Source organism: Pseudoalteromonas sp. P1-26, assembly GCF_001401795.1.
Taxonomy (GTDB): domain Bacteria; phylum Pseudomonadota; class Gammaproteobacteria; order Enterobacterales; family Alteromonadaceae; genus Pseudoalteromonas.
Genome location: NZ_LKDX01000024.1, coordinates 1 through 57,671, shown reverse-complemented (window position 1 = coordinate 57,671; position 57,671 = coordinate 1). Strand labels below are relative to the sequence as shown.

Annotated in this window: 58 protein-coding genes (1 of these 58 running past the window's edge); 23 read left to right on the top strand and 35 right to left on the bottom strand. The window is 41.9% G+C overall.

Features of this window, described 5'->3' with window-relative positions:
• The 4 genes from AN394_RS12945 to AN394_RS12930 all read right to left on the bottom strand — a co-directional run.
• On the bottom strand, positions 1 to 352 hold the beginning of the coding sequence (locus AN394_RS12945; RefSeq protein ID WP_055021703.1) for a glycosyltransferase family 25 protein. Its footprint begins 443 nt before the window's first position; only the first 352 of its 795 coding nucleotides appear in the window; the start codon lies at positions 350 to 352; the stop codon falls past the left edge of the window.
• Between the two features lie 64 nt (positions 353 to 416).
• Positions 417 to 602 (bottom strand): DUF1289 domain-containing protein, encoded by a 186-nt coding sequence (locus AN394_RS12940; RefSeq protein ID WP_054563898.1) that lies wholly within the window; start codon positions 600 to 602, stop codon positions 417 to 419.
• 36 nt (positions 603 to 638) lie between these two features.
• Positions 639 to 1,151 (bottom strand): hypothetical protein, encoded by a 513-nt coding sequence (locus AN394_RS12935; protein WP_055021702.1) that lies wholly within the window; start codon positions 1,149 to 1,151, stop codon positions 639 to 641.
• Between the two features lie 152 nt (positions 1,152 to 1,303).
• Positions 1,304 to 2,041: a hypothetical protein gene (locus tag AN394_RS12930; RefSeq protein WP_055021701.1), complete on the bottom strand. Its 738-nt coding sequence runs from the start codon at positions 2,039 to 2,041 to the stop codon at positions 1,304 to 1,306.
• Between the two features lie 188 nt (positions 2,042 to 2,229).
• Between AN394_RS12930 and AN394_RS12925 the strand changes: the two genes are divergently transcribed.
• The 4 genes from AN394_RS12925 to AN394_RS12915 all read left to right on the top strand — a co-directional run bounded on the left by AN394_RS12925 (position 2,230) and on the right by AN394_RS12915 (position 5,390).
• Complete coding sequence (locus AN394_RS12925; RefSeq protein WP_055021700.1) at positions 2,230 to 2,652, top strand: cupin domain-containing protein; 423 nt, start codon at positions 2,230 to 2,232, stop codon at positions 2,650 to 2,652.
• An 11-nt stretch (positions 2,653 to 2,663) separates the two neighbouring features.
• Positions 2,664 to 3,845 (top strand): NAD(P)-dependent alcohol dehydrogenase, encoded by a 1,182-nt coding sequence (locus AN394_RS12920; RefSeq protein ID WP_055021699.1) that lies wholly within the window; start codon positions 2,664 to 2,666, stop codon positions 3,843 to 3,845.
• A gap of 165 nt (positions 3,846 to 4,010) precedes the next feature.
• Positions 4,011 to 4,199: a hypothetical protein gene (locus tag AN394_RS22315; protein WP_235576263.1), complete on the top strand. Its 189-nt coding sequence runs from the start codon at positions 4,011 to 4,013 to the stop codon at positions 4,197 to 4,199.
• A gap of 159 nt (positions 4,200 to 4,358) precedes the next feature.
• A complete protein-coding gene (locus AN394_RS12915; protein ID WP_235576262.1) occupies positions 4,359 to 5,390 on the top strand; it encodes a serine hydrolase in 1,032 nt (343 codons plus the stop codon).
• Positions 5,391 to 5,459: 69 nt separating this feature from the next.
• Here the strand turns inward: AN394_RS12915 and AN394_RS12910 are convergent, their stop codons facing one another.
• A complete protein-coding gene (locus AN394_RS12910) occupies positions 5,460 to 5,807 on the bottom strand; it encodes a cyclophilin-like fold protein (protein ID WP_055021712.1) in 348 nt (115 codons plus the stop codon).
• Positions 5,808 to 5,821: 14 nt separating this feature from the next.
• Entirely contained in the window at positions 5,822 to 6,313 is a 492-nt protein-coding gene (locus AN394_RS12905; RefSeq protein ID WP_105181850.1) for a cupin domain-containing protein, read from the bottom strand.
• Positions 6,314 to 6,489: 176 nt separating this feature from the next.
• Between AN394_RS12905 and AN394_RS12900 the strand changes: the two genes are divergently transcribed.
• A complete protein-coding gene (locus AN394_RS12900; RefSeq protein ID WP_055021698.1) occupies positions 6,490 to 7,404 on the top strand; it encodes an AraC family transcriptional regulator in 915 nt (304 codons plus the stop codon).
• 107 nt (positions 7,405 to 7,511) lie between these two features.
• On the opposite strand, the gene AN394_RS12895 is transcribed toward AN394_RS12900, so the two are convergent.
• Complete coding sequence (locus tag AN394_RS12895; RefSeq protein WP_055021697.1) at positions 7,512 to 8,474, bottom strand: alpha/beta hydrolase; 963 nt, start codon at positions 8,472 to 8,474, stop codon at positions 7,512 to 7,514.
• 196 nt (positions 8,475 to 8,670) lie between these two features.
• Complete coding sequence (locus tag AN394_RS12890) at positions 8,671 to 9,858, bottom strand: MFS transporter (protein WP_055021696.1); 1,188 nt, start codon at positions 9,856 to 9,858, stop codon at positions 8,671 to 8,673.
• Between the two features lie 111 nt (positions 9,859 to 9,969).
• Between AN394_RS12890 and AN394_RS12885 the strand changes: the two genes are divergently transcribed.
• Positions 9,970 to 10,860: a LysR family transcriptional regulator gene (locus tag AN394_RS12885; protein WP_055021695.1), complete on the top strand. Its 891-nt coding sequence runs from the start codon at positions 9,970 to 9,972 to the stop codon at positions 10,858 to 10,860.
• Between the two features lie 33 nt (positions 10,861 to 10,893).
• On the opposite strand, the gene hisIE is transcribed toward AN394_RS12885, so the two are convergent.
• The 8 genes from hisIE to hisG are packed head-to-tail and all read right to left on the bottom strand — an operon-like array spanning position 10,894 to position 17,962.
• Positions 10,894 to 11,508: a bifunctional phosphoribosyl-AMP cyclohydrolase/phosphoribosyl-ATP diphosphatase HisIE gene (hisIE, locus tag AN394_RS12880; protein ID WP_054552013.1), complete on the bottom strand. Its 615-nt coding sequence runs from the start codon at positions 11,506 to 11,508 to the stop codon at positions 10,894 to 10,896.
• Entirely contained in the window at positions 11,499 to 12,278 is a 780-nt protein-coding gene (hisF, locus tag AN394_RS12875) for an imidazole glycerol phosphate synthase subunit HisF (protein WP_055021694.1), read from the bottom strand. Before hisF ends, hisIE begins: the two co-directional genes overlap by 10 nt.
• Positions 12,260 to 12,994, bottom strand: coding sequence for a 1-(5-phosphoribosyl)-5-[(5-phosphoribosylamino)methylideneamino] imidazole-4-carboxamide isomerase (locus AN394_RS12870; RefSeq protein WP_055021693.1), 735 nt, complete (start codon positions 12,992 to 12,994; stop codon positions 12,260 to 12,262). Before AN394_RS12870 ends, hisF begins: the two co-directional genes overlap by 19 nt.
• A 28-nt stretch (positions 12,995 to 13,022) precedes the next feature.
• Positions 13,023 to 13,613, bottom strand: a complete 591-nt coding sequence (gene hisH, locus AN394_RS12865) for an imidazole glycerol phosphate synthase subunit HisH (RefSeq protein ID WP_055021692.1) — start codon at positions 13,611 to 13,613, stop codon at positions 13,023 to 13,025.
• Positions 13,610 to 14,671 (bottom strand): bifunctional histidinol-phosphatase/imidazoleglycerol-phosphate dehydratase HisB, encoded by a 1,062-nt coding sequence (gene hisB, locus AN394_RS12860; RefSeq protein WP_054563884.1) that lies wholly within the window; start codon positions 14,669 to 14,671, stop codon positions 13,610 to 13,612. The genes hisH and hisB overlap by 4 nt, the downstream gene beginning before the upstream one ends.
• Positions 14,668 to 15,765: a histidinol-phosphate transaminase gene (gene hisC / locus AN394_RS12855; protein ID WP_055021691.1), complete on the bottom strand. Its 1,098-nt coding sequence runs from the start codon at positions 15,763 to 15,765 to the stop codon at positions 14,668 to 14,670. Before hisC ends, hisB begins: the two co-directional genes overlap by 4 nt.
• Complete coding sequence (hisD, locus tag AN394_RS12850; RefSeq protein WP_055021690.1) at positions 15,755 to 17,056, bottom strand: histidinol dehydrogenase; 1,302 nt, start codon at positions 17,054 to 17,056, stop codon at positions 15,755 to 15,757. Before hisD ends, hisC begins: the two co-directional genes overlap by 11 nt.
• Positions 17,057 to 17,062: 6 nt before the next feature.
• The gene (gene hisG, locus AN394_RS12845) at positions 17,063 to 17,962 is read right to left on the bottom strand and encodes an ATP phosphoribosyltransferase (protein ID WP_054563881.1); all 900 of its coding nucleotides are present in this window, start codon (positions 17,960 to 17,962) and stop codon (positions 17,063 to 17,065) included.
• Between the two features lie 357 nt (positions 17,963 to 18,319).
• On the opposite strand from hisG, the gene AN394_RS12840 reads away from it, so the two are divergent.
• Both AN394_RS12840 and AN394_RS12835 read left to right on the top strand, forming a co-directional pair.
• Entirely contained in the window at positions 18,320 to 18,553 is a 234-nt protein-coding gene (locus tag AN394_RS12840; protein WP_055021689.1) for a hypothetical protein, read from the top strand.
• A gap of 90 nt (positions 18,554 to 18,643) precedes the next feature.
• On the top strand, positions 18,644 to 19,609 hold the full coding sequence (locus AN394_RS12835) for a sensor domain-containing diguanylate cyclase (RefSeq protein WP_055021688.1): 966 nt from the start codon (positions 18,644 to 18,646) through the stop codon (positions 19,607 to 19,609).
• A gap of 27 nt (positions 19,610 to 19,636) precedes the next feature.
• Here AN394_RS12835 and AN394_RS12830 read toward each other — a convergent pair whose 3' ends face one another.
• Complete coding sequence (locus AN394_RS12830; RefSeq protein ID WP_055021687.1) at positions 19,637 to 20,920, bottom strand: sodium:proton antiporter; 1,284 nt, start codon at positions 20,918 to 20,920, stop codon at positions 19,637 to 19,639.
• 225 nt (positions 20,921 to 21,145) lie between these two features.
• The gene (locus AN394_RS12825; protein WP_082422991.1) at positions 21,146 to 22,225 is read right to left on the bottom strand and encodes a mechanosensitive ion channel family protein; all 1,080 of its coding nucleotides are present in this window, start codon (positions 22,223 to 22,225) and stop codon (positions 21,146 to 21,148) included.
• 388 nt (positions 22,226 to 22,613) lie between these two features.
• On the opposite strand from AN394_RS12825, the gene AN394_RS12820 reads away from it, so the two are divergent.
• The 5 genes from AN394_RS12820 to AN394_RS12800 all read left to right on the top strand — a co-directional run bounded on the left by AN394_RS12820 (position 22,614) and on the right by AN394_RS12800 (position 29,865).
• Positions 22,614 to 24,809: a M4 family metallopeptidase gene (locus tag AN394_RS12820; RefSeq protein WP_055021686.1), complete on the top strand. Its 2,196-nt coding sequence runs from the start codon at positions 22,614 to 22,616 to the stop codon at positions 24,807 to 24,809.
• Between the two features lie 69 nt (positions 24,810 to 24,878).
• Positions 24,879 to 26,741 carry a M28 family metallopeptidase gene (locus AN394_RS12815; protein ID WP_082422990.1) on the top strand — a complete coding sequence of 621 codons (1,863 nt, stop codon included), beginning with the start codon at positions 24,879 to 24,881 and terminating at the stop codon, positions 26,739 to 26,741.
• Between the two features lie 104 nt (positions 26,742 to 26,845).
• On the top strand, positions 26,846 to 28,762 hold the full coding sequence (locus tag AN394_RS12810; protein WP_054563876.1) for an ATP-dependent DNA helicase: 1,917 nt from the start codon (positions 26,846 to 26,848) through the stop codon (positions 28,760 to 28,762).
• Between the two features lie 10 nt (positions 28,763 to 28,772).
• Positions 28,773 to 29,465, top strand: coding sequence for a tRNA (adenosine(37)-N6)-threonylcarbamoyltransferase complex dimerization subunit type 1 TsaB (gene tsaB, locus AN394_RS12805; protein ID WP_054563875.1), 693 nt, complete (start codon positions 28,773 to 28,775; stop codon positions 29,463 to 29,465).
• A gap of 76 nt (positions 29,466 to 29,541) precedes the next feature.
• Positions 29,542 to 29,865 carry a hypothetical protein gene (locus AN394_RS12800; RefSeq protein ID WP_054563874.1) on the top strand — a complete coding sequence of 108 codons (324 nt, stop codon included), beginning with the start codon at positions 29,542 to 29,544 and terminating at the stop codon, positions 29,863 to 29,865.
• Positions 29,866 to 29,956: 91 nt separating this feature from the next.
• On the opposite strand, the gene AN394_RS12795 is transcribed toward AN394_RS12800, so the two are convergent.
• Complete coding sequence (locus AN394_RS12795) at positions 29,957 to 31,246, bottom strand: alkaline phosphatase (protein WP_054563873.1); 1,290 nt, start codon at positions 31,244 to 31,246, stop codon at positions 29,957 to 29,959.
• Positions 31,247 to 31,356: 110 nt separating this feature from the next.
• Here AN394_RS12795 and AN394_RS12790 point away from each other — a divergent pair, with 110 nt between their 5' ends.
• The 3 genes from AN394_RS12790 to rnd all read left to right on the top strand — a co-directional run bounded on the left by AN394_RS12790 (position 31,357) and on the right by rnd (position 35,166).
• Complete coding sequence (locus tag AN394_RS12790; RefSeq protein ID WP_055021685.1) at positions 31,357 to 32,208, top strand: alpha/beta fold hydrolase; 852 nt, start codon at positions 31,357 to 31,359, stop codon at positions 32,206 to 32,208.
• 117 nt (positions 32,209 to 32,325) lie between these two features.
• On the top strand, positions 32,326 to 33,987 hold the full coding sequence (gene fadD, locus AN394_RS12785) for a long-chain-fatty-acid--CoA ligase FadD (protein ID WP_055021684.1): 1,662 nt from the start codon (positions 32,326 to 32,328) through the stop codon (positions 33,985 to 33,987).
• A gap of 48 nt (positions 33,988 to 34,035) precedes the next feature.
• Positions 34,036 to 35,166, top strand: a complete 1,131-nt coding sequence (rnd, locus tag AN394_RS12780; protein ID WP_055021683.1) for a ribonuclease D — start codon at positions 34,036 to 34,038, stop codon at positions 35,164 to 35,166.
• Between the two features lie 38 nt (positions 35,167 to 35,204).
• Here rnd and AN394_RS12775 read toward each other — a convergent pair whose 3' ends face one another.
• The gene (locus AN394_RS12775; protein WP_055021682.1) at positions 35,205 to 35,651 is read right to left on the bottom strand and encodes a hypothetical protein; all 447 of its coding nucleotides are present in this window, start codon (positions 35,649 to 35,651) and stop codon (positions 35,205 to 35,207) included.
• A gap of 860 nt (positions 35,652 to 36,511) precedes the next feature.
• Between AN394_RS12775 and AN394_RS12765 the strand changes: the two genes are divergently transcribed.
• The gene (locus tag AN394_RS12765) at positions 36,512 to 36,763 is read left to right on the top strand and encodes a hypothetical protein (RefSeq protein ID WP_055021680.1); all 252 of its coding nucleotides are present in this window, start codon (positions 36,512 to 36,514) and stop codon (positions 36,761 to 36,763) included.
• Positions 36,764 to 36,843: 80 nt separating this feature from the next.
• Here the strand turns inward: AN394_RS12765 and AN394_RS12760 are convergent, their stop codons facing one another.
• The 7 genes from AN394_RS12760 to AN394_RS12730 form a co-directional block, all read right to left on the bottom strand.
• A complete protein-coding gene (locus AN394_RS12760; RefSeq protein WP_055021679.1) occupies positions 36,844 to 37,674 on the bottom strand; it encodes a sugar phosphate isomerase/epimerase in 831 nt (276 codons plus the stop codon).
• A gap of 67 nt (positions 37,675 to 37,741) precedes the next feature.
• The gene (locus AN394_RS12755; protein WP_055021678.1) at positions 37,742 to 38,497 is read right to left on the bottom strand and encodes a gluconate 2-dehydrogenase subunit 3 family protein; all 756 of its coding nucleotides are present in this window, start codon (positions 38,495 to 38,497) and stop codon (positions 37,742 to 37,744) included.
• Positions 38,498 to 38,499: 2 nt separating this feature from the next.
• A complete protein-coding gene (locus AN394_RS12750; protein ID WP_055021677.1) occupies positions 38,500 to 40,179 on the bottom strand; it encodes a GMC family oxidoreductase in 1,680 nt (559 codons plus the stop codon).
• Between the two features lies 1 nt (position 40,180).
• A complete protein-coding gene (locus tag AN394_RS12745) occupies positions 40,181 to 40,873 on the bottom strand; it encodes a DUF1080 domain-containing protein (protein ID WP_054552038.1) in 693 nt (230 codons plus the stop codon).
• Positions 40,874 to 40,899: 26 nt separating this feature from the next.
• Complete coding sequence (locus AN394_RS12740; protein ID WP_055021676.1) at positions 40,900 to 42,120, bottom strand: sugar MFS transporter; 1,221 nt, start codon at positions 42,118 to 42,120, stop codon at positions 40,900 to 40,902.
• A gap of 33 nt (positions 42,121 to 42,153) precedes the next feature.
• Positions 42,154 to 43,206 (bottom strand): sugar phosphate isomerase/epimerase, encoded by a 1,053-nt coding sequence (locus AN394_RS12735; RefSeq protein ID WP_055021675.1) that lies wholly within the window; start codon positions 43,204 to 43,206, stop codon positions 42,154 to 42,156.
• A gap of 6 nt (positions 43,207 to 43,212) precedes the next feature.
• Entirely contained in the window at positions 43,213 to 44,373 is a 1,161-nt protein-coding gene (locus AN394_RS12730; RefSeq protein WP_055021674.1) for a Gfo/Idh/MocA family protein, read from the bottom strand.
• Positions 44,374 to 44,535: 162 nt separating this feature from the next.
• Between AN394_RS12730 and AN394_RS12725 the strand changes: the two genes are divergently transcribed.
• The gene (locus AN394_RS12725; RefSeq protein ID WP_054552042.1) at positions 44,536 to 45,261 is read left to right on the top strand and encodes an AraC family transcriptional regulator; all 726 of its coding nucleotides are present in this window, start codon (positions 44,536 to 44,538) and stop codon (positions 45,259 to 45,261) included.
• Here the strand turns inward: AN394_RS12725 and AN394_RS12720 are convergent.
• Both AN394_RS12720 and AN394_RS12715 read right to left on the bottom strand, forming a co-directional pair.
• The gene (locus tag AN394_RS12720; RefSeq protein ID WP_055021673.1) at positions 45,258 to 46,127 is read right to left on the bottom strand and encodes a BadF/BadG/BcrA/BcrD ATPase family protein; all 870 of its coding nucleotides are present in this window, start codon (positions 46,125 to 46,127) and stop codon (positions 45,258 to 45,260) included. The genes AN394_RS12725 and AN394_RS12720 overlap by 4 nt on opposite strands.
• Positions 46,128 to 46,129: 2 nt before the next feature.
• On the bottom strand, positions 46,130 to 46,858 hold the full coding sequence (locus AN394_RS12715) for a copper homeostasis protein CutC (protein WP_055021672.1): 729 nt from the start codon (positions 46,856 to 46,858) through the stop codon (positions 46,130 to 46,132).
• A 390-nt stretch (positions 46,859 to 47,248) separates the two neighbouring features.
• Between AN394_RS12715 and AN394_RS12710 the strand changes: the two genes are divergently transcribed.
• A complete protein-coding gene (locus AN394_RS12710; protein ID WP_055021671.1) occupies positions 47,249 to 50,038 on the top strand; it encodes a TonB-dependent receptor in 2,790 nt (929 codons plus the stop codon).
• A gap of 73 nt (positions 50,039 to 50,111) precedes the next feature.
• Positions 50,112 to 50,528, top strand: a complete 417-nt coding sequence (locus AN394_RS12705; protein ID WP_055021670.1) for a GNAT family N-acetyltransferase — start codon at positions 50,112 to 50,114, stop codon at positions 50,526 to 50,528.
• 39 nt (positions 50,529 to 50,567) lie between these two features.
• Here AN394_RS12705 and minE read toward each other — a convergent pair whose 3' ends face one another.
• From minE to minC, 3 genes are read right to left on the bottom strand one after another with little or no spacing between them, the layout of a single operon-like run.
• Positions 50,568 to 50,831 (bottom strand): cell division topological specificity factor MinE, encoded by a 264-nt coding sequence (gene minE, locus AN394_RS12700; RefSeq protein ID WP_054552047.1) that lies wholly within the window; start codon positions 50,829 to 50,831, stop codon positions 50,568 to 50,570.
• A 1-nt stretch (position 50,832) separates the two neighbouring features.
• Positions 50,833 to 51,642, bottom strand: coding sequence for a septum site-determining protein MinD (gene minD / locus AN394_RS12695; RefSeq protein ID WP_054552048.1), 810 nt, complete (start codon positions 51,640 to 51,642; stop codon positions 50,833 to 50,835).
• Between the two features lie 5 nt (positions 51,643 to 51,647).
• Positions 51,648 to 52,352 (bottom strand): septum site-determining protein MinC, encoded by a 705-nt coding sequence (gene minC / locus AN394_RS12690; RefSeq protein ID WP_054552049.1) that lies wholly within the window; start codon positions 52,350 to 52,352, stop codon positions 51,648 to 51,650.
• A 156-nt stretch (positions 52,353 to 52,508) separates the two neighbouring features.
• Here minC and AN394_RS12685 point away from each other — a divergent pair, with 156 nt between their 5' ends.
• Both AN394_RS12685 and AN394_RS12680 read left to right on the top strand, forming a co-directional pair.
• Positions 52,509 to 52,790: a YcgL domain-containing protein gene (locus AN394_RS12685; protein WP_054552050.1), complete on the top strand. Its 282-nt coding sequence runs from the start codon at positions 52,509 to 52,511 to the stop codon at positions 52,788 to 52,790.
• Entirely contained in the window at positions 52,783 to 53,808 is a 1,026-nt protein-coding gene (locus AN394_RS12680) for a lytic transglycosylase domain-containing protein (protein WP_055021669.1), read from the top strand. The genes AN394_RS12685 and AN394_RS12680 overlap by 8 nt, the downstream gene beginning before the upstream one ends.
• Positions 53,809 to 54,046: 238 nt before the next feature.
• Here the strand turns inward: AN394_RS12680 and AN394_RS12675 are convergent, their stop codons facing one another.
• From AN394_RS12675 to AN394_RS12665, 3 genes are all read right to left on the bottom strand, one after another.
• Entirely contained in the window at positions 54,047 to 54,460 is a 414-nt protein-coding gene (locus AN394_RS12675; protein WP_055021668.1) for a hypothetical protein, read from the bottom strand.
• 573 nt (positions 54,461 to 55,033) lie between these two features.
• Positions 55,034 to 55,423 carry a hypothetical protein gene (locus AN394_RS12670; protein WP_054563855.1) on the bottom strand — a complete coding sequence of 130 codons (390 nt, stop codon included), beginning with the start codon at positions 55,421 to 55,423 and terminating at the stop codon, positions 55,034 to 55,036.
• Positions 55,424 to 55,728: 305 nt separating this feature from the next.
• The gene (locus tag AN394_RS12665; protein ID WP_055021667.1) at positions 55,729 to 56,286 is read right to left on the bottom strand and encodes a GbsR/MarR family transcriptional regulator; all 558 of its coding nucleotides are present in this window, start codon (positions 56,284 to 56,286) and stop codon (positions 55,729 to 55,731) included.
• A 250-nt stretch (positions 56,287 to 56,536) separates the two neighbouring features.
• Between AN394_RS12665 and adhP the strand changes: the two genes are divergently transcribed.
• A complete protein-coding gene (adhP, locus tag AN394_RS12660; RefSeq protein ID WP_055021666.1) occupies positions 56,537 to 57,547 on the top strand; it encodes an alcohol dehydrogenase AdhP in 1,011 nt (336 codons plus the stop codon).
• The last annotated feature ends 124 nt before the right edge of the window (positions 57,548 to 57,671 follow it).

Sequence of the window (57,671 nt, the reverse complement as noted above, 5' to 3'; positions counted from 1 at the left end):
GCTGCCAAGGCTGTTTTAATGTACTAATGTTTTCAATTGCACTGTGAATAGAGCGGTCGAGAACAAAGTCATCTTCTAAAATAATGGCGTAATCTAATTGCCTATCGACAATGGTTTGCCATGCTTTTCTGTGACTCAGGTAACAGCCAATTTCACCTTTACTCAAGGGCTTATGGTATTTTTTTAGGTTTAAATCAGCACTATAGTGCTTGGTTATCTCTGTATCAGACAGCTCTCTACCATCAATTGCATCAAGGCGTTCAAATGCCAAATTTTGTGCATTTAGCTCATGGCTAACACGGTTTAATCGTTCAGTAGAGCTTGCTAAGTTAATTACAAAAATAGCGGTCATTATCGTTACCTGATGGTCAGTTTGAATCAGGCTAACAAGCTTTAATGACGCTTGGGTGTCAGAACTATTTCGCTTTTATGTCAGGGCGAGGAGTATTTAAAATCGCTTGCTTTTCTTGTTCGGATAAAATGATCCAATCAAAAATTTCATCATTACTGCGACCACAGCCAGTGCAATAGCCTTTTAGGCGATGACATTGACCGATGCAATCTGTTTTAAATTGGCTGGTTGGTTTTTTTGATTTTGTCATAGTGATGTGAAGGCTAATGTAGCCTTCATGAGTGTATTACTTACCTTCAATTGGCTTACCAATTTCAAGAGTGGTAGACCAAGGCTGTTTGCGTGATAGGGTTTTACCCGAATGAATTGAGATAACAGGGTTGTTTTCGTCAAGCACAAACGTAGTGCGTAACGATTCAGCTGACTCTTTTTGTGTTTGATGCCAATTATTACCCGCTAAACAAGCTTGGGTAAAATTAACCGCACGGGTGTGATCAGCGACAGCTTGTTGCTGTTGCTCGTAGTTGCCTACACAGCGGTAGGTAACATTGTCTTTATCAAGCGCCGTGATTTGACAGTTATCGGCAATAAGATTGTATTTCGCTGTCCATGTTTCCATGTATTTAGTATTTACACGGCTACGTTTTAAGCCTTCAAAGCGGTTGTCGTAAGCACCTAATAGGGCGTTAATTTTCTCGCAAGGGGTTAAGTTATCAATGGCCGTTTGTTGTTCAGTTGTTAGTCCTGTACAACCTGTTAAAACAAGGCCAGTTAGTAAGGCGGCGAGTGGCTTTTTCATATCAGGCTATCCTTTTAAATAGCAGTTCCTTAAACGTTTCCTAAAGGATACCTAAGCCCTTGTAAAAATGCTAATAAAGATTGGTAATTACAATTTAAAATGCCTTCGCAAAGGAAGGCATTTTAGTTGCTAAAAACTATAAAAGCGTGAGCTTACATCTTGGTTTTGCCTGCAATGTTGGTTACTTTTACTGAGCCAGAGCCATCACTTAGTAACTCAAAGTTTGCTGCAGTATCAACGCGAATGCTGCCTGAGCCATCTGAAACGACAACATCACCCGAAATATCATTTAACTCGATACCACCAGAGCCATCGTGTACTTCAATATTGCCCTGTGCGTTGGCAACATCAATATTACCTGAGCCGTCATGAATTTTAATATCACGGCTGATATTACGTGCATCTATGCTACCCGAACCATCATTGATTTCTAATGTGCCTGTAATGTCATTTGCGGTAATTGAACCTGAACCATCGTTGATCACAGTATTCGCAACTTTGCTAATGATAATTTCACCAGAGCCATCGTGCACATTTACATTAAATGAGCGAGGGATAGCAACGGTTAAATCAATGCGAGTTTGCTTATTGGTATGGTAATCGCACTGGCCTGCACTAAGTGCTGCGTTATTGCCTTTGGCTTCAAGGTTTAAGCAGTATTCATCATGAGGCTTTTCTTGATAAATCTCGGCTTTAACGGTTACTTCATCACTGTCACTACCGGTAATGTGTAAAAAGCCAGAACCCGCTTCTACTTTTAAAGCGCTTAATGAGGCTGCATCTAGCGTTAAGTTTTTAGTTTCTTGTAGTGGCATATCACCCCAAGCAAATGTTTGCGCTGATAATAAGCCTGCGGCAATTAGTGAGAGTGTTTTTACTGTACTTAACATGGTTCTTCCCTTTTTATATGTGTGGTGTTATTAGCTTAGTCGCAAGTGCTGATAAAAAAGGTTTAAAGGCTTTAAAAACTTTTTTACACAAATAGGCAAGAAAGCGCGAGCTTCAGGCATTTATGGTTTTTCGCGATGCTTTAGACTGAAATAGTAGACCAAAACCTAAGCAACCCAAGGAGAAACATATGAGTGATTCAGCGCAAACAAACGATATGCAAGTAATTAAGTCAGGTTCTCAAGATCCAATCGCAGGGCCAGCAGAATGTTTCACAGGTAAAGTGCAAATCAGTACTTTATTTAATGCACCAGCACCTGCTCGCGTTGGTGTTGCTGTGGTGGAGTTTTCAAAAGGAGCTCGTACAAATTGGCATTCTCATCCACTCGGCCAAGTTTTATTAGTTACAGAAGGTCAAGGTTGGACACAGTGCGAGGGTGGTGAGAAAACAGTCATCAATCCAGGTGATTTAATTTGGTGTAACTGCGGAAAACGTCACTGGCATGGTGCGACTGCTGATAGTGCAATGAAGCATGTAGCAGTTCAAGAAGCACTCGATGGTAAACCTGTTGACTGGTTCGAAGCTGTTTCAGATGAAGATTATTTAGCATAAGGTACATTGAAATGTGTGACAAACATGAAACGCAAGACTTATCACGTCGTAACTTTATTAAAACGAGTTCAGCTTTAGGTGCAGGCCTGTTATTAGGTGGCTTTGCGGCGCCTTCATTTGCAGCATCATCTGAGCAGCTTGCAAATGGCAATATAAAATCTCGTGGCTATGCGGCTTTTGATAATTCAGGCTTACTAAAACCATGGGAGTTCGAAAGACGCCCAGTTGGCGATAACGATATTTTAATCGAAATTAAATTCGCCAGTATTTGCCACTCAGATATTCATCAGATGAAAGGGCATTGGGGCGCACAGCAATACCCTCAAGTACCAGGTCATGAAATTGCAGGTATCGTAACAGCAGTCGGTAAGAATGTGACTAAGTTTAAAGTGGGCGACCGTGCTGGTGTAGGCTGTATGGTTGATAGCTGTCTTGACTGTAATAGCTGTAAAGATCAAGGCGAGCAATATTGCCCAGAAACAAAATTCACTTATGGCTACCCTGATGAGCGCTCACCGACAGGTATCACACAAGGTGGTTACTCGAATAACATTGTTGTTCGCGATCATTTTGCAGTGCATATTCCTGAAAACATTAGTTTAGAGAATGCTGCTCCTTTATTATGTGCCGGCATTACAACGTATTCTCCGTTGCTTAAATTTAACTTGAAAAAAGGCGATAAAGTAGGTGTTGTTGGTATTGGTGGGCTTGGGCACTTAGCTGTTAAATTGGCTGTGTCACAAGGTGCTGATGTCTATGCGTTCACAAGCTCAAAAGACAAAGTAGCCGATATTAAAGCCTTTGGCGCTAAAGTGGTTGTTGTTGACGGTGAAGACGCTTACAACGAGCATAAGTCGCAGCTTGATTATTTAATTAATACCTTGCCAGTGAAATATGATATTGCTAAATATGCTTCATTAGTAAAACCATTCGGCACGTATACCCAAGTGGGTATGCCAGAAGAGTTTTCATTAAACATGAATGCATTAGCATTGGCTGCAAGCCGCGTAAACTTTAATGCTTCGTTAATTGGTAATATGCAAGAAACGCAAGAAGTTGTTGATTACTGCGCTAAGAATAATATTCTGCCAGCAACCCAGTTAATCAAAGCCTCTGAAATCAATAATGCATGGCAAAGTGTGGTGGAGAAAAAAGCGCGCTATCGTTATGTAATTGATGCCTCGACATTTTAAATAATTTTTAGATTGAGTAAGCCAAACGCCATACCCAGTATGGCGTTTTTTGTTGTTCCTTTTTTATTCGGTGATTTATCGCTTAAAGAGCGAATACTGCCGTAAAAACATATCATTATTTTTTTCTTTTGCTAACTTAAACTCTTTGGCCTCCATGGAGTAATAATGAAAAAAATAACCTTCCTGAGTACGTTGTTGTGCACTAGCTTTTTTGTTTGTAGCGAAGAAACAGATACAACCTTGAACGCTTATGCCGCTGGGTACGTCGCCAATTTTACCTGTAGTGCCACGTTTAACGCTGGCAAAAGCAAAGATCAAATCGATATTGATGAACTTACCGGTATTTATCCTTGAATTGCAGATACTGTAAAAACACTAAAAGCGAACATTGATACTGAGCATAAACGAGTCATTGTTGATTACGATAAAGATAAGCAACGTATATCGGTTTGGCGGCCTCGTTTAGGCTGTGTTGATTTACCCGTAGGGGCAAGCCTTAAAGCTGCAACACTCGTGCAAGCACCGTTTAAAGAAAACTTAGCCCACCAAAAGGATGATGGTAAGCCTTGGCAAACGCTAAATGGTGTTAATAATGCGACGGGCAATAAGGCGCTTGATGAGGTTATTGCACAGGCTTTTACTCGTCATTATGGTGAAGGCGCACGAACTTCAGCAATTTTAATAGCAAGCCCTGAGGCGATTCTAGCAGAGCAATATAAAGCAGGTTTTACACCTGAAACTGCCCAGCGTACTTGGTCTGTTGCAAAAAGTATTGGCGCGAGCATCATTGGTGTGGCGGTAGCACAAAAACGACTTGATGTTACTAAGCCTGCGGGGCTTGAAAGCTGGTCTCACCCGCTTGACCCTCGTGGCGAAATTATCCTTGAAAACTTGCTTCATATGGCATCGGGCTTAGACAGTAATAAAGCGGGCAATCGTACGGATCGTGTCTATATGGGCGGCGGTTTAGTGTCTGATACTGCAACGCATACTGCGTTAGAAGTTAAGCCTGGTAGCCGTTGGAAATACGCTAATAATGACACTATGTTAGCGTTACGTACCTTACGAGAAACGTTTAACGATGAGGCGAGCTACTTGCGTTACCCATATGACAACTTACTCGATAAAATCGGCATGCAGCACACGTTTTTAGAGTCAGATTGGCAAAGTGACTTTATTTTGTCATCGCAAGTGTGGACTACTTCTCGGGATCTTGCTCGCTTGGGGCTATTACACCTGAATAATGGCCGCTGGCAAGGTGAGCAAATATTACCAAAAGACTGGTTAAGTTATATTAGTAAACCTGCCTCAGCTCAACCCCCTGTAACGGCACCGGGATACGGTGCACAGTGGTGGCTTTATAACGAACGTTTTCCTGAGTTACCAAACGATACCATTGCAGCGCGAGGCAACCGTGGTCAATTTTTAGTGATCATTCCAAGCGAGCAGTTAGTTATTGTAAGGCGAGGGTACGACCTTGCAGGGCTTAAAGGCTTTAGTGAGCATGATTTTGCTCGTGATGTTTTAAAAGCACTGGGCAGATAAAGTCAGGCAATAAAAAAGCTGCTTTGTGGCGTACAGAAGCAGCTTTGCTAACTGGAGAGTTAGTATCTACTACAAGGGCTCTATAGTGACATCCGCTTGGCCTAAACTTTTAAAAAACTGACTATCGCCCGTTATTTTGCCAAGTTTTATCAGACCATTCGCATAACTTTGCTGCTTATAAAAGAGCGCAAGGTTACCCCAAGGTGCGTAATAAGTGATGTCTCCTGCGTCGGCATCGGTGCCAGCAGGTAAGCCTTGTAGATTTAATTTCTCTGGTAAAGTGGCAATTTTCTCAGCATTGGCAAAGTCTTCTACCTTTAGAGTCAGTGGTAGAAGTTGATAAAAATGCTTAGCGGCATTGTTACTTTCTAGAGTCGCTTGCATAGTTTTGCCGTTACTGGTGAACTTTATTTGCATTTCACTTACCATCTTTACTGCTTTTTTAAATATTGCTTATCTGTTACTGGCTCTAACCAATCAACAACCTTACCGTCTTTTGATTCTTGAATAGCTAAGTGCATCATGGCTGTTTTATCTGTAGCACCGTGCCAATGTTTAACATTAGCAGGAATATGTACAACGTCACCTGGTTTTATAACCTGAGGTTGTCCATGCCACTGATTAACCCAGCCCATACCTGATGTAACAATTAAGGTTTGGCCAACAGGGTGGGTGTGCCAGTTTGTTCGAGCGCCGGGCTCAAAGGTTACCATGGCACCAGCGGCTTTCGCTTCGCCATGAGCTTGGAAACTAGGCTCGACGCGTACTTTGCCCGTGAAATACTTGTCGAGCCCAGTCATTGGGTACTGAGTGCCATTTTTTTGCACTGTGATTTGCGGTAATTCTAAACGTTGTGAAGAGGCGTTTTCTGCATGACTAAATGCACTCATCGTTAAGATAAGGGTACCGATAATATACTTCATACTTTTCTCCATGTGTTTGTAACCGAACGAATCTTAATTTTGGCTAAAAACTGTGCCTTTAAAAAGTACAATGCACGCAAGTTATTGCCTATTAGTCCGAACCGGTAAATTTACCACTGGTCAATATTGTATAACCGAGCGTATAGTTAAGTATCTTGAATTTAATTGGGTTGGTTATGCATTCAGATTATGATGCTATTGCTAAAATGAGTGCTGGTTTAGCAGATAAGATTGCGCCGCTTATTGGCCAGCAAGAAACCGCTGATAGCGTGATTGAGGATTTGTTTTTTTATCGACAAACACAGGCCGCCACCTCTTGTTCAATGTGTGTGGTTGAACCAAGTATTGCACTGGTGCTACAAGGGGCAAAAAGCATGACCTTGGGCGAAGATGTGTTCAAGTATGACCCACACAAGTATTTGATTACCTCAATTGATTTGCCTGCAAAAATGCAAGTTCTTGAAGCAAAAGACGACGCACCTTATTTAGGCTTAGTGTTAAAGCTTGATTTGGCTATGTTAGGTGAACTGATTTCGCAAATACCGCTCGACAAATTAAACAAGCAATCACTCAATAAGGGAATGACTTTAGGTGAGATGACAGAGCCACTACTTAACGCTTTTACACGATTAATTGAGCTGGTTGATGATCCGGAGTCTATGCCAGTGCTTGCGCCATTAATTAAACGCGAAATTTTTTGGCGTGTACTTAATAGTGAGCATGGGGCGGAGCTTCGCCATATAGTATCGACAGGTAGCCAAGGGCTGAGAATTGCACGTAGTGTTAAATGGTTAAAAGAAAACTATGATCAACCCTTGAGTGTAGAGGACTTAGCGGGTCTTGCGAAAATGAGTAAATCGACTTTTCACCATCATTTTCGAGATCTAACTTCAATGAGTCCGTTGCAATATCAAAAGCGTTTAAGGTTAATGGAAGCAAGAAGGTTGATGGTTGGCGAGAGTATGGATGCGTCAGGTGCTGCTTTTAAGGTTGGCTACGAAAGCCCTTCACAATTTTCTCGTGAGTATTCTCGTTTTTTTGGTTTATCACCAAAACGAGATGTTGAGGCGTTTTTAGCAACGGCTAAATAGCCGGCTACATATAATACCAATGGGCAATAATAGTTAATTAAGCGAATTGGTATAAAAAACGAATGAGCATATCCCTATGTCCCATTCGTTACCATGACACGTTTTAGTTAAAGACTTGCTTTGAAAAATTCAGCAATTTTAGTGAATGGAATTAAACCCACATCATCATATAAATCAACATGACCTGCATTTGGTACAACCAATAATTGTTTAGGTTCAGCAGCTAAATCATAGGCTTGTTGGCTAAACTCAAATGAGTGAGCGTGTTCACCGGCAACAAACAGTAATGGACGTGGTGAAATAGTCTCAATATCGTTAAATGGATAAAAGTTCATAAAACGCACATTGCTGCTTAATGTTGGGTGTGTAGTTAAATCTGCTGATGATCGCTCTGGTGTATATTCACCACGCTCAGTGCGGTAAAAGTCATAAAACTCTTTTGCAATTGGGTGTGAGCTTTCATCAATGTGATGGGGGCAGCCGCCAGTATATTGTACTTCGCCACCAAGGTACTCAACATTACGTTGCTCTGCAGCCTCATCGAGCATATCTTTACGCATATCAAGGTTGATAGAGTTACCTAAACCATTGCGCGTTGCGCCACCCATGTCATACATACTCACTGTTGTCACAGCCTTGATACGTGGGTCAATTTTAGCGGCACTAATGATGAAACCACCACTACCACATACACCTAAACCACCAATGCTTTCTTTGTTGACGTATGAACGGCTAGCAAGGTAATCGACACCGGCACTGAATGACTCTGCGTATAAATCAGGTAGTACAGTATTACGTGGTTCGCCGTCACTTTCGCCCCAGAAGCTAAGATCAACTGCCAAAGTTACAAATCCTAGCTCTGCAAGTTTAGTTGCATATAAAGTAGCACTTTGCTCTTTTACCGCACCCATAGGGTGACCTATTACAAGTGCCGGAAGGTTCGCACCTTTCTCTGCATTTTTAGGTGTAAAAAGATTACCGACTACATTCATTTGTAATTGGTTTTTGAAAATTACTTTTTCAAAGTTAACAGCATCGCTTTGGTAAAAATTATCAGTTGAGGTTGTCATAACACTCTCCTATTTTTTGATTAACAGGGACTGCAATTTGTTTTCACAATGCAGCTTTGATGAGGTTATTGTCGGTTATTTGTGCAGTTTGGCGTTATATTAGAACAGTCGATTTATTGCCTAAAAGTGTCGAATGTATCTTTAGGTGCTTAAAATGAACATTAGGTAGCTCAAGTATGAGCCACCTAATGATTTTTTAGGGTGTTTTTATAGTGAAATAGCTGGCAATGGCTGCAAAAAATAAGATAGCTGCGCTAACAAAGAAGGTAATAGGGTAGTCATAAACATCGAATAATATGCCGCCGAATGTTGAGCCTAGCGCTATCGAAAATTGGATAATTGCGACCATCAATCCTCCTGCAACTTCAGCATCTTTTGGTAAAGCACGAGCTACCCAGCTCCACCAAGCAACAGGCGCTGCAGTTGCAATTAACCCCCATAATCCAAGTAATACGATGTTGATGTTAAAAAGAGATATTTGATTAGCTAAACAAAATGCTATTAAAGCCATAACCGCAGGAGCAGCTATTAATGCAAACGCTAAACTGAGTTTTATGACCTTACTGATCAATAAGGTGCCAATAAAGCCTGCAAAACCAATAACAAATAACACCATAGAGACTTGTTGGCTGGTGGCTTGAAACGCTGACTCTAAAAAGGGCCTTACATAGGTAAATAAAGTAAATTGCCCCATAAATAGCAGCGCGACAGCTAGCATACCAAAACGGACGAGTGGCTTTTTAAATAACTTAAATGCAGAAAAAGGTCCTTTTGATTGCTGCTGAGCTGGCATGCTAGGCAAAGCCTGCCATTGCCAAAATACAGCAATAGCAATAAATGGCACTAAACACATAAACGCGCCTCGCCAGCCAAGAACACTGCCTAAATAACTGCCAAGTGGTGCTGCAATTATCATGGCAAGACCATTACCACCATTAAATACTGCCAGTGCTTTAGGCACTTTTTCCTCGGGAACTAAGCGCATTGCAGAAGCAGTTGAAAGTGACCAATAGCCACCAATGACTAAGCCGATTAACGCACGACCAAGCATATAAACAGCGTAACTATCAGCTATAGAGATTGTTAAAGTTGACAGTAGCATTATCAAGGTCAGAGCGACTAGTAAGGTCTTTCGATCACTTTTAGCAAATAAAGGACTCATGAATAGACTTGTGATCACCGCAAAAAAGCCCGATATTGCTAACCCCTGACCAACCATGCCTTTACTAATTGATAAATCTTCAGCCATAGGTGTTAATAAGCTTACAGGCATAAACTCGCAGGCTATTAAGGCGAAAATACATAATGTCATCGCAAAAACCCCACTCCAATTAGCTTGCTGCTCGATAGGCTGATCATCTTGATAGGTTGAGTAATTTGTCATGCTAGTCCATACAGTTAAATGTGATGGAGTATTTTTTCAAACATAGGTTGAATAGACTAGCTAATGAATACTAATATGCTTTATTAGTAAAACTTATTAATAGGCAGGTGGATGATCAAACAAAACCTCAATGAATTGAACTATTTTGTCATTGTGGCAAGAACTGGCAGTTTTACACGTGCTGCTGCTCAGTTAGGCGTAACTCAGTCTGCCTTGAGTCAGGCTATTCGTTCACTAGAAGCAAACTTAGATATTCGTTTGTTAACCAGAACAACTCGAAGCGTATCGCCGACTCTCGCCGGGGAGCGTTTACTCAATGCAATAGGGCATCGTTTTGATGATATCGAAAATGAGTTAGAAGCGTTAACTGAACTCAGAGACAAACCTGCGGGCACGGTAAAAATTACTTGTGGTGATTTTATAATTCAGAGCACATTACTCCCAAAGCTGGCCAATGTATTAAAGCAATACCCCGATATTAATATTGAGTTCAATGTTAACTATGGCTACACAGACATTGTTGCTCAGCGTATCGACGCTGGCGTTCGTCTTGGCGAAACCATAGATAAAGATATGATAGCTGTGCCTATTGGTAAAGAGCTCAATATGGCAGCCGTTGCAAGCCCTGAGTATTTTGCTAAGCATCAAAAGCCTAACACGCCAAAGGATCTTACTGCACATAATTGTATCAACATTCGCTTTCCTACCCATGGCGGTTTATATGCGTGGGAGTTTGAAAAAGAGGGTGAAGAACTTAATGTGAATGTACGCGGTCAATTAATCTTTAATACCTCTCATCATATTGTTGAGGCGGCGTTACAGGGGTTAGGTATTGCGTTTCTACCTGAAGAGGAGTTTGGTGAGCATATAAAAAATGGTAATTTAATTAAAGTGTTAGCTGATTGGTGCCCCGCATTTCCCGGTTATTATTTGTATTACCCGAGCCGAAGGCAACCGTCTCCGGCATTTAAAATTGTGTTAGAAGCGTTAAAACAGCAATAGAGTGCGGTATTTAGATACCACACTCTATGATTATTACTTATGGCGGCCTTGTAAACAGCTCACCACATCAGCCAGCGATAAGCCTTGGCGCTGCAATAACACAGTTAAGTGATACAGTAAGTCTGCTGATTCATTGGTTAATTCATCGTTATCATGTTTCATGGCTGCAAGGGCAACTTCAACGCCTTCTTCACCCACTTTTTGGCAACTACGGCTTAAGTCTTTTGCAAACAAAGACGCAGTGTAGCTTTTGCTTGGATCATCGTCTTTACGTGAAACAATCACTTGTTCAAGTTCAGCTAAAAACGACAAGCTAGGTTTAGCATCATCGCCGAAGCAGCTTTGTGTACCAAGGTGGCATGTTGGCCCAAGTGGGTTTGCAAGTACTAATAGTGAGTCGTAATCGCAGTCGGTGTGTACTGAGACTACTTCAAGGTAGTTTTCTGATGTTTCGCCTTTGGTCCATAAACGCTCTTTAGAACGCGAGTAAAAGGTGACTTTTTGCTTGTCGAAAGTGGCAGCTAATGCGTCTTGATTCATAAAGCCTTGCATTAAAATCACCCCAGAACGTGCATCTTGCACGATAGCTGGGATCAATTCGCTTTTAGCAAAGTCGACTTGAGAAAGAGTGTCTTTGGTTAATTGCATAGTCTTGCCGCTACATTATTATCGATTAAAAATTGTTTTAGTTCGCCAATATCAATGACGTTCTTGTGAAATACGCTGGCAGCGAGCGCGCCATCAACTTGGCTTTGTTGAAACACATCAACAAAGTCTTGCATCGTACCTGCGCCGCCCGATGCAATTAGTGGAATATCGCACAGTGCACGCATTTTTGATAGCTGAACATTGTCGTAGCCTTTACGCACGCCGTCTTGGTTCATGCAATTGAGCACGATTTCACCAGCACCTAGGTCTTGCACGCGCTTAACCCATTCTTCGGTTTTATAGCGAGTACGGCTTGATGCATTTGGGTCGCCAGTCAGCTGGTACACTAAATACTCGCCAGTGTTTTCATCATAAAAGCTATCAATACCCACAACTACGCATTGTTTACCAAACTCATCGTGTAACTCTTTGATAAGCTCAGGGCGAGCAATTGCAGGGCTGTTAATACTGATTTTATCTGCGCCACGTTCTAAAACACGTGCTGCATCAGCAACAGATTTAATGCCGCCCGCCACACAAAATGGAATATCAATGTGGCGTGCAATGTTCTCTACCCAATTGACATCAAGTAGGCGTTTTTCGACGCTGGCACTGATTTCATAAAACACCAGTTCATCCGCACCGGCATCGCTGTAAGCTTTGGCAAGCGTTAGGATATCACCAACCACTTCATGGCCTTTAAATTTAACACCTTTAACGACCTGGCCGTCTTTTACATCTAAACAAGGGATTATGCGTTTTGATAACATGCTAACGCCTCCTCAACATTAAAGGCACCATCGAGCAATGATTTACCTAAGATAACACCGCCAACACCCAGTTTTTTCAGCTTTGCAATATCATCCAGTGAGCTTACACCGCCTGATGCTTGAACTTTAATCTCGCTGTTGTGGTTGGTTAAATCTTCATAAAGTGCGAACGAAGGGCCGGTCATGGTGCCGTCTTTACTGATGTCAGTACACAGAAAATCAACCACACCCAGTGCCACGTAAAAATCAACAAGTTCGAACAAGCCAAACTCAGATTCACTTAACCAACCATGTGTTGCTGGTGCCCAGCCGTTGTCGGTTTTATTAACATCTAGTGCGATAACAAAGTGTTCACTGCCAAACTTTTCAATCCAGGCCTGTACTTGCTCACGTTTTTCAACGGCCATTGAGCCAATCACGACTTGGTTAGCTCCGGCTTCAAGCCAGTCAGCAACATCTTGCTCAGAGCGAATACCACCGCCCACTTGATAAGGCACATTAAGCTCTTTGGTTGCAGCTTGAATATGCTGCCACTGTTTTTTATTTGGATCGCGTGCGCCTTCTAAATCAACTAAGTGCAGTTTGCCTGCGCCGCTATTTGCGTACTCTTGTAAGCGTGCGCCAAGTTCGTAAGGGTAAAATTGTGCTGTATCATACTTACCTTGGTATAAGCGCACAATTTGGTTTTGTAATACATCGAGTGCTGGAATAATCACGTTTATTTCTCTTATTTTTTTGCTGCGCTTACAGCTGCCAATCTAAAAAGTTTTGTAAAAGTCGGGTGCCTACTTTGGCGCTTCGCTCTGGGTGAAACTGCATGCCTGCGTAGTTATCTTTAGCAACTATCGCTGAAAAAGCTTGTCCGTATTCACCGCTAACTAGGGTGGCATCGTTCACTGTGTGAGCAAAACTATGCACAAAGTACACTTGATCTTGCGCCGTTAACCCTTTGGTGAGGGCATGCTCTTTTAATACGTTTAGGTCGTTCCAGCCCATGTGCGGTGAAGTTAATTCACCTACATCTAAGTGCTTAACAATACCTGGAATTTTGCCTAGGCAATCAACATTGCCTTCTTCTGTGCTGTCGCAAAGTAATTGCATGCCTAAACAAATGCCCATCAACGGGCGCTGATATTCATCAATTGCTTGCTGCCAACCACCGTCTTTTAAGCGTTTCATGGCAACAGAGGCATGGCCTACGCCTGGTAAAATAGCACGTTCAAAGCCTTTTAGTTGCTCAGGTGAGGTGATCACCTCAGGATTTTTACCTAAGCGTTCAAAGGCAAAACGAACAGAGTTAATGTTGGCACAACCAGTATTAATTATGGCAATCATAAACACCCCTTTGAGCTTGCTGTTTGTTGTGAAGCATCTTTTGCAATCGCAGCGCGAAGTGCTCTTGCAAACGCTTTAAATAGACCTTCAACTTGGTGATGGCAGTTACCATCGCTAACCGACAAAATAAGGCTCATGGCGGCATTATCACTTAAGCTTTTAAAGAAGTGCTCAACCATTTGTACGTCTAAGTCGCCGACTTTTTCACGGCTAAAATCAGCATTTAATACAAACGAGGCACGGCCCGATAAGTCAATTTGCGCTTCAGCTTTGCATTCATCCATAGGGAGTGCAAAACCATAGCGACCAATTTGCGTTTTTGTACCTAGCGCTTGTTTAAGGGCAAGGCCAAGTGCAATGCCGATATCTTCAACTAGGTGGTGCTCATCAATGTGTAAGTCGCCAGTGGCTTGAATATTAAGTCCGATATTGGCGTGTGTGCGAATTTGGTCAAGCATGTGATCGAAAAAGCCAAGGCCAGTGCTAATTTCGCCATTTTTTGTTTGGTCTAAATTAACTTGCACATCGATTTGTGTTTCTTTGGTGTTGCGAGTGACACGGCCTTCACGGTTTGCGGTTGTCAGCTTAGTGACAATGGCATCCCAGCTGCCGTCATACAAAATGCCTTCACAACATAAGTTATTGGCAAGTCCAATATCAGTTTGGCGGTCACCAATCACAAATGAGCGTGCTAAATCGACTTTACCCGAGCGCATAAGCTCAGTAAGTAAGCCTGTTTTTGGTTTACGGCAGTCACAATTTTGTTCATCAAAGTGAGGGCAGATCAGAACTTCATCAAATTTAATCCCTTGGCTGTTTAAGATATCCATCATCTTGTCTTGAGCAATATCAAAATCGGCCGTCGGGAAGCTATCAGTGCCTAAACCATCTTGATTAGATACCATAACAAGGCGGTAACCTGCCGCTTGAAGTTGTAATAGAGCAGGGATCACATTTGGCAAAAACACTAATTTTTCTAGGCTATCAACCTGTTTGTCGGTGATAGGCTCTTCGATAATCGTGCCATCGCGGTCAATAAATAAATATGGGTTGCTCATGATAATTCCTGTTCTACTGTTTTACTGGTCAGTGATAAGCCATCTAACCAAACTTTTACTTGTTCTAGTTCTTGCTCGTTACCGATAGAAATTCGTAACCAATCATCTTCGCCATATAAGGTGAAGGCACGCATTACGAGTCCTTGCTCAAGTGCGATATTAAATGATTGTTTGTTTTTTAATTTTAAAGTGACAAAGTTACCTTCACCGCTCAGTACTTTGATAACGGCAGGTGATTGCTCGAGCCAGCTTTTTAGTTTGCTTTTTAAGCTATTTAGAATTGTCACCTGACGGCGCATTGAAGCGATGTTGTCACTACTTAATGCGTCTGCTGCAATGCTCGCCACCACCGTTGATACAGGGTATGGCGCAATCACTTTACGAATAGGCGCCAGTAGCTCGCTGTTGGCTAATGTGAAGCCTGTTCTTAAACCCGCTAGTGCAAATGCTTTTGATAAAGTTCTTAGTACCACAAGGTTACTAAACTCGTTGATCAGGCTTGCCGCTGTTTGTTCTGGGCAAAATTCTATATAAGCTTCATCAACCACTACAATCGCTTTACCCGCAAGTTGTTGGGTGATTTTTCTGATTTTGTCTAAGCTTGTCATGCTGCCGGTAGGGTTATTTGGATTACAAATAAACACCAGCTTTGAATCAGCAACTGCAGTGACAATCTCATCAACCGTGCCTTTTAATAACAGCTCTTGAGTTAAACCGTTAATCGCAATGTTGTGGGTATCTGCAGTGACTTTGTACATGCCGTAAGTTGGCAAAAAGAGTGCGATGCTATCTGTAGCTGGGCTACAAAAAGTACGTACTAATAGCTCAATACCTTCGTCAGCGCCGCGAGTCATCAGTACTTGCTCTGGCTCTAAATTAGCATAGCAAGCGTAACGATTGATCACTTGCTGAGGCTGCGGATCTGGGTAGCGATTTAAATCAGCTAAATTGATATTTGGCGTGCGTGAATAAGGGCTTTCATTGGCATTTAACCACGTTGTGCCGGTTAGCTTTTCACTTTTAGCCGAACTGTAGGCTGTAAGCGCTGCAATGTTATCTGGCAACAGCGTTGTTATTTTTGAATTATCGCTCATTGTTCATAGCCTCAAGACGAATCGAAACAGCATTGGCGTGAGCATCAAGCCCCTCTGCTGCAGCCAAAGGTAAAATTGCTTTAGATAATTCACGTAAGCCATTTTTACTGATGGTTTGCACTGTGTAAGTTCTAAAGAAGTCCAGTAAGTTTAAGCTCGAATAGGTCGCGCTGTAACCATACGTTGGTAGTACGTGGTTAGTACCCGATGCATAGTCACCGGCTGACTCCGGGGTGTAATCACCTACAAATACTGAACCGGCATTTTTCACTAAGCTTAAATAAGGCTGCGCATCAGCAAGTTGTAAAATAAGGTGCTCAGGACCATATTCAGCAGACACCGCAAAGGCTTGCTCAACCGAGTCCACTAAAATCAAGCTTGAGTTAGCAAGGGCTTGCTCGGCAGTGTCTTTACGACTCAATTTTGCTAGCTGCTCTGTTAATGCTTGCTGTGTTTTTTCAATGATGCGTTCGCTGTTACATAGTAAAATAACTTGCGAATCAGCGCCGTGCTCTGCTTGCGACAATAAATCTGCCGCAATAAATTCAGGGTTTGCACGCTCATCAGCAATCACTAGCACTTCAGAAGGGCCCGCGGGCATATCAATCGCCATTCCCGGAATAGTTTGCGCAACAAGTTGTTTTGCCATGGTGACAAAGCTATTTCCTGGGCCAAAAATCTTGTTCACTTTAGGCACTGATTCTGTGCCGTATGCCATCGCTGCAATGGCACCTGCGCCGCCACTTTCTACAATGGTTTTAATACCACATAGTTTTGCTGCATATAAAATGGCAGGGTTGATGGTTTCGTCGGCTTTTACAGGTGTAGTTAGCACAACGGTTTGTGCACCACTTAACTGTGCAAGCACCCCTTGCATAATTACTGAAGATGGCAGTGGCGCACTGCCACCTGGCACGTAAATGCCTACCGCTTCAATGGCTTGATATTTAAGTTCACACAATACGCCAGGTTGAGTTGTTAACTTAATGTCTTTTGGTAATTGTGCTTGGTGAAAACGTTTTACATTGGCATAGGCCGTTTCTATGGCGGCTTTTAATTCGTTTGATAATAACTGCTCAGCTTGGTTTATTTCTTCAACTGGCACTAATAAGCGAGGTGTTTCGCGCTTATCAAACTCTTTTGCCATTTTTAATAACGCTGCGTCACCCTCAGTTTTAACTGCATTTAAGATATCGATGCAAATAGCTTCAACCTCTTTACTTGCAGTAACAGCAGGGCGGGTAAGTACCGCCTGCTGTGCTTGTTGATTTTCCTCATTCCAGCGAAACATGGATAATTACTCCATCATTTTTTCAATTGGCATAACAAGAATTGAGTTGGCACCCAGTGCTTTTAACTGTTCCATTGTTTCCCAGAAAAGGGTTTCGCTGCTAACCATGTGTAGTGCAACATAATCGTCGCTACCAGCAAGCGATAGTAAAGTTGGTTGGCCAGTACCCGGTAGTAAGTCGCACACTTCATCAAGCTTTGCTTTTGGTGCGTGTAGCATGATGTATTTACTTTCTTTTGCTTGGCGTACACCACGTAGACGCGGCATTAACGTGTTGATTAAATCAAGTTTGCTTTGATCAGTAAGGTCTTTGTTTTGAATTAAACATGCATTTGATTCTAAGATGGTGTCGCCTTGCATTAAGCCGTTTGCTTCTAACGTTGCACCAGTAGACACTAGGTCACAAATTGCATCAGCCAAACCAGCACGCGGTGCGACTTCAACAGAGCCCGTTAACATGACTGTGCTTGCGTTAATGCCTTCGCGTTTTAGGTATTGGCTTAAGATTTCTGGGTAAGTAGTGGCAATGCGTTTACCTTCAAACCAGCTTTTATCTTGTGGACCAAGTTCTTGTGGCCATGCAAGTGCAAGGCGGCAGTAACCAAAATCAAGCTTAGAAAGTTTATTTACCTCGAATGCCACGCCTTGGCGTTCGCGTTCGGCTTGAACTTCAACAAGTACGTTTTCACCAACGATACCTAGGTCACACACACCGTCCATTACTAGGCCCGGAATATCGTCATCGCGTACACGAAGTACATCAATTGGCATGTTGGTAGAGTGTGCGATTAAACGTTGTTCACGAAGATTTAATTTAACACCAAGTTGTTTTAGTAACTCTTGGCAGTCTTTTGATAAGCGGCCGCCTTTTTGGATGGCGATTCGTAAACGATTGGTATTGCTCATTATTCATTTTCCTTTAATTCAAAAACTAAAAACCCCGAGGGAACCTCAGGGCGAAAATAAATAATTTGGTTGATTGCTCGCCAGAGGTTCCTTTTAGGAATAACCTCTCAGCGAAAAACCTGACAGGCTATTCCGGTGAATGATGGTGATGATGGATAGTTGTCAGATTGAAGCGCATAATTTTTCCTGTATTGCACTCGTTTGTGTAAACCAGTGCGTATATCTGTTTAAATAAGTTACGTATATAGATAAACATGCTTTGCTAATCTTTGGCAAGCATTTTTTTTGCGAAATTAAAGTATATCTTATAACTGCCGATATATAACGGTTAGATAGTAGGTACAGCAGGAGGTGCAAATGGATATCATGATCCCCTTTTTAGGTCGAATTACGCGCTTACAGTTGGAAAGTAAAGGTGCGTTTCATATTGCGGGCGTAAAAGATGCGAACGTGCAGCGAATTGAGCTTGAAAAGCGCCAAAAACGTGAAATAGAACGCCGCAAAAAAGCCGCTAAAAAAGAAGATAAAGGCAACAAAAGTGTCATAGAAGAAGATGAAGAGGGTAATAAACACCTAGATACATGGGCTTAATACTCAATATAAAATTTGTTTTTATGCAACTGTGCGGTTTTTTCTGCTAACGTTAAGAAACACTTGTGTTGTAACTTACAAGGCAATTCAATGGAACGACCCTCAGTGCCATTAAATGAGCAAGCTAGGCTTGAAGAGCTTCGCTCATTAGATGTTTTAGACTCTCAAAGTGAACCCGCCTTTGACCGAATCACTCGCCTTGCCCAGCAATTTTTCTCTGTACCAATTTGTGTTATCAGTTTAATTGACGAGCACAGACAATGGTTTAAGTCATGTGTGGGGCTCGATGTAACAGAGACCGCAAGAGACGTTTCTTTATGCGCCCATGCAATTTTATACAAAGACCCGCTTGTGGTTGAAAATGCCTTAAACGATAAGCGTTTTGCTGATAACCCACTGGTAATGGGTGACCCAAATATTCGCTTTTATGCGGGCTGCCCAATTACACTTAAATCAGGAAATAGAATTGGCACTTTGTGCCTTATCGATCATCAACCGCGCAGTTTTAACAAACAAGAAATTAAAGCCTTACAAGACTTTGCAGCAATCGTCGAGCGAGAGTTTGCAATCATGCAGTTAGCAACTACCGATGAGCTTACTTTATTGCCTAATCGTCGCGGTTTCATTAGCACCGCAGAGCATTATCTTGATTTATGTATTCGCCAGCATTTAAAAGCAAAATTAGTGTTTATTGATTTAGATAATTTTAAAGCAATTAACGATAAATTTGGTCATGCTGCTGGCGATAGAGTACTGAGAGATTTTGCAGGATTACTAGAGAACTGTTGTCGCAAGGCTGATTTATATGCACGTTTGAGCGGTGATGAGTTTGTGATTTTATTTACAGATTTAAATACCAGCGAATGCGACACCATAATGCAACGCTTGTTGTTGTCATTCAGTGACTTACCTAATAGCTTTAATAACCAAGTTGAGCTTGGCTTTTCTTATGGCATTGCTGATTTTTCTGGTCAGCAACCTTGCTCACTAACTAAATTGCTGTCTGCTGCTGACGCGCGAATGTATGCCGATAAAGCACAAAAAAAGGCCCGATAAACGAGCCTTTAGAGCAAAAAGCTGTGCTTAATTTTTTGCTTCTGCTGATTGAATACTACTTTGGATCAACGGCGAAATTGTTAAACCTTGTACGATAATCGAGAAAATCACTACCACGTAGGTGACAATAACAATTAGGTTATGAAGGTCTGAGCCTGCAATCATTACTTGATCGCGTGGGATGGCAGCTGCCATTGCCAGCGCTAGACCACCCCGTAAGCCACCCCAAGTGAGTATTTTCACCGAGTGCTTATCGTATTGGCGATACTTTTTAAAGAATACAAATGGCGCACCTACACTTATGAATCGCGCTAGCAACACCACGGGTACCATCAGTAAACCTAAGCCAATTTCTTCAAGAGTAATCGGCATAGTGACGATGAGCATACCGATAATCAAAAACAGCAAGGCGTTTAAAAAGCTATCGGTGGCATGCCAAAAGTCTTTCACGTAGCGAGTATCTTCAGGCCCCGTACGCTCTGTTGCTTTTGAACGAGTAATATTGCCAAGTAAAATACCACTGGTGACCATAGCAAGTGCACCTGAAATCTCCCAAATATTCGCTGCTGCAAAGCCGGCTGTTGGAATGGTCAAGGTTAGTAGCAAACGAATGTTAACATCGCGGCTATTAATAATTAAAAAATGCCCGACTAACGCAATCACTAGACCAAACACTATACCGCCAATTGCATCAACTAAGAACAATTCAGCAACGTCAGTAAAGGTGGCTTCGGTGCCATAAAAGGCCACTGAAAATATCGTTGTGAAAATCACCAAACCAATACCATCATTAAACAAAGACTCACCTTCAACTTGCACAGAAATACCTTCTGGGGCTCGCATTTGTTTAATAATGGCTAACACTGCAATCGGGTCAGTTGGGCTGATTAAAGCACCAAACAACAAGCAGTAAATAAACGGTACTGGCCAGCCTACAAAAGCAAACAAATAATAGCTTAAGTAACCAACAATGATCGTTGAGGTTATGGTTGAAAATAACACTAATGCGGTAATTTCCCACCGTTGTTTACGAAGGGCTGCTAAGTTGATTTCCAGCGCACCTGCGAATAGTAAAAACCCGAGCATGCCTTTTAGTAGCAACTGATTAAAGTTGATACTAGAGACAATTTGGGTCATCTCGAGGGCGGTAGTATCGCCAAGCATTTTAACGGCAAGTATAAGAAGCAAAGAAATAACAACAGAGCCTGTTGTTATAGCAATCGTGGTTTGCATTTTGAGGATATATTGGTTAGCAAAAGCAATAAAAATAGCTAATGCTGAAAGAAAACAAATGAGGTACCAAGCATTCATTGTTTGACCTTAAATATTTGTATAACAAGACGCAGAAAGCAGTCACTTTCTGGCCGCATATAGTACGCCTCTAATATAGGTATGTCACAGTGTTTATGCGATTTTTATGACATTTTAGAGTAAAAATTCAAGGTGCTGATTGCATATGTATAATCGCTGTTAATAATGTCTCAAAAGAGACAAAATAAACCTGATAAAAGCGCAATAGTGATAACCTCAGTTAGGTCAATCAGCCTGTTTAAACTGGGCTGATTCTTGGCTGGTATTAAAAGCTCTGATTGGGTAAGGAATAACAATTCCTTCTTCTGCGTAACGTTGGTGTAATGCTTTAATAAAAGCTGATTTTACCCAAAAGCGGTTAAAGTACTCTTTTGCTCTTAACATCACCGTAAAATTGATGCTTGATTGATCAAATGTATGAAAGACCACAAAGGTTTCGTAATCATCAACGCCCCATTCATGACTTTTTAATATCTGCCTTGCTACATCCAACGTAACCTGCTCAACTTTTTCAAGGTCGGAGCCATAATGAACACCCACTTCGACGGGGACGCTGAGCTCTTTTTCTGGGTAAAAATAGTTAATGATGCGTGATTTAGACAGCTGACTATTGGGGATGACTATCATGTTATTTGGCAACATTTTTACCCAGGTTGAGCGCCAACCAATTTTCTCAACAAAGCCTTGGTCGCCACTTTCAAGCTCTATAAAGTCGCCGACCCGAATAGGTTTATCAATCACCAACTGAACGCCAGAGAAGAAGTTTTCGAGTGTCGGTTGTAAAGCCAAAGCGACGGCAAGAGAGGTAATGCCCAAAGAGGCAATAATCGGAGTGATTGATATACCCAACGTGCCTAATAACACCAATAAGCCAACACACACAATTGCGCAGCGGATCAAGCCTTTAATGATGCTATGACTGTTCGAAACCACTACAGAGCGGGCGCTGTAATAATCAACGGTGCCAAATAAGAAATGGTCTAAAAATAACACTAAGGCAAAAATACAAATGGCTTTAGCGGTGGCCGCAATAGGTAAGGGGTGCTCAGCCATAAAGCCGGTGGTGTTTAATAACTGACCAAAAATGATCACAAGCACCATCATTGTGCACAAGGTCAATGGTGTAGACAGTGAGTCAACCAGTAATGAGTCGAAAACAAAGTCGGTTCGTTGGGTCCATTTCTTTAAGCAATAGATGATTACAAACTTTAATAAAAACAAAGCTGTGGCGGCTAATACAGTACCACCAATGACGACCAGCCATGGCTCATTTAGCCATTCGTTTTGTATCAGATCAGTAATCATGCTTAGTCCTTAAATCCTAGATACTTGGCATTGCTGCAAGTTATGTACCCAGACTTTTTTATGGATATCTAATCCTTTTAGCTGTGAATCACAAATAATGAGATGAGCAAAAGAAAAACAAATAAAAGGTACAAATGTTTAATAAATGTTATTATTTTGTATCAATAATTTTACAATTTAAATGTATTTATTAACATTTTATAAACCTTTAAATTCCTATCCTGCTGTTAATTATGGCTTTTTAATTTAGAGCTAATACTTTATTTGTAAATTTTTTGTTTCATTTTCAATTTCGCTCCATTCAATCTAGGCTGGTCACTAATCGGGAACAGTGCAGTCCGGTTACTAGGAAAATATTAAATACATAACAATCTAACGGAGCGTAAACGTGAATTTATCTAAAATCACATTAGCAACTCTTGCTGCTTTTGCTTTGACTCAAGCAGCAAGTGCAGTAGCTGCGAACAAGAAATACCTAAACGAACAAACAGGGATTAACCAAGCTTTGCAAACCAATGCATCATCTGTATTGAGTGCAAATCCAAATCAGTTAGTTGGTTTAGGTGCAGGGAATGATTTAGTTGTATTAAAAGAAATCAAAACCAGTAACGGCAACACCACGCGTCGTTATCAGCAGATGTATCAAGGTCTACCTGTTATCGGCGATACGGTTAGCCTTACATTTGATGGAAATGGCCAATTAAAGCGCGCACATGGTGCAGCGGTGTATGACATTGCCGCCGACATCGACTCAGTGTCTCCGGCACTAAACAAGAAAAAAGCAATGGCAAAAGGCCTTGCTAACTCACCTGCTGCAATTAAATCAGTTGGGTTAAAAAAGCATAATGAACAATCACGTTTAGCTATTTGGCTAGATGAGGACAGTGTTGCACACCTAGTGTATGAAGTATCTTATGTGACGTATGGCGACAACCCATCTCGTCCGTATCAAATTATTGATGCTAACAGCGGTGAAGTTTTATTTAGCTTCGATAACTTACAACATGCTAGTGCAACAGGCCCTGGTGGTAACTTAAAAACCGGTAAATACATCTACGGTACTGACTTTGATAGTCTAGATGTTACTCAGTCTGGCAGCACCTGTACGATGAATAACGCCAATGTAAGAACCATTAACTTAAATGGCGGTACAAGTGGTTCAACAGCGTATTCGTTTACATGCCCAGAAAATACCTTTAAAGAAATTAACGGTGCGTACTCGCCTTTAAATGATGCGCATTATTTCGGTAACGTCATTTTTAATATGTATAACGATTGGGTCGGCACTGCGCCATTAACTTTCCAATTGAAAATGCGCGTTCATTACGGCAATAACTATGAAAATGCGTTTTGGGATGGCAGTGCCATGACCTTTGGTGATGGTCAAAATACCTTCTATCCACTGGTAAGTCTTGATGTATCGGCGCATGAAGTAAGCCATGGTTTTACCGAACAAAACTCAGGCCTTGTTTATTCTGGTAAATCAGGTGGTTTGAACGAAGCGTTCTCTGATATGGCAGGTGAAGCGGCTGAGTTTTACATGAAAGGTTCAAACGACTGGTTAGTGGGTCAGGAAATCTTTAAAGGTAACGGTGCACTACGTTACATGAATAACCCAACCCAAGATGGAAGCTCAATTGACCATCAAAACAATTACTACTCTGGTATGGATGTTCACTACAGCTCAGGTGTATTCAACAAGGCATTTTATAACCTTGCAACCACACCAGGTTGGGATACGCAAAAGGCGTTTGTTGTGATGGCACGCGCTAACCAACTTTACTGGACAGCCAGCACAAACTGGGATTTAGCAGGTAACGGCGTGATGGATGCGGCCTGTGATTTAAGCTATGACCCAGCAGATGTTCAAGCTGCACTTGCGGCGGTTGGTGTGACTTCAAGCTTAAGTGCGGGTAGTAGCTGTGGCACAACTGAGCCACCTCCGGGCGGTGATGAAGAGCTAACCAATGGCGTTGCACGCACAGGGATCAGTGGCGCTGCTAAAGATCAAATGTTCTTTACTCTTGAGGTGCCAGCAGACGCAACGAATTTACAATTCAATACAACTGGTGGAAGTGGTGATGCAGATCTTTACGTTATGTACGGCGCAAAACCAACACTGAGCAACTTTGATTGTAAAAGCACTTCATCTACTAGCACAGAAAGCTGCGCTATAAGTAATGTACAAGCGGGTACTTACTACGTAATGGTAGAAGCGTGGAATCAAATTTCAGGTGTATCACTTACAGGTAGCTTTGATTCGGGTAGCGGTGGTGGTGTAACACCAATTAACCGCACTGAGTCTAACTTGAGTGTTGGTACAAATAGCTGGACTCGTTTCACGCAAGATCTAGATGCGGGTTATTCGTCACTTGATGTGACTATTTCTGGTGGCTCTGGTGATGCTGACTTGTATGTAAACTTTGGTTCGCAATCGACCACCTCTAGCTATGACTGCCGTCCTTATAAAAACGGCAATAGCGAAACCTGTACATTTACAAACCCACAAGCGGGTACTTGGTATATCGACCTTCGCGGCTATCGCGCTGCAAGTGGTGTAACACTCACCATTTCGGCTAACTAGCCACCCTTTTAGGGAGCTTCGGCTCCCTTTTTTATTTTCATTAAAATGCAAATCATAAAAGGATTGATTATGACAACCCGCCTAACACAGTGCCTAGTGGGCTTTGCCACACTGTCACTGAGCCAACTAAATTATGCGGCGCAAGACGAAACAATTTGGGTCACTATTGATGCCCTTGCTGCAGAGCACTTTCAACAAGATACAGTAAGTAAACGTAAACAAAGCAGTAATTTTGCGATGCAAAAATCGGCTTTGAATCAAGTTAATTTTATGCGCGTTAACAAGCAGGATATCGCTGGGTTAAGTGAGTTTATGCACGATAACTATCATCGCTGCGGTGGTTTTGTAGCCCATGACTCATTAGCAGATGCAGAGCTTTACACTCAGCAATTAAATGCTGTAGCTCAGACAGCTATGAATGCGAGCCTAGTAAACTACAGTATTGATAATGCCACGACAGTTAACGCACTAATATCATCGATTGATAGTAGCGAACTGAGCGATACGGTTAATAGCATGATGAACTTTCATAACCGATATTATTCAGTGCAAAGTGGTGTTGATGCAGCCGATTGGTTAAAGAGCCATTGGCAGCAAATAGCCAGTAGCCGCAGTGATATAAGCGTTGAGTATTTTAACCATAGTTTTTCGCAATCATCAGTTATTGTGACCATTCCTGGTGCAGAAAAAGCAGATGAAATCGTCGTTATTGGTGGTCATTTAGACTCAATCAATCAGTCTAATCCAAGTAATGGTCGTGCTCCTGGTGCAGATGATAATGCCTCTGGTATTGCAGTGCTCACACAAACCCTCAAAGCAATTGTGGAAAATAACTACCAACCTCAGCGAACCATTCAAATTATGGGGTTTGCCGCTGAAGAGGTAGGCCTTAGGGGCTCAAAAGATATTGCCCAAAGTTATAAAACACAGGGTAAGAATGTTGTAGGTATGGTGCAGTTTGATATGACTGGCAATAACGGCAGCAACACAGATATTGTGATGATGACCGACTACACTAACTCATCGCAAAATCAGTATTTATCGCAGTTGCTCGATGCTTACCAGCCCACAGTGAGCTATGGCTTTGATCAATGTGGTTATGGCTGCTCAGATCATGCCTCTTGGTATCAACAAGGGTTTGCCGCCTCAATGCCATTTGAATCAACAATGAGTGATATTAACCCATTGATCCACACATCAAATGATGCCCAATTTGATGCGGCTCACGCGAGTAAATTTGCAAAATTGGCAGTGAGCTATGTTGCTGAAATGGCAAAGAACGCTGGTGATGTGGTAACTGAGCCGACTAATCAGCTTGAAAATGGCGTAGCTAAAACAGGTTTGTCGGGCGCAGCAAAAGATCAGTTATTCTTTACACTTGATGTACCCGCAATGAGCAGTAACCTTGAGTTTGTAACCGAGGGCGGCTCGGGCGATGCTGATTTATACGTTAAATTTGGCGCTAAGCCGACCTTACAGGATTTTGATTGTAAAAGCACAACCTCTACAAGTAATGAAAGCTGTGTGATGTCGTCAGTTCAAACTGGCACGTATCATGTCATGGTTGAAGCGTGGAATGAGATTTCGAATGTGTCACTCACGGGAAGTTATAGCACCTCAGGTGGCGGTGAAAACGTTGACCGAACTGAGACAAACGTGAGTGTGGCTACCGGAAGTTGGCTGCGCTTTACTCAACAAATACCCGCAGGCCTAAGTAACTTAACGGTGACTATTTCTGGCGGTAGTGGCGATGCAGATTTGTATGTTAATTATGGCTCAGCGTCAACAAGTTCAAATTATCTATGTCGGCCGTACAAAAATGGTAACGAAGAAAGTTGTCAATTTGATAACCCACAAGCTGGCACTTGGTACATAGATTTACAAGGTTACCGAGCTGCATCGGGCGTTACATTAACGATTCAAGGACAATGATTTAAACCCAATCATACTTTTAACCATGAGGAAGCCTTGCTTCCTCATTTAGTCTTGCCCTTGGCAAGTCAGTTACGTAAAATCTGCCCATCACTTTTAATCTATTGGCGAAGTTTATCAAACAACTTTTCAGTGCCACTGGCCCCCTTGCACTTTCTCTTGATGGATATACTCCTCGGCAGCCACAAATTGACATGGCTGTTGCAGTTGATGATGCCTTAAAAAAACGTCACCAATTAGTGGTTGAGGCGGGCACAGGCACGGGTAAAACCTACGCTTACTTAGCGCCTGCGTTAAAATCAAAAGGCAAAACCATAATCTCAACGGGTTCAAAAGCACTACAAGAGCAGTTGTTTCATCGGGATTTACCCAACTTAGTCAAAGCACTAAGCGCCACTAAAAAAGTTGCCCTTTTAAAAGGCCGTGCGAATTATTTGTGTACCTATCGCTTAAGTCAGCATGTTGCGCATGTACCAACAGATGATCCTGATGTAATGCATCAACTCGCGATGGTGGCAAAGTTTGCAAGTGAAACCCGTTCAGGCGATTTAGCAGATTGTATTGGCATAGAAGAAGACGCCAAAGTACTGCCTTATGTTAGCTCAACCGCAGATAACTGTTTGGGTAAAGAGTGCCCCGATTTTCAAGATTGCTACATTCGTAAAGCCCGCTTAAATGCCATGGAAGCTGACGTGGTGGTGATCAACCATCATTTATTTTTTGCAGATATGGCTGTAAAAGATACAGGCTTTGCTGAATTAATGCCTACGGCAGACGCCTATATCTTTGATGAGGCGCATCAGCTCAGTGAAATTGCCAGTGACTATTTTGGTGAAAGTGTTAGCACCAAAAAGCTGGTGGATTTAATTAATGACTTACGAGCAATTTACCGTGCCGATATCCCTGACATGCTGCAATTAGGCAAAACTCTCAACAAGTTAGAAACTAGCGTGGCAGATTTACGCTTGCAGTTTGGGGTTGATGGTAGCCGTGGTGATTGGCGTGAAAAGCTGGCTGATAAAGATATTTGTGCAGCACTGCACCGGGTCATTAGCGACCTCGACTTTTTATACCAAGTATTAAAGTTATGCTTGGATCGTAGCGAAAAAATAGAGCATCCGTTTGAGCGTACGCTGGCCTTTAAAGGTCAGTTAGAGCGGGTATTTGATACAGCCCAAACGGGCTATAGTTATTGGTACGAAACCACTCGGCGATACCTAACGGTAAACATTACACCGCTCAATGTATCGGCTAAATTCGCACAAATGATGAAAGACACAGGAGCAGGTTTTGTGTTTACATCGGCGACTCTATCGGTCGATAACGAATTAGAACACTTTAACGCTAGCCTTGGTTTAAAACCAACGCAAAGCATGATTGTTGAAAGTCCGTTTGATTACCAACAACAAGCGCTACTTTGCTTACCGCGCTACTTACCTGAGTCTCATGCGAATAATATGCCCCATGCAATTATCAAGCTGACCCTTGAGTTGATTAAATCAGCAAAAGGTCGCTGTTTTGTGCTGTTTACTAGTTATCGTATGATGCACTTAGTGGCTGAAGGTTTAACCACACAAATGGATTATCCGGTTTATATGCAAGGACAAATGTCTAAACGCATTATCCTTGAGAAGTTTACCCGTCACGGAAATGCCGTTTTACTCGGCACAGCCTCATTTTGGGAAGGCGTAGATGTTAGAGGCAGCACATTAAGTTGTGTTATCATTGATAAATTGCCGTTTGCCGCACCTGATGACCCATTATTGCAAGCAAAAATGCAAGATTGCCAGTTACAAGGCAAAGACCCATTTGCCCATATTCAATTACCCCAAGCGGTCATTGCATTAAAGCAAGGGGTAGGGCGACTTATTCGCGATAGTAAAGATAAAGGTGTGTTGGTTATTTGTGATAACCGCTTAGTAACACGCCATTACGGCCAAGTATTTTTAAAAAGTTTGCCACCCATGCGCCGCACACGCGATTTAGCAATGGCAAACGCGTTTTTAGAACAGATCAATTAGAGTAACTTAGATGATTAAACACAATATTCTTGCCTTAGATGCATCAACTGAAGCTTTATCGCTGGTGCTACATTATCAAGGGCAAACATTTCATCATTTTGAAGAGTGCCCTCAGCAGCACAGTCAAAAGATTTTGCCTTTAATTGATGAGTTACTCGCAAAGGCACAATGTAAACTAGCCGACTTAGATGTGATTGGCTTTGGTCAAGGACCGGGTAGCTTTACTGGCGTGCGTATTAGTGTTGCGATTGCTCAAGGTTTAGCGTATGCCGCACGCTTACCTTTGGTTGGCGTATCAACATTGCAGATGATGGCACAACAAGCGTTTGAGCAAGACCAAGCTAACGATGTGTTTTCTGCGATTGATGCACGTATGGGTGAGATTTATTACGCTCATTATAAAGCTGATGATAATGGCTTAATGACGCTAGTTGATGAAGAGCAAGTCATTAAACCTGAGTTGCTAACGTTACCTGGAACAACAGCGGCAGCGGTGGGTACGGGTTGGCAGACCTATCCTGCACTTGTTACAGGTTTGGCAAATGTAAGCTTAAATGAAAACATTTTACTGCCTGATGCAAAGTACATGCTGGCCTCGGTTGCCACTGCATTCGCTAGCGGTGAAACGGTGACTGCAGCCAATGCACAGCCTAAATATGTTCGTGATACAGTGACTTGGAAAAAGCTACCAGGCCGAGAGTAACTGAAAGAATAACGGGACTTGCGTGCCCGTTAGTTATGGCACATAATTTATTCATGTTTGATTTGGAATTACGAGTTTGACTTTACCTATTGGCTCAGGCTTTTATACCGGTGACATTCCCGGTCAATATAGCCGTAAAAATACCGTTACTGATAAGCCCAAAGCTATATCAGAGCAAACGGCTGAGCAAAAATCGTCAACAGAGTATGTTAAATCAAGCCCTCAAGCTGTTGCTATTGCTGATGAATTTAAAGCTGAGTCGCAAAACTATCAGCAAACAATTTATGACAAACCAAGCAACCCAAAAACCAGTCGTGCTATTTCAACCTATACAGAATTTGCTAACTTAGAGCGCCGCGCCGAAGTGCAAAGCCTTATTGGCGTTGATGTATATGCTTAGCTAACTGGTATAATTGGTGAAACTGAATTCACAAAAAAGCCTAAACAAATTGTTTAGGCTTTTTTTATGATTGGACGGTATTCAATATAAATTACTGTTTAATATAATCAATCAGTTTGTCGGCAATCGCAGTATTGTTTTGCGAACCGTAGAAATCTTCAGCACGTTTACCATAGGCAAATACTTGTACATCAATAGCGGTGTGGCCGCCAGTAGTCCAACCTGTGAAGCTGGCATGATTGATAATATCTTTTACTGCAAGTAGTAGTGCTTTATCACCCATTTTCTTAGCTTGGCTAAGCTTAATGCTGTTTGCATCAGTAAACTCGATATCAGAATACTTTTGCCATACTGCTTTTAAATCATCGCTTTCAAGTAGATCTTTTGTGATAGTGCCAGCTGTTGCTTTAACACCTTTAACAACGTCAGTTTCCCACTTATATTGACCATGAGCACCAAGTGTTAAGCCACCTGTTGAGTGGTCGGCGGTGATAACAAGCAGGGTATCAGGGTTTTTATCTACATACGCTTTTGCTTGTTCAATCGATTTAGCAAAGTCGTCCATTTCGCCCATTGCGCATGCGATGTCGTTTGCATGACCACACCAGTCAATTTGGCTGCCTTCGATCATCACAAAGAAACCTTTGTCGTTTTGACCATCAAGTAAATCAAGCGCTTTAGTTGTCATTTGCGTAAGGCGCGTTGGATTTTCGTCAAGCGCAAACGGTAAACCGACTTCAGCAAATAAACCAAGAGCAGGAACTTGCTTCAAGTCATTCATTGCTGCGAAGTCATCGCTGTACTGATAGCCAGCCGCTTTAAACTCTTCTACTAGGTTACGGTCTTCACGAACGTAATATTTCGTGCCGCCACCTAGCATTAAATCAACCGGTAATTTACCCGCGATTTTGTTATCGATATAGTCGTTAGCAATCTCGTCGTAGTTACGGCGTGATTCATTGTGTGAAGCAAAGCTTGCTGGTGTAGCGTGATTGATTTGCGAAGTAGCTACGAGTGCTGTTGTCATGCCACGCTCTTTGGCAACTTCAAGCATAGTTTTTACTGGTTTTTTATCAGTATCAACAGCAATTGCGCCATTATAACTCTTATGACCACTGCTCAGTGCTGTTGCACCTGCTGCGCTGTCTGTTACATAGGTATGATCGTCAGGGTAGGTATGTGCCATACCACGCAAAATAGTATCGAAAACAGTTGGGTCAACAACTTTAGTATTTGGATCATCTTTAAAGTAACGATATGCAGTTGTGTACGCCGGGCCCATACCATCACCAATCATATAAATGATGTTTTTTGGTGCTGATTCAGCCATTACTGAGCCTGCTGAGCATAATAATGCTAAAAGACTTAATTTTAATTTCATTGATGTAACCTTATTATTGTGCCCTTATTTATACTGCGAGGATTATTGTATACTAGCCAGACGATAAATAAACGCCTTTAAGTTGAAACGCTTAATAAATAGGAGCAATTGTGCAACCTTTTTCTTTTCAAACTGGCACTCAGGCAATGCATGGCCTAACCTTTGGTCATGGCGAAGAGGTTGTGGTTGCCTTACATGGTTGGCTTGATAACGCACATAGTTACATACCTATGTTACAAAACGCGCAGTTAAACCAGCGTTGGTATTGCCTTGATTTTCCTGGCCATGGTTTGTCTGATTGGCGAAGCAGTGACGCCCATTATTACTTTATTGATTATGTTGATGACGTCTATCGGTTTATTGAGTCACTTGATGTAACGAAAGTGCATTTAGTTGGCCATTCTATGGGCGCTATGGTCGCTGGCGTTTTTGCGAGCTGCTTCCCTGAAAAGGTGGCATCGGTAAACTTTATTGAGGGAATTGGCTGCGTTACAACCAACAGCAATGAAGTGAGCGGCCAACTTCGTAAAGCGATATTAAATAGAGCGCGGGTAAACAGCAAAAGCCCTCGTGCATTTGACTCAATAGCGCACATTATTAGTGCAAGGCTTGCAAGTGGCGACCTTGAATACCCACAAGCAGAACTATTAATGACACGAAATAGTTACGAAAAAGCAGGTAAGTGGTATTTAACAACCGATCCTAAGCTTAAAAATCACTCAGGATTTCGCTTTGATGAGGCGCAATGTATTGCAACCATCAAACAAATTACCGCACCATGTCAGCTTATCCTTGGGGATAAGGGTTATCCTTTTGTTAGAGATAACCTAGAGGCATATGGTAAATATTACAAGGAGTTAAAAATTCATGAGATACCTGGAGGTCACCATTGCCATATGCAAAGTCCTGCATTAACCTTAGAGCACATTCATGCATTTATTGGGCAGTATAAAGCAAGTTAATTGTATAATTGCACCAAATGTGGGATTATCTGCACCATTAGAGTATTTACTCCATTGAGAAACGGCCTTAGTTAGATTAAGGTTATTAAAAAATATAATTATAAACAGGAGCTAAGAGTGGAAAAAATCTGGCTTAAACGCTACCCAGAAGGTATGCCTGAAACAATCGACCCTGAGCATTATCACTCGCTACTCGACTTGTTTGAAAAAAGTTTTGCTGACTATAGTGACCTTCCAGCCTTTACCAACATGGGTAAAGTGTTGACCTATAGTGAGTTAGACAGTGCTACAAAACGTGTTGCGTCGTACATTCAAAATGATCTTGGTCTGAAAAAAGGCGATAAAGTAGCGGTGATGATGCCGAATCTACTACAAACGCCTGTGACTATTTTAGGCATTCTTCGTGCAGGTTGTGTAGTGGTGAACGTAAACCCACTTTATACAGTGCGTGAATTAGAGCATCAGTTAAATGACTCTGAGTCATCAGCAATTTTCATTCTTGCTAACTTTGCCGATACCCTAGAAAAAGCATTACCAAAAACCAACGTTAAGCACATCGTGGTTACTCAAGTGGGTGATATGGTGGGAGGCCTTAAAAAGCACATCGTTAACTTTGTGGTTAAGCACGTTAAGAAAATGGTGCCTAGCTATTCATTGCCAAATGTAATCAAATTTGCCGATACACTTGCTGGTAACGAAGCGAACTATAAAAAGCCAAATGTTGATTTAAACGACTTAGCATTCTTGCAATACACGGGTGGTACAACCGGTGTATCTAAAGGTGCAATGCTTTCTCATGGCAACATGGTTGGTAACCTTGAACAAGTATCAGGTTGTTTAGACAAAGTATTAGAGCGCGGAAAAGAAGTGGTTATTACGGCACTGCCGCTTTACCACATCTTTGCTTTGACTGCGAACTGCCTAACATTTATGAAATACGGTGGTTTAAACGTACTTATTACGAACCCTCGTGATATGCCTGGCTTTGTAAAAGAGTTAGCACAACACAAATTTACTGCTGTAACGGGTGTAAATACCTTATTCAACGGTTTACTAAATACCCCAGGTTTTGCTGAACTTGATTTCTCAAGCTTAAAAATGTCACTTGGCGGTGGTATGGCGGTACAGCGTCCAGTTGCTGAAAAATGGCAAGCTGTAACAAAAACCAAATTAATGGAAGGTTATGGCCTAACTGAGTGTGCACCACTTGTAACTGTTAGCCCTTACGACCTGGAAGGTTATAACGGTTCAATTGGTTTACCTGCTCCTAGCACTGAAATTAAGCTTATGCTTGAAAATGGTGAAGAAGCAGCAAAAGGGGAGCCAGGCGAGCTTTGGGTTAAAGGCCCACAAGTTATGCAAGGTTACTATAACCGCCCAGATGCAACAGCCGAATGCTTAAAAGACGGTTGGTTTGCAACAGGTGATATTGCAACTTACGATGATGAAGGCTTCTTCTACATTGTTGATCGTAAGAAAGACATGATTATCGTATCTGGTTTCAACGTGTTCCCAAATGAGATCGAAGAAGTTGTTGCTATGCACGATGGCGTGCTTGAAGTAGCAGCTATCGGTATTCCTCATGAGGTCAGTGGTGAACAAGTTAAAGTTTTTGTCGTGAAAAAAGATCAATCTTTAACTGAAAAAGATATAATAAAGCACTGTCGTGATAATTTAACGAACTATAAGGTGCCTAAACTCGTTGAGTTTAGAGATGAACTACCAAAAACAAACGTTGGTAAGATTCTAAGAAGAGCCTTAAAGGACGAACAAAAATAATTAAAGCCGGCATTAGCCGGCTTTTTTATGGTAATGAAAGGGGTATAAGTGCAATATCAACTGATCGAAACGCAAAATCAATTAAATGATTTTGTAGAAAAAATAACAGGAAAACCGGTACTGGCAATTGATACCGAGTTTATGCGTCGTCGTACGCTTTACCCTGAAGTTGCACTTATTCAAGTATACGATGGTGAGCATTTAGCGTTAATCGACCCACTGGCTGAGTTGTCGCTTTTTGATTTTTGGCAAGTACTTAAAAACCCAGAGGTGTTAAAAGTACTGCATTCACCGTCAGAAGATATTGAAGTGTTTCAAAAATACGCTGGCTTTGTACCAACACCGCTGTTTGATACCCAATTTGCACTGCAAATACTAGGTCATGGAAATTGCATGGGCTTTGCCCACATGGTTAAAGAGTTACTTGATATCGAAATTGATAAAAGTGAATCGCGCACTAACTGGCTACAGCGCCCACTCACAGAAAAGCAGCTAGATTATGCCGCTGCAGATACGTACCACTTACTGCCTTGTTTTGAAATTATTAAAAAACAAATTGATGAAGCTGGCTTTTTTGACATTGTGATCAGCGAAAGCGAGTTAGTTGCGCAAAAACGTGCTTACCAACCACCAGCAGATCAGCTTTATAAAGATATTAAAAATGCTTGGCAATTACGACCGCACGACTTAGCAGTATTACGCGAACTTGCCGCATGGCGCCGTGAAAAGGCAGAGCGCAAAAACCTCGCGCTTAATTTTGTGGTAAAAGAGCACAACATGGTTGAAATAGCTAAGCGTAAGCCTGCAAGTTTAAATGCGTTACGCAGAGTGCCGGGTGTTGAGCCAATGGAAGTGAACCGTTCGGGCGTAGAAATTTTAAAATGTATTGAGCGTGGTAAAGCCGTTCTTGTAAGCGAACAACCTGCACAATTAAAACGTTTAATCGATTTTCCGGCATATAAAAAAGCCGCTAAAGATATTAAACAAAAAATCACCAAAGCTGCAAAAGAGCAGGGTATTCCTGAAGATGTATTGGCCTCTAAAAAACAGATTAACCAACTGATCAGCTGGAATTGGAAGCTCGATGCAGATGAGCGTAAAGCTGCATCAAAGCCAGATCTATTCAACTCATGGCGCTATGAGTATGTGAAAGACGTACTTAAAGAGTGGCAAAATTAAGTAACTATTTCAAAGGGCTTTTTATACTTTGACTTGCATTAAAAGCCCTGAAACTTACTGCGTTTACGCGTAACCTCTAACCAATGCAGTAAGTTATTATCATATCGTTTAAGTCGTTGTTTTTGTTTCGACGTTAAATAATAAAATGGCGCGAATATAAAATAGCCATGACCAATGATTACCACACAATTAAAACCATATTTAGAAAATTGTTTAATTTTTTTAGTTTTGTTCGGTTCAATATGAACATTCCCAAACGCAGAGCTATAAAAAATACCATGGCGACAAATGGTAAGTTTTTTCTTGCTACTTAACATTAAAAATATAACTACAAACGAAATAATTGTAAAAGCCAGTAAAAGTAGCTCGTAGAATGGATGGATTTTTGATGCTGATTTTAATATGAAAAGTAATAAGGCTGCTAAAGTGATAAGCACTGCAAGTGTGCTTTTCTCTGAACTCTTCCTTAAATTCAATACGTTCATTCTCAGTCCTTGAGAGGCTTTTTTAATATAGTACTTCGCTACTTAGATAATACAATCTGCCGAACAAATGAAAGTAAACGCTGCTTTTAATGTTTTATTATTAATTTTTAATGCTGTATTTCATTTAGCTTGTTGAAATTAAATAAGATGTTGAACGATGAGAGGTATAATAATAAATGTAAAATAGGTTGGTAGAATAAGCGACGTTATATATTCTCATTAAGGATAATGATCCATTGAAAACTGCCAAGCTGTTCTTTGCGCATATTTTTATTAAAATGATCGACGCGAGTATATTAATGTATTTAACTTTACATAAAAGATTTTAAAAAAACCTGAGATAGCAATACCTTAAGTAATTTGTTAAAACTATATCAAAGGGGGAAGCCACATAACAAACCGCTGTAGATCTGGGAGGAACATGCTGGGATTAAAGAATGTGAATCGTCCTCGCTTGTTAATATAGCTCACGCTTTTTGTCCCTATGCGAGATGGGTGGTACGTTTAAGGATATTCCCGCAATTAATTTTGGCGTTGGTATTTTTAAAATATAAACAGATGTATTGAACGGAAATTTAGGAGCGCTTTTGTGAAAGGGACTGCATTCATTCTTCTCATTGTAGCCGTTTTCGGTATTCTAAAACTCATTGCTCCGAAGATTGTGGAGTTTTTGCCTGAGTGGGTAAATGGACTTATTTTTCTCATTGTATTTTTAGTTTTGTGTTTTCAATTTGGGCGAATTATCTTTAAACACCTAAGAAAGGACGATTAGCTGTTTGTTTTAAAGTGTATAACAAACAATTTAAGCCGTCGTTCGGTCGTTTTCACAGTATATTTTTTGACATCAATAGGATTAAGGTATGGAAAACTATTCACTAGCAGGCTTGGGGTTGCTAATAGTGTTCAATATTTTGATTAATTTAGTAATTTATAAAAGAAATGATTTTGAAACTTTTCAAAAAGTAGCACAAATAGTTCTGGTTTGGTTACTCCCCGTCATAGGTGGAACTGGAATCTTAATATTCTATAAAAGTATAGACAAACCAATCAGGAAACCAGAAAGCTTTGCAAAACGTTCTGAAGGTAGTAGCTCTTGGCAAGATGAACCCTAATATAGAGCTATTAGGTAGCGACTATTAAAATCCAAGCCATGAGCTCACTTGTTTAAAGCGAGCTCATTTCTAAAATAACCCTACAAACCAAGTAAAATCTTATCTAAATTTTGTTTTGATTTAGCAACGCTTTGTAGTGGGGTTAGTCCGCTTGGGTATTCTTCTTGCTCAAGCACTAACCACTTGGTGTTGCCGTGCGACTCTAAAGTATCGATGATGGCAGGCCAATCAATGTTGTTTTCGCCGATAATCGGGCTCATGTTGCTACCCTCAATCGTACGAACTTTAATGTGCGTAGCAAGCGTGCGGTTAGGGTACTTTTTAATAAAGTAGATTGGATCTTTAGCAGCATAATTGACCCAGCCGATATCTAACTGCAATGGCATGGTCTTGGGTGTATTACTGGCAATATAATCCCAAAACGTTGCGTTATTAAATGCATTAAACTCTTTATTATGATTGTGAAAACCGATCTTCATATCAAAACGGGTCGCATAATCACTGACTTTAGTAAGCTCTTTAACCAGAGATTTAACTCCCTCAGGGTGCCATGCTCTTTCATCCCAAGGTACATAAAGTGTGGTAACGCCAAGGGATTTGTAAAACAGCAGGGTGCTATCAATAGTGTTTTCACTGAGTGCATTAAAGCCTATATGGGCACTACTGGCAACTAAGCCTAACTCACTGAGCTTTGCTTTTAAGGCTGCTGGCTTATTTGAGTATGGGCCAAAGTCTCCGGCAAACTCCACACTGTCAAACCCCATTTCGGCAAGAGACTTAAGCGTACCATGAAAGTCATTTTTTAAGGTGTCTTTGACTGACCACAGTTGCACACTCACGGGCAGTTTTGCGAATAATTGACCACTAAATACAAGGCTAATAATAAGCAATAAAATGCGGGTTTTAAACATACTTAAATCCTAAAAAAGCAGGGGAGTGACCCCCTGCACTGTGTTACAAATAACACAAGGGGGAAAGTTAATCAGTATAGGCGTACTCACTTAAACCAAGCTCAGCTAAAACTTGATCTAAATGGGCTTTTGCTTCATCAGAAGGGCCTGGGTAATCGCCTGCAATAGGCACATTACCAAGGTAACCTATGTCTTTACAGCCTTCAGGCGTACAGAAAAATGCTGCCAGCACTAACTCTTTAAAGCGTAAAAAGGCTTTACCAATGCGCTGAAATTGCAGAGGTGTTTGCTCGTTTAAAAACGCAATATCGTCTAAAATCGCGCGATGTTGCTTTTCGTTAAGTGCAACAAATTGCTTTTTAAAACGAAGCTGTGCTTCATCGTTAAGCCACGCTAATGAGTTTAAAATTTTAATTCTATCGCGTTGTTGGCCTTCATAAGGTGCGCTTACCCACTCATTAATAACCGCCGGTACTTGTAGCTCACTGGCTGAAGGAATAGCACCTTCGCGCGGCACAATGTAATCAGATAAAAGCGCTACCAACGTGAGTTCGTCTGCCGTTAAGGTCAGCGGCCAAGGTGACTCTGGTGGCATCACCAAATTAGGGTCTTGACCATAGCCTTTAGCGGTTACAGGCTTGATATCTAAATCAGGCCAATGCTCTTTTGAAGAGACTGCAACGTCATCTTCAAGTGCTTTTGTGCAGCCAGCAGTTAAACCAATCGCTGAGCCCGCAGCTAATAGACCAAGCCATTTTAAGGACTCACGGCGGCTCATGTTAGAAACATAGTTATATGAGTCGTGTTCGTTACGATGATGCATAATTAAAGTACCCCGTTATCAATTTGTTGAGCAAGCCAAATTGAATTACGCATTGCCAGTGTCATGATGGTGAGCGTACAGTTTTTATGAGGGTTAGAAGCAAATACACCCGCATCCATTACAAATAGGTTATTACAATCCCATGTTTGACCCCATTGATTGGTGACTGAGTCTTTCTTTGAGCTTCCCATTCGTGTGGTACCCACTTCGTGAATGATTTCGCCACCTTTTGAAATCGCTTTTTCAGCAGGCGGGAGTTCGCCAACGGTCGCACCCATATTTTCTAGAATTTGCTTCGCAGTTTTTAAACCATGTTCGATTTGCTTTAATTCTCTGTCAGACCACTTAAAGTGGAACTTTGATACCGGAATACCCCATTTGTCTTTAACGTTTTCGTCAATTTCCATGTAGGTATCTTTGTTCGGCAACATCTCGCCACGCAGAGCAAAACCAACGTAAGAGCCATATGCATCACGAATCTGCTGCTTAAGGGCAGGGCCATAGCCTTGTTTATCACCCGATACACCCGAGCCTGGTTGTCTAAAGCCACTGCCAATTTCAAAGTGATAACCACGTGGGAAATCTAATTCATTGTTAGCTTGTGCTTGATGACCCCACCAAGGAATAAATAAGTGATTAGCGGTATGTCCATCTTCGTTATAACGTGGGCGACCTTTAAGTGCTGGAATTTGCGCACCTAACCATGCACCCGTCGAATCCATTAAGTTTCGACCTACTTGGCCACTTGAGTTAGCAAGGCCTTTCGGGTGCTTTTGATTCTTTGAATTTAATAAAATACGCGCTGATTCACAGGCGCTGGCGGCTAAGATAACCACATCGGCATCAATAGCATGTTCGGTAACCGTGTGTTTATCAACATAGGTGACGCCAGTGACTTTACCTTGCTCATCAACTTTGACTGATTTAACCATGGCATCAGTAATAACTTTTAAGTTACCCGTAGCTTTTGCCATTGGCAGTAATGATGTGGTAGTTTGGAAAGCAGCACCAATTGAACAACCAGAACCACAAGGTGTTGCATAAAAACAGGCCATGCGATCATCTTTCGGGCGGGTTAGTACTGCACGGTGCATCGGTACTGCTTGAATGCCCATTTTCTTTGCAGAAGCGGCAATTAAAAGCTCAGGAACTCGTGGCTTTGGTGGTGGCTGTAAAATACCCGGTGATGAATCTGGCATATCTTCATGGCCTGTATTGGTGCCACAAACACCCACAAGTTCTTCGGTTTTATCATACCAAGGTGCTAAATCAGCGTATTCAAATGGCCAGTCGGCACCGTGACCATCTCGGCTTTTGCCTTTAAAATCGTGTTCACTAAAGCGTAATGAATAGCGGCCCCAGTGGTTAGTTCGACCACCTAACATACGTGCGCGCCACCAATAAAAGTCGCTTCCTTTGGCGCTGGTGTATGGCTCATCAGGTACTTGCCAACCGCCATCAACAGTTGCGTCGTAAAAGCCAAAGTTTTTGTCTTTGTTACCTGCGCCCATAAGTGGGGCTTCGTTGTTTCGACGAAACATCGGGCTTTCTGTTTTCGGGTCATAATTACGACCTGCTTCAAGTAATAACACTTTGTGGCCAAGTTTGGTTAGCGTATAAGCGGCCATTGCACCGCCAGCACCAGAGCCAACAACTAATACCTTATGTTTAAAATCAGACATCTTATAGCTCCTTGATTTTTATATTTTTAAACCACACTTTGTCACCATGGTCTTGAAGCCCGATATGGCCTTGTTCAGCCGTTGCAAAGTTTTTCCAGGTTGCAAACTTACTGCCTTTAACAAGGGTGTTCCATGTTGTACTGCCAATCACAATGCTGGTGGTGCTAATACCGTTTTGCCAAACTTGTAAGTGGTTGTCTTGCATTTTAATGCGTACATGGTTCCAGCTATTTGCTGGTTTGTGCGCCGCAACTGGCGCTGCAAATAAATCGTAAATTGACCCAGCTAAGTGCGAGTCAATTTCGGTATCTGGGTGTTCTTCGTTATCGATGATTTGAATTTCAGGCGCATGAGAGTAAATCATCTGTCCCGTTTCATCAGCTAACACAAAAATACCGCTATTGCCTTTGGTAGAGATTTTCCAATCAATCTGTAATTCAAAGTTTTGATACTGCTTTTTAGTAAGCAGGTCGCCACCACCTTTAGTTAATGTCATAGCGCCATCTTCAACGACCCATGCAGGATTTAAAGATTCGCTTTTAAAATTACGCCACTGCGACATATCTTTGCCGTCAAACAACAACTGCCAGCCAGCTTGCTTTTCTTGTTGTGTAAGCTGATTGTCAGCCGCATTTGCGAGTGCACAGCTACTAACGGTGAGCATTAAAGTCAGTGCTTTAAGAGATTTAAACATTGTGTGTTCCTCGACGATTTACTTGCTTAAGACGCACATTTTTCGGTGCGTTTGTTGTTATTAATTACTAAATGCAACCCAATGAATGCGACGATTAAAATAATTGGGAAGATCAGTAGGTTTTGTAATACAGCCTGTCCGGCTAAAATTTCAATTTGTTCAGCGTTTGCGCCACTTGCTTGTGCTGATGAGCGTGCCGTATCTATCCAGCTACCAATTACAGGGTTCCAGATGCTCATAGCAAACATGCCTGCACCGCCCATTAACGACATACCTAGCGCACCTGACTTTGGAATGTATTCTGCAACACAGCCAAGCATGGTTGGCCAAAAGTAGGTAACGCCAAGAGCAAATAATATGGCCGCTATATAAATCATGCTGCCCTCGGCTTGGCTCATCATGAAGATACCTAAGCTTGCACAAATGGCAGAGCCAAGTAATACACCGGTAGGGTTGAGCTTATGCACAATGGGGCCTGCAAAGAAGCGACCAACCGCCATTAGGCCAGTGATCAAGGCTAATACCACCATAGGAGAGGCACCCGATGAACCTAAAATACGCTCAATCCATTGTTGTGTGCCGAATTCAGTAGTTGCGGTAAACGTCATGCAGGCAATTAAAAAGATGTATAACGGCGTAAATAAGTGGCGAATATTGCTGCTGGTAGAGTGAGTACGCGTATCAAAGCGTGGAAATTGTGCTTTGATCAGCATAGCGCCATAGATAACCGTAGGAATTAAAATTAACGCTACTTGCCATTGCCAGTTTAAACCTGCTCCCGACATAAAATTCGAAGCAAGTGCCCCAATCACAATGCCACCTGGGAACCAAACATGAAAACGGTTTAGCATAGTGGTGGTGTTTTTAGGGTACATTTCTGCAATTAGTGGGTTACAGCCAGCTTCAACAGCGCCGTTGGCAAAACCAATTAAAAAGGTAGAAACCAGTAAGCCCCAAAAACCATCAGCTGTTATGGTCAAAACAAGGCCAAGTAAATGACAGATAAAGGCTAACGCCACTAATTTTTTCGCGCCAATGGCATTATAAATAATACCGCCGACCATAGTCGCAACCGGAAAGCCTAAAAATGCCATGGCATTAACCCAACCTAATTCGGTGTCGGTTAAGCCAAACTCACTGCCAAGTTGACCCAAAATACCAGCACGGATGGCAAAGGTCATAGAGGTCACAATCAGTGCTATACAGCAAAGCCGAAAGACAATGCGGTTATAATTATTGTTGTCCATATTGTGTGTCCTGTGTGTTCTATTGTTGTCGGTTTATAAACCTAAAATTCGATTATTACGCTCAGTGTTTGTTGCGCCACTGGCAAAATCGTCAAAGGCTTTGTCGGTTGGGTTTATTAAGTGTGTTTTAATAAACTCAGCGCCTTCTCTTGCCCCATCCTCTGGGTGCTTTAAGCAGCATTCCCATTCAAGTACAGCCCAACCATCAAAACCATATTGAGTTAACTTGCTAAAAATTTGCTTAAAATCTACTTGGCCATCACCTAAAGAACGAAAACGTCCTGGTCGGTCTTGCCAGTTTTGAAATCCGCCATAAACACCTGAGCGGCCATTTGCGATAAATTCGGCATCTTTGACATGAAACGCCTTAATGCGCGAATGATAAATATCGATAAACGCTAAATAGTCGAGCTGTTGCAATACAAAATGGCTCGGATCATAAAGAATATTAACGCGTGGGTGATTATTGGTTGCCGCTAAAAAGCGCTCAAATGTCACACCATCATGTAGGTCTTCACCCGGATGTAATTCATAACATACGTCCACGCCATGCTCGTCAAAGCAATCTAAAATGGGTAACCAACGCTTAGCTAGCTCACTAAAGCCTTGTTCAACAAGTCCTTGTGGACGCTGTGGCCACGGGTAAAAGGTATGCCATAAAAAAGAACCCGAGAACGTCGCATGGGTTGTTAAACCAAGGTTTTTACTTGCTTTAGCAGCCATCATCAGTTGTTCTGTTGCCCATTTTGTTCGCGCTGCAGGGTTGCCTTTTACATGCTCTGCGGCAAAGTTATCAAACATTTCATCGTACGCAGGGTGCACAGCAATTAACTGGCCTTGCAAATGTGTTGATAGCTCTGAAATTGTAAGTCCATACTCTGTAGCAATACCAGTGACTTCATCGCAGTAATGCTGGCTTTGAGCTGCTTTTTCTAAATCGAAAATTTCAGGGTTTGAGGTTGGCACTTGAATCGCTTTGTAACCTAAACCGCTTGCCCATTCACATAAACCACGAAAGCTATTGAAGGGAGCTTGATCTGAAATAAACTGCGCCAAAAATATAGCTGGCCCTTTGATTTTATTCATTCTTTATTATCCAATCTGTAATTTGTGCCATTTAGTATCTTGTTTAGCTGAAGCAACCACATGTTCAATAAATGCCATACCCCGCACAGCCTCATTGATGCCTGGCACATCAAATGCTGAATTTGTTGCGTTGTCGCCTTGCTTGAGTGCATGAATTTGCGCTGCAAAATTGCTGTAAATGTTGGCAAATGCTTCAAGGTAGCCTTCTGGGTGACCGGCAGGGGCGCGCAGGGCATTTTGCGTGTCAGGGTGTAATTCACCTACGCCCGCTCTAAGTAATGTTGCGGCTTGATTGTGGCCTCGTAGCCATAAGCTATTTGGCTCAAGTTGCGACCATTCAAGACTGGCTTTATCGCCATAAATTCGCAGACGTAAGTTGTTTTCATCGCCAACAGCAATTTGGCTTGCCAGTAAAACGCCTTTACAACCATTATTGAATCTAAGTAGCACAGTGCCATCATCATCAAGGGCTCGGCCTTCAACTACATGGTTTAAATCGGCGCAAAGCTCGGTGATTTCGAGATCAGAGACATACTCGGCTAAGTTAGCTGCATGCACGCCAATATCGCCCATACAACAACTAATGCCAGCCTTACTGGTGTCTAAACGCCAGCTTGCTTGTTTTGAACCTTCGTCTTCACTTTGAGATAACCAGCCTTGGGTGTACTCAACAATGACTTTACGTATGGTGCCGAGCTCGCCTGCTTTTACGCGATGCTTGGCTTCTTTGACCATAGGGTAACCGGTGTAAGTGTGGGTTAAGCCATATAAAACCTGCTGTTTTGCAATAATGCTTTGTAATTGCTCTGCTTCTGCAAGTGTGAGCGTTGCTGGTTTATCTGATAACACATGAAAACCATGTTCAAGCGCCATTTGCGCGACCGGAAAATGTAAGTGGTTTGGGGTGACAATAGCCACAAAATCAATACGCTCATCAGCAGGTAATTTTGCTTCTTCGGCAAAAAGCGTTTGGTAACTGTCGTAGCAACGGCTGCTATCAAGCCCAAGTAGTTCGCCAGTTGCTTTACATTTGTTTGCGTCTGAACTGAATGCACCTGCAACAAGCTCTATCATTCCGTCTAATCGCGCTGCAATTCGATGTATAGCGCCAATGAAAGCACCATCGCCACCGCCTACCATTGCCATGCGGATCTTAGCTTTGCTCATCTTAAGCGCTCCTAATTTAAATAGCGTTTGCTACTGTTAATATCATGTTATTGATAATAGGAAAGCTTAACCAATAAGCGCTAATAAAAATTCGGTTGACAATGCAACAAAATCGGCGTTTAAAATATATAGTGCTATTCTTTATAGAGACAAATTTAAGCGATGGATATTCAAGAAATAATAAAAAAAGCAGGCGTAAATCAGCTAATTGCTGCATTTGATTTACTGCCAGATATCCTCTTTTGGGTAAAAGACACAGATAGTAGAATCTTGCATTGTAATCAGCATTTTATTGAGCATCAGGGTTATAAAACACTGGAGCAAATATTGCTAAAAACAGACTTCGATTTTTCGCCAAAGCACCTCGCGTTTCAGTACGTCAATGACGATAAACGGGTGATGGAAGGCTACATAGTAACCGACCGTTTAGAGCTTAACCAAACCCAACAAGGTGAGCTTGGTTGGTTTTCTACATCAAAGCATGCTTTAAAAGATCATGATGGCAATGTGATTGGCACTTATGGAGTGACCCGACATCTACAAAAAACCTCAAAAGCGCTTTCTCATGTTAGGGCAATTGAAGAGCCGGTAAAATTTATTCGCGAGCATTATCATCGTCAGATCAGCATTGATGAATTAGCAGAGCTTGCGCATTTGTCGGTAAGTGCTTTAGAGCGTCGTTTTAAAAAGCACTTAGCAAAAACACCCAATCAATTTATAAACGAAGTACGCCTCGAAAATGCCCGCAAGCTACTGATTGAAACGCAACTGCCAATTTCACAAGTAGCCTACCAGTGTGGGTTTTCTGAACCAAGTTACTTCAGCAAACAATTTCGGCGTTTGTTTGGCGAAATTCCCTCACAAATGCGCTCGCAATTAGGTGATTAAATTGCAGCTCTTGCCATTAAAATAGCCCCTTGCTCTGCACTGGCAAGGGCGGGGGTTAAACGCGCTTTACTGGCATCAGTTAAGTAAGGCGTGATAGCACTAGCAATACCGCCCATCAAAGTAACGTTTTCAATGCCTTGCTTTTCAAAGTAAGCGATATAGCGGGTAATGTATGCGCACGCTTCATTGATTAACTGCTGACAAAAAGCATCGTCAGAATGGCTAAAAACAAGCGGTGCAAATTTGGCAAGCTCAGCCGGGCGCGCCGATATTAAACGCTGACTTAACGCTTGGCTTGAGTAGCAGTTAAGCTGGGTGAGTAGGGTATCTATAGCCGCTGAACTTTGCGCAACACCATCAAGCACTTCAAATGCTTTGCGGCAAAGTTGTAAGCCTAACCAACCACCACTGGCACCATCGCTCAGTAATAATCCGTAACCACCTAATTCGCTAAATTGGTTTTGTTGTTGGTAACCCGCACAAAAGCCCGTACCAAGAATAATCACCGCGCCATCATGGTGTTGATGTGCGCCTTTACAGGCAATCAGCATATCTGTAGACAGGGTAAATTTAGCAAAAGGGTGCTGCCATTTGATCATAACTTGGTAAGCTGAGTCGATATTAGCTCCAGCAAGTCCTGCATGCACATAGGTGTTTTTCAGCTCGCTTAAGGCAAGCCCTGCTTCATGAAAAGCAAGTTCAGTGGCGTGGAGTATTGACTCTTGGCTTTGTTGGCAGCTGGTGGCCACGTTTGCAGAGCCACTTACGGCTTCGCTAAGTAGTGAGCCGTTTTCGTTTTCTAAACGAACTTTACACTTACTGCCACCGCCATCAATACCTAAAAAATACGTTGCTTTGCTTGCCATGCTTAATCCTTTGAAAGAAGCTTATTGATAGCCTCAGCGTTAATTGCACCATTTTCGTTGTGCACGCATGAGTGTACATGCACAGCTGCCTTTGCTGAATGATTTTTTATTAATTGCCAAAGTGTTGCCGCGTTTTCTAAAGTAACGCCACCACCCATAACAATTTCTATCTGATTAGCGCTGTGTGCTAAGTATGTGTTGAGCTGATTTAGACCATCTACGGCACTTTGACCACTTTGCCATGGCGTGCCTGCTGTTAAGATGCGGTCAACGCCTAAGCTAATGAGTTTATCAAGTGCGCATAACGGGTTTGTAAGGGTATCGAATGCACGGTGAAAGGTCACCATCAGGTCATGCTGTTTGGCTGTGGCAACTAAAGAGTGCGTCACCTCTAAATCAAGTTCGCCGTGTTTTACTGCACCAAATACCACGCCATGTGCCCCCGCATTCGCTGCCATTGTTATTTGTTTTTGCATAACTTGGTGACACTCAGTACTAACAATAAAGTTGCCTGTTTCGGGGCGGATCATCACCACTAATTCTGCGTTATTGGTCAGGCTTTTTACAGCGTAATCAATTGCTTTAACAGTTGGTGTCAGGCCACCTAGGTGTAAATTACTGCACAATTCAAAGCGCTTTGCACCTAAGTTACTAGCCATTGAAATGTTGTTAGCGAGCTGCTTTAAGCACCCTTCGTTTAGGCATACTTCGAGAAATTTACCATTGTTCATGGGCGAGTTTTTACCATATCTATTACACCTACCTTTTAGTTACTCAATCTGTGAGTCATCAATAAATACGCAATATGTTAAATTGTTATTTAGTATCAATGTTTTAAGTGTATTTTTGACTTTATTTTTCTGAGCCAGTTAACTTAAATTCGCTGAGCTTAACTATAATTCAGAAAATATAAAAATGAATATAAAATATTCCTAACGCCGATTTTGTCATATCTCTCACCGAATTTTTATTATCACTTTTTGACCACTCACCCTATTCTGAATTTGAGTTTAACAAGCTGTTAACTACCAATAATCAGTTTAAAAACCGACAACAATAAATCGTTTTTGCAGGGGCTAAAGGCTCTTAAACAAAAACAGAACACACAACTGGAGATAGGCATGGGCAAGCAAACTGTAATAAAAACAAAAGGGCAAGGAAGGCATTTTAAGCGTAATGCAATTTTGATTTCGCTACTGGCGGCAATCAATACAAGTTACGCAGCAGAGCAAGCAAATGAAGATGTAGAAGTGATTGAAGTACGGGGTATTCGTTCTTCAACTGCAGAAAACTTAGCAATAAAACGACTTTCAACAGCGACAGTTGATGCAATCACCGCAGAGGATATTGGTAAGTTTCCTGATAAAAACGTCGCTGATTCATTGCAACGTGTATCGGGCGTTTTGATTGACCGCGACGGTGGTGAAGGTAGCCGCGTGAGTATTCGTGGTACGTCACCAGATTGGACTCTCACCCAATTAAACGGTAACTATATTGCTTCATCAGGTTCTGGTACTCCTACCCGTAGTTTTAATTACACGTTATTGCCTTCAAGCATGATCAAAAGTGTAGAAGTGTACAAAAGTGCAGAAGCACGCATCGATGAAGGCGGTATTGGTGGTACGGTTATTTTACACACCCGTAAACCGCTTGAGATGGAAGCAAATTCAGGGGCGTTAAGTGCCGAGGTGACTTACGATGATGTGTCTGAGGACACAAAGCCGCAAGTTAACGTGCTGTATTCATGGAAAAATGAAGACGAAAACTTTGGTGTACTGGCCGGTTTTACTCGTCAAGATCGCACCGTAACAACCATCACTAACAACGCATCACACTGGCGTTTTCACTCAGATACCATTGAAGGCGCAGAGCGCCCCGCGCTGGTAGACCAAGCCACTGGCGAAGTGTACAACAATGTGTGGGCACCGCGTGCGATGAGTGTTAATAACTCAAACCAAGACCGTACACGCGATGGTTATCAAGTAGCTGTGCAGTGGGCACCGAGTGACAGACTTGATTTAAACTTTAACTATTTTGGTGCTAAGTTAGGCTACGACCAAACAGGGCAAAGCATTACTTTTGCCGAGTGGAACGATAACCACAACCCGTATTACGGCATTGTGCTTGATGGCGATACTGTGGTTGCCTACGGTAATGGCGATAATGGTTTACTGAATGATAATAACTGGGGTGATGCCGATGTAAATGACGGTGTGGCTGTTCGCCGTGGTTTGTTATCGCCGCAGTTAACAGGGCGTGAGCGTTTTGGCGAATCAAAATCAAATACCTATGATTTTGAAGGCACTTATTATGGTGATACTTACAGTGTTACATTAAAGCTGGGTCATACCGAAGCTGAAGGCGGTACTTCAAAAGAAACCTACGCTAATATTGATGCGCGTTTAGGCTCAGTAAACAGCTGGTTATGGTCAATTGAAAACGGAAAGCCAAGCTACGAAGTGTCGACTGATTTAGCCACCGATAAAGAAGCATATCAATATTATGATTGGTTTGACTCTTACTCATCTGAAAATGAAGACTCAGAAGATTACATTCAAACAGATGTAAAATTTGACCTTGATGGCAACTTTTTCACCCGTGTGTATGTAGGTGCTAAATACCGCGACCACGAAATTAAAGGCATTCGTAACGACTTTCGTTGGGATGACGGCATTGCTGACAATGGCGGTTACCGCGGTTACTTACCAGGGACTGAGTGGTTCCATAATCCAGATTTTCACCCAGATGCGCCAACATTGGTGAGCGACCATGTAGTTGATAACAGCGCGGGTGATACAGGCGCATTTAACTTTTTAGCGTTTGATTTTGGAGCGCTGGATGATTACTTAAAAGAAAACTTTAGCCAGACTGTAGTGCCAACACTTTCGGGCACGTACGCCCTTGAAGAGAAAATTTGGTCTGTTTACACTCAAGCTGATTTTGAGTGGCAAGATTTCCGCGGTAATGTCGGTGTGCGTTATGTGAATACAGAGCTAAGCACCTTGACCTACGATGACGTCATTGGCCAAGATGATGATGACACGGATCCAAACGAGCGCAGTAGCGATGGCAGTGAAGTACTACCAAGCTTTAACCTTGCATGGGACGCAACCGAAGATCTTGTGGTGCGCTTTGCCGCAGCACGCACCATGGCAAGAGTGAGCTATTCAGACTTAAGCCAAGCAGAGTCATACGGTCCTCCAGTGAATATTAACTCGCCTGATTCCTGGACAGGCCGTGGTAATGGTACTTCGGTAAACACAGGCCTTGAACCTATGTTATCTGACCAATTCGATTTAGGTATTGAATGGTATTACGGCGATGGCTCAGCACTGGGTGCGACTTTATTCTCTAAAGATATTTCTAACTTACCAATCTCGACCGTAGAAATTGTAGAGCGTGAACACGATTGTTGTAACGGCCCAATCGAAGTCGAAATGAATACCAAAGTGGGTGGGGGTGATGCAAAATCAGAAGGTTTGGAGCTTTTCTTCCAGCACTCATTTGATAATGGTTTTGGTATTTTAACTAACTATACCTACACAGATACCAGCACCAGCGAAGTCTCGACAGACGGGCAAAAAACAGAGGCCGAAATACCAGGCACGGCTAAGCACCAATATAATGTGTCGGTGTACTTTGAGAATGACGACTTTAGTGTTCGTGCGTCTTACAACTGGAAAGATGACCGTGCCAACGGTATTCACCAAGGCTACAACTTATATACCAAAGACTATGGTCAGCTAGATGTGAATGCATCGTATAACCTAACAGAGGATCTTTCGTTTACTGCATCAGTGGTAAACCTAACAGAAGAAATAGAAGAAGGATACTGGAAACAAAGCAACCGCTTTACCTATAACCAATATTCGGGCCGTCGTTTTTACTTCGGCGCAAATTATAACTTTTAACCATAGGCATGTTGTTTGTTGCAACCTAAAAAGGTACTTTTATTAAAGTACCTTTTTCTTTTTTAAGACAATAATGATTAAATTTGTAGCAGCTACAGAGCAAGACAAAGCCTATTTACTCGACTTAAGATTAAATACCATGGTTGAGCATTTAGAGAATCAAGGGTTGTTTTTATCACTTGAGCAGCATCAAGCACGAGTGGCTGAGCACTTTGAGCATAGTCATTTAGTGTTAAATGATGGGCAATGTGTAGGCGCTGCCAAGTTCATAGTGAGTGACCAAGCAATCAGTTTATTACAGCTACAAATTGCACCTATAGAGCAGGGCAAAGGGTTAGGCACTAAGGTGTTAGATACACTTAAAGCGCAAGCAGCAGAGATTAATTTAACGGTGCTAAAAGCTAATCCAGCGTATGGATTATATCAACGGGCAGGGTTTAAAACTCTAGGCGAAGACGACTATGAGTTTCATATGCAGTGGCAGAAATAAAAAAGGGCGCTGTTAAAAAAACTAAGCGCCCAATTTTGACTATTTCTTTTCTTCGTCAGGTAAGGTGACGTTTAGCTCAAGTACTGCTAAGTCATCTTCGTTTTGGTCAAACTGCACCTGAACTGCATCAGTGTTTACATTCACATATTTACGAATAACATCAAGGATGTCTTGTTTTAGCTGTGGTAGGTAATCTGGTGTACCACGCTGTGAACGTTCGTGCGCGACAATGATCTGCAATCGCTCTTTTGCTAATGACGCACTGCTTTTCTTTTCTGAGCGGAAGTAGTCAAGTAAAGACACATTAACCTCCAAAAATCCGTTTAAATAAGCCTTTTTTCTCTACGTCTAAGAAACGAAAATCAACAGTTTCGCCTAATAAACGATTGATAGCATCTGTGTATGCTTGGCCTGCATCCGATTCACCATCAAGGATAACCGGTTGACCAGAGTTCGATGCACTAAGTACAGCTTGTGATTCAGGAATAACGCCCAGTAGTTTAATCGCTAAGATTTCTTGTACGTCTTCTACCGAAAGCATTTCGCCTTTTTCAACACGCTCAGGATTATAGCGAGTTAGTAGTAGATGTTCTTTTACGCTTTCAAGACCTTCTTCAGCACGTTTTGATTTGCTGTGTAAAATGCCAAGAATACGGTCAGAGTCACGTACTGATGATACTTCTGGGTTCGTTGTTACAATCGCTTCATCAGCGAAGTACATTGCCATCATTGCACCAGCTTCGATACCCGCTGGAGAATCACACACAATGTAATCAAAATCTTTTTTCAGCTCGTTTAGTACGCGCTCAACACCGTCACGGGTTAGGGCGTCTTTATCACGGGTTTGTGAGGCTGGTAAAATATGTAGCTTATCAACGCGCTTATCTTTAATAAGTGCTTGATTTAAGTTAGCTTCGCCATTGATTACGTTTACAAAATCATAAACAACACGGCGTTCACAACCCATGATAAGGTCAAGATTACGTAGACCAATATCAAAGTCGATAATAACGGTTTTAAAGCCTTTAAGCGCTAAACCTGTGCCAATCGCAGCACTCGATGTGGTTTTACCAACACCACCTTTACCAGAAGTAACGACAATCACTTTTGCCATGAGATTTATCCTTTAACCAAAGCTGAAATTTCTAATGAATCATTTTTTTGTTGGATTTGTACTGCGCTGCCCCAGTGTTCACCTTGTAGAGAGTCGCTGATCCAATAACTACCATTAATCGAAACAAGTTCTGCTTCTAATTTTTGGCAAAATATATTTGCTTCGTTGTAACCTTTAGCTCCTGCAATTGCACGGCCGCGAAGGGTGCCATAAATGTGCACGTTGCCATCGCTAATCACTTCGGCGCCATGACTTACAGCACCAATTACGATTAGGTCGCGATCTTTTGCATACACTTGCTGGCCCGATCGTACAGTGCCATGAATAACTTGCGCAGGCAGGTGAACGGTTTTTTCAACGATAGATGTATTTGTTTGTTGTTTAGCGGTTGCACCCTTAACGTCTTGTGAATAATTTAACACCGACAGGCCCGCAGCTTTTGCGCTTTCGTTTTGCTCTTGAGAGCCATTACAAACCCCAACAGGGTTTAACGAAAGGCCGCTTAACATTGATTTTAAGAAAGAGAAATCAAGCGCTTCATCTTGTACGTCGCTTAAGTTGATTACGATAGGCGCACCGGCAAAGAACTTAGGTGCTTGGGCGATTTTCTCATCTAACTGCTTACTTAAAAGGGCTGTATCTGCTGAAAATAAATGTAAAACAGATAACGTAAAAAGGTTCCCTTTTAATTCAAAAATTTGTTCCGACATACACGCTCAATTGAATTGTCTGGATTAGCATTATTTAAGTATAAACACAGGCTGAACAAGGCATATACAGTAAAAATCTAATCTATTTTTTCTAACTTATTATATCACTCATGTTATAGTGTGCGCCTTCGTTAAGCAAGATATTATAGGGCCATAATGCTAACTGCGGTGTATAAAAGTATTAAAAAAGCGGATACATACCTTTTTGTAGAAAAAAGAGATGATTTCTCACGCGTACCTGAACCATTACTAGAAACGTTTGGTCAACCTAAGTACGTGATGATGATTAATCTAGCGAGCCGCGAAAAGTTAGGTGTGGCAGACTTAGACGCGGTTAAGCAAGCGTTAATTGACCAAGGGTTCTACTTGCAATTACCTCCGCCGGAAGAAAATCTGTTAACCCAATTTAAAAAAGACAAGGGAGTTGAGAGTGATTAAAAAACTTGCCGTCATTTTACTCAGTGCTTCACTAAGTACTTCAGTATTGGCAGAACAAAAGACACAAGCTGATTTTGACGTTTACGTTGCAGCATTAAAAAAAGAAGCACTTGAAAAAGGCTATGATGAAGCCTTAGTTGATCAAGCACTTGCAACAGCTAAATTCAAAAAGAAAGTGATCTCAGCTGATAAAAATCAGCCAGAAGTAAAAGAAACCCTCGAAACTTATTTACCAAAACGTGTGCCGCAATGGAAAATTGACCGCGCGCGTAAGTTATACAAAGAAAACCAAGACGTTCTTGAAAAAGTAGCCAAAGAATACGGCGTACAAGCACGTTTTATTGTGGCACTCTGGGGCCTTGAAAGTAACTTTGGTAAAATCCAAGGTGGTCACAGTGTAATTGCATCATTAGTTACACTTGCTTTTGATGGTCGCCGCGAAACCATGTACAAAAACCAACTTTGGGCAGCGCTTGATATCTTAAAAGAGGGTCACATTACCCTAGATAAATTCAAAGGCTCATGGGCTGGTGCAATGGGGCAAACGCAGTTTATGCCAACCTCATTTAACGCCTACGCTGTTGATTACAATGGTGATGGCCGCAAAGACATTTGGACTACAGAAGAAGACGCCTTTGCTTCAATTGCTAACTACCTTAAGCAAGCAGGGTGGAACGATGATTTAACCTGGGGCCGCCAAGTTAAACTACCTGAAGGCTTTGATAACTCTAATATTCTTAAGCGTGGCACTAGAACACGCAGCCAATGGTTAGAGTATTGGAAAGATTCAGAGCGCAGCCTTGCTGATTGGCAAGCAATCGGTGTTCGCAAAATGGATGGTAGTGACCTACCAAACGTTGATGTTACCGCCGCAATGGTAATGCCAGATGACGTAAACGGTCGTATGTATCTAGCCTACGATAACTACAAAGCACTTATGCACTGGAATCGCTCGTATTACTTTGCAACCAGTGTAGGTTACTTATCAGATCGCATCGGTTACCCAGCGATTAAGTAATTGATTAATAAAAGTTAGCAAGGTCCAAGGGTAAAGCTACAAGTTTTACCCGAGCAACTTGCTAACTTATTCGGCGTTAAAACGCCTCCTACGCCGAGAGATTGTATTGATGTAGGTCGTCATTTATGGCGACACAATCTTGAACATTTTTTGTAGGAACGGCTTCAGCCGTGAATCTCAAATACTCGGCGTTGAAAAGCCTCCTACAAACTCGCAAACTTTCCCCTCGATACAATTTTTAAACCTTTACTTTGAGTGCTTGTTGCAGTGCACCAGCGTCTTTACAGCCGAGGTATATGTTTTTTCCGTCAGTTAAAGTTATTTTAACGGCTTGTCCAACTGACGCATTGTATAACCAGCCATCAGTTAGCATACGAATGCCAATCCCTTGATACCACTTTGTTTTGTAAGCTGAGGTTTCTGCAATCTGAGATAATTCAACCTGTTTGCTAATGATCCCAAACCCAAAATACCAACGAAGTTTTTGCTCATCGATTACTATTGTCAGTGAAAAAAACAACACAACAATAAGCAGGTTTATCGATATTATAATCAGTTTGAGGTTAGCCAGTTCAGGAGAGAAAATTATAAAGGCACTAATCACTAATAAAATAATAATTAACGTGTAATTAATTTCCGTTTGTTTATACATAGCCTAATATCCTTGTATGTCAGAACGTAAATAGACGCTTAATTATTAGTATAGCAAATGGAAACAAAGTTACGGTTATCTCCTACAAACGCCTAAAGCACGACCTACAAGAGAGCGCGCGAAACAAGTTTCATGGCTACGGTGGAGTCCTGTAGGAACGGCTTCAGCCGTGAATCTTTAGATGTTCGGCGTTAAACGCCTCCTACAAACTTTACTCTCGTAACTTGCTAACTTTCCCCTTGTAACTCGCTAACTTTACTCTCGCCCCTAGTAACTCGCTAACTTATTCCCCTCAATCGCGCTAAAGCACGACCTACAGGACAACGCGCGAAACAAGTTTCACGCCTACGGTGAATCCCGTAGGAACGGCTTCAGCCGAGAACCTCAAATATTCGGCGTTGAAACGCCTCCTACAAACTTTACTCTTGTAACTTGTAACTTTCCCCTCAATCGCGCTAAAGCACGACCTACAGGACAACGCGCGAAACAAGTTTCACGCCTACGATAGAAAACATTAGGCGCTAGGATTTAGGCTATGGGACGCGATATGAAATCGCTGCTACATGTTCGGCGTTAAAACGCCAGATTTCCTTTTCCTGTGATTACACTTTTACAAACAACGTCATAAATCTCATCATAAAACATTATTTGAAAATGCTTACACCCAGCGATTTCGTCTTGATTGAATGATAGTAGCCAATTCGAATTAAGCACTTCAAATATGGCTGCCACACACTTTGTATTCGCTAGAATACAGTCATGAACATCATCCGTTGCCATTGAATATGCTTTTACGTTATCTAATCTTATATGCTTAAGGTTAGCTAATGAATATTCATCATCAGGATTGAAGTACTCAAAGCCTAAAAGGTCTTTACCATTTCTTTGCCAAATAACCTTTTGTAGTTCAGGTCCTCTGCCATCATGATAAAAGTGTTTTTCTAAAATTGGTTTGGCAGTCATAGTGACCTTTTAAAAGCTAAAATAATTTAAGTTTGTATAGTATTAAGAGCCCAACACCCGTACTCAATAAATGCAGTCTATAGTTTAAAATCGAAAAGGTATTACTCGACACTATTTTTAAATAAGAGTCTTCTTTGTTAGCAACCCCGACAGGTAAAAAGTCATATAAGAATAGAAGTATGCCTGCCAAAATTAATACAATACTGATTATCAAAAGAAGCTTATTCACATGATTATCCTTATTTTTAGCTACTTGTTCGGCGTTGAAACGCCTCCTACAAACTTTCCCCTAGCAACTCGTTAACTTATTCCCCTTTCCCCGGCTTTTTCAAAATCTTATCTTTAAAATCAAGCACCTTGCCAATGCCAGAACCCAGTTTCATTAGGCTTTGAAGTTGTTCAGGGCTTAAGCGTTGTAGCTCTGCTGACCACTTGGTTACGGTTTCGAGCAGGTCGTGAATTTCTTGCATTTGCTGCTGAGCAAAGCGCTCATCGTCAGTGTGGGCTTCTTCTAAAATGTTATCGCGAAGAAGGCTAAGGGTTGGGTCTATCTCGCGTTTTTTACGCTCTTCGAATACGCGGTTGGCCATATCCCAAATGCTGCCAGCAGGGCCGTAGTATTCTTTACGGTCACCCGGAATATGATGCACTTTAATTAAGCGCCAAGACTGTAGCTCTTTAATGCCCATACTTACGTTTCCGCGCGATATACTTAAGGTATCGGCAATTTCATTGGCGGTCATTGGTTCTTTCGTAATGGTTAATAATCCACACATTTGACCAATGGTGCGGTTAAAGCCCCAACGGCTACCCATTTCACCGCAGTGCATAACAAAAGCTAAGTTTTTTTCAGATAGGCTCATAATTTTTAGTATTCAAAAATTTCAGAAATTAAATGCTAGCACGCTCGGGGTATAACTAAAAGAAATAGCCACTATGCAATCTGCTACTACTAAAGTGTAGATACGCCATTATTTAAATTTAAGTCATTGAATTTAAAGTGTAGTTTAATTAAATGCCGCAGTGGTTAGCTATTTGATGTGGATCAATAATAGTGACAGTTAATAAGTTTATCGTATAGGCTGAAATCCAATAATACCATGGAGGAAGGTTATGAAAGCTGCAGTAAATAAAGAGTACAAAGGTAAATTAACAATCGAAGATATCCCATGCCCAGAGGTGGGAATTAACGATGTGCTAGTTAAAATTGCCGCGTGTGGCGTGTGCCACACAGATTTACATGCTTGTCATGGAGATTGGCCTGTCAAACCTAAAATGCCATTAGTACCGGGCCATGAAGGGGTAGGTACTATCGAAAAAGTAGGCGCAAACATTAAACACTTATCAGTAGGCGACCGTGTCGGTGTTCCTTGGTTATATAGCGCCTGTGGTCATTGTGAGTTTTGTTTAGAAGGTAAAGAAACCTTATGCCTTGAGCAGCACAACACAGGGTATTCAGTTGATGGTGGTTACGCCGAGTACTGTGTAGCCCATGGCGATTACGTGGTTAAAATTCCTGAAGGATTAGGCTTTGCAGAAGCCGCACCACTATTTTGTGCGGGGGTTACAACCTATAAAGCGCTTAAAGTGACTGATGCAAAAGCGGGCGACTGGGTTGCAATTGTCGGTGTTGGCGGCCTTGGCCACTTAGCAGTGCAATACGCAAAAGCAATGGGTTTTAATGTAATTGCCGTTGATACCGGCGAGAGCAAATTGGCACTGGCTAAAGAGCTTGGCGCAGACATAACCATAGATTTTATGAAGCAAGTGCCTTCAGAAACCATTTTTGAACAAGTGGGCGGGGCACATGGTGTTGTGTGTACGGCCGTATCAAAACCAGGTTTTGAGCAAGCTTATAAAAGCGTGCGCCGTGGCGGTAAATGCGTGCTTGTAGGTTTACCACCTGAAGATATGCCACTACCAATTTTTGATACTGTATTAAATGGTGTTTCTGTTGTAGGCTCTATCGTTGGTACGCGTAAAGACTTACGAGAATGCCTCGACTTTGCAGCCAAAGGTAAGGTTAAAGCCATTATTGAAGAAAAACGCCTCGAAGATATCAACGATATTTTTGACGATATGCTTAAAGGCGATATCACAGGTCGAATTGTAATGACGCTTTAATCTGAGTCAGTTAACGCTGTCAGGTTTGGTTAAGTGTGTGATTACCAAGGGATACTGACGGTATAAGTACCAAGCGATTTTGACGTAATCACACTATCAATGTTGCCGAGCTTCGGCAAGTTTT

Excerpts from the sequence above, each read along its gene's own strand:
- hisD (WP_055021690.1), bottom strand. The coding sequence starts at position 17,056 with ATGTTTCGCTGGAATGAGGAAAATCAACAAGCACAGCAGGCGGTACTT.
- AN394_RS12720 (WP_055021673.1), bottom strand. The coding sequence starts at position 46,127 with ATGGCAAGCAAAGCAACGTATTTTTTAGGTATTGATGGCGGTGGCAGT.
- AN394_RS12835 (WP_055021688.1), top strand. The coding sequence starts at position 18,644 with ATGGAACGACCCTCAGTGCCATTAAATGAGCAAGCTAGGCTTGAAGAG.
- AN394_RS12935 (WP_055021702.1), bottom strand. The coding sequence starts at position 1,151 with ATGAAAAAGCCACTCGCCGCCTTACTAACTGGCCTTGTTTTAACAGGT.
- adhP (WP_055021666.1), top strand. The coding sequence starts at position 56,537 with ATGAAAGCTGCAGTAAATAAAGAGTACAAAGGTAAATTAACAATCGAA.
- hisB (WP_054563884.1), bottom strand. The coding sequence starts at position 14,671 with ATGAGCAACCCATATTTATTTATTGACCGCGATGGCACGATTATCGAA.
- AN394_RS12675 (WP_055021668.1), bottom strand. The coding sequence starts at position 54,460 with ATGTATAAACAAACGGAAATTAATTACACGTTAATTATTATTTTATTA.
- minC (WP_054552049.1), bottom strand. The coding sequence starts at position 52,352 with ATGTCGGAACAAATTTTTGAATTAAAAGGGAACCTTTTTACGTTATCT.
- AN394_RS22315 (WP_235576263.1), top strand. The coding sequence starts at position 4,011 with ATGAAAAAAATAACCTTCCTGAGTACGTTGTTGTGCACTAGCTTTTTT.
- AN394_RS12925 (WP_055021700.1), top strand. The coding sequence starts at position 2,230 with ATGAGTGATTCAGCGCAAACAAACGATATGCAAGTAATTAAGTCAGGT.
- AN394_RS12825 (WP_082422991.1), bottom strand. The coding sequence starts at position 22,225 with ATGATTACTGATCTGATACAAAACGAATGGCTAAATGAGCCATGGCTG.
- AN394_RS12840 (WP_055021689.1), top strand. The coding sequence starts at position 18,320 with ATGGATATCATGATCCCCTTTTTAGGTCGAATTACGCGCTTACAGTTG.
- AN394_RS12710 (WP_055021671.1), top strand. The coding sequence starts at position 47,249 with ATGGGCAAGCAAACTGTAATAAAAACAAAAGGGCAAGGAAGGCATTTT.
- AN394_RS12905 (WP_105181850.1), bottom strand. The coding sequence starts at position 6,313 with ATGAAGTATATTATCGGTACCCTTATCTTAACGATGAGTGCATTTAGT.
- AN394_RS12900 (WP_055021698.1), top strand. The coding sequence starts at position 6,490 with ATGCATTCAGATTATGATGCTATTGCTAAAATGAGTGCTGGTTTAGCA.
- hisC (WP_055021691.1), bottom strand. The coding sequence starts at position 15,765 with ATGAGCGATAATTCAAAAATAACAACGCTGTTGCCAGATAACATTGCA.
- hisF (WP_055021694.1), bottom strand. The coding sequence starts at position 12,278 with ATGTTATCAAAACGCATAATCCCTTGTTTAGATGTAAAAGACGGCCAG.
- AN394_RS12940 (WP_054563898.1), bottom strand. The coding sequence starts at position 602 with ATGACAAAATCAAAAAAACCAACCAGCCAATTTAAAACAGATTGCATC.
- AN394_RS12670 (WP_054563855.1), bottom strand. The coding sequence starts at position 55,423 with ATGACTGCCAAACCAATTTTAGAAAAACACTTTTATCATGATGGCAGA.
- hisH (WP_055021692.1), bottom strand. The coding sequence starts at position 13,613 with ATGATTGCCATAATTAATACTGGTTGTGCCAACATTAACTCTGTTCGT.
- AN394_RS12750 (WP_055021677.1), bottom strand. The coding sequence starts at position 40,179 with ATGTCTGATTTTAAACATAAGGTATTAGTTGTTGGCTCTGGTGCTGGC.
- AN394_RS12730 (WP_055021674.1), bottom strand. The coding sequence starts at position 44,373 with ATGAGCAAAGCTAAGATCCGCATGGCAATGGTAGGCGGTGGCGATGGT.
- AN394_RS12920 (WP_055021699.1), top strand. The coding sequence starts at position 2,664 with ATGTGTGACAAACATGAAACGCAAGACTTATCACGTCGTAACTTTATT.
- hisG (WP_054563881.1), bottom strand. The coding sequence starts at position 17,962 with ATGAGCAATACCAATCGTTTACGAATCGCCATCCAAAAAGGCGGCCGC.
- minD (WP_054552048.1), bottom strand. The coding sequence starts at position 51,642 with ATGGCAAAAGTGATTGTCGTTACTTCTGGTAAAGGTGGTGTTGGTAAA.
- AN394_RS12830 (WP_055021687.1), bottom strand. The coding sequence starts at position 20,920 with ATGAATGCTTGGTACCTCATTTGTTTTCTTTCAGCATTAGCTATTTTT.
- AN394_RS12745 (WP_054552038.1), bottom strand. The coding sequence starts at position 40,873 with ATGTTTAAATCTCTTAAAGCACTGACTTTAATGCTCACCGTTAGTAGC.
- AN394_RS12715 (WP_055021672.1), bottom strand. The coding sequence starts at position 46,858 with ATGAACAATGGTAAATTTCTCGAAGTATGCCTAAACGAAGGGTGCTTA.
- AN394_RS12735 (WP_055021675.1), bottom strand. The coding sequence starts at position 43,206 with ATGAATAAAATCAAAGGGCCAGCTATATTTTTGGCGCAGTTTATTTCA.
- tsaB (WP_054563875.1), top strand. The coding sequence starts at position 28,773 with ATGATTAAACACAATATTCTTGCCTTAGATGCATCAACTGAAGCTTTA.
- AN394_RS12755 (WP_055021678.1), bottom strand. The coding sequence starts at position 38,497 with ATGCATCATCGTAACGAACACGACTCATATAACTATGTTTCTAACATG.
- AN394_RS12890 (WP_055021696.1), bottom strand. The coding sequence starts at position 9,858 with ATGACAAATTACTCAACCTATCAAGATGATCAGCCTATCGAGCAGCAA.
- AN394_RS12685 (WP_054552050.1), top strand. The coding sequence starts at position 52,509 with ATGCTAACTGCGGTGTATAAAAGTATTAAAAAAGCGGATACATACCTT.
- AN394_RS12895 (WP_055021697.1), bottom strand. The coding sequence starts at position 8,474 with ATGACAACCTCAACTGATAATTTTTACCAAAGCGATGCTGTTAACTTT.
- hisIE (WP_054552013.1), bottom strand. The coding sequence starts at position 11,508 with ATGCAATTAACCAAAGACACTCTTTCTCAAGTCGACTTTGCTAAAAGC.
- AN394_RS12775 (WP_055021682.1), bottom strand. The coding sequence starts at position 35,651 with ATGAACGTATTGAATTTAAGGAAGAGTTCAGAGAAAAGCACACTTGCA.
- AN394_RS12665 (WP_055021667.1), bottom strand. The coding sequence starts at position 56,286 with ATGAGCCTATCTGAAAAAAACTTAGCTTTTGTTATGCACTGCGGTGAA.
- AN394_RS12910 (WP_055021712.1), bottom strand. The coding sequence starts at position 5,807 with ATGCAAATAAAGTTCACCAGTAACGGCAAAACTATGCAAGCGACTCTA.
- AN394_RS12765 (WP_055021680.1), top strand. The coding sequence starts at position 36,512 with ATGGAAAACTATTCACTAGCAGGCTTGGGGTTGCTAATAGTGTTCAAT.
- AN394_RS12705 (WP_055021670.1), top strand. The coding sequence starts at position 50,112 with ATGATTAAATTTGTAGCAGCTACAGAGCAAGACAAAGCCTATTTACTC.
- AN394_RS12930 (WP_055021701.1), bottom strand. The coding sequence starts at position 2,041 with ATGTTAAGTACAGTAAAAACACTCTCACTAATTGCCGCAGGCTTATTA.
- AN394_RS12760 (WP_055021679.1), bottom strand. The coding sequence starts at position 37,674 with ATGTTTAAAACCCGCATTTTATTGCTTATTATTAGCCTTGTATTTAGT.
- AN394_RS12815 (WP_082422990.1), top strand. The coding sequence starts at position 24,879 with ATGACAACCCGCCTAACACAGTGCCTAGTGGGCTTTGCCACACTGTCA.
- AN394_RS12725 (WP_054552042.1), top strand. The coding sequence starts at position 44,536 with ATGGATATTCAAGAAATAATAAAAAAAGCAGGCGTAAATCAGCTAATT.
- AN394_RS12795 (WP_054563873.1), bottom strand. The coding sequence starts at position 31,246 with ATGAAATTAAAATTAAGTCTTTTAGCATTATTATGCTCAGCAGGCTCA.
- AN394_RS12885 (WP_055021695.1), top strand. The coding sequence starts at position 9,970 with ATGATCAAACAAAACCTCAATGAATTGAACTATTTTGTCATTGTGGCA.
- AN394_RS12740 (WP_055021676.1), bottom strand. The coding sequence starts at position 42,120 with ATGGACAACAATAATTATAACCGCATTGTCTTTCGGCTTTGCTGTATA.